Genomic DNA, 55,776 nt, shown 5'->3' on the forward strand with positions numbered 1-55,776 from the left:
CGCCTTCCCCCCGCCGCAACAGTATGGAACAAGACCTGCTGACCGCCGACGGCCGCACTGATGCTGTTTTTCTGTTTGACGACAGCAGCCTGATCGGTTGGTCTTCTGGCGCCCGCAAATTCATTGGCGATCAGGCCGAAAACTTTGATTGGAGCATGCTGCGCGATCAGCTGGCCCGCAGTTACCCCGGCCTGCCGCAGTCGCCCGGATATCTCAAAGACGTGGGGCCGCTGGTGCTGTCCGGCACTGCCGCTGCAGAAAGCCGCGAGGCGCATTGCGAATGGATCGATGGCGTGACCCGTGTGCAGCTGCGCCGCAGCACTGTGGAAGAGCACAACAAGTCTCTAAATCAGGAATTGACGACCTTGCGCGCCGCCGTGCATCAGGCGCCCTATCCGGTCTGGCTGCAATCCGAAGAAGGCAGCGTCACCTGGTCCAACCTTGCCTATGACAATCTCAGTCAGAAGATCCGTGGCCGCAGCACGGATGTTGCCGAGCCTTTGTTCACCGATCTGCATGATCCGATGACCAGTGGCAAACCGGAACGGATTTTCATCCCTCTGCCGGACAGTGGCAAAAAACTTTGGTACAACGTGTCGACCACCGAAACCGAGGCTGGCTGGCTGTGTCATGCGGTCGATGTGAATGCTGTCGTTGACGCAGAGGTCGCCCAGCGCAACTTTGTTCAGACTCTGGCCAAGACCTTTGCCCAGCTGTCGATTGGCCTGGCTATCTTTGACCGCAACCGTCAGCTGGTCCTGTTCAATCCGGTCCTGATTGATCTCACTGCGCTGTCTGCAAACTTTCTCAGCTCGCGCCCCAACCTGCTGACCTTCTTTGACCGCCTGCGCGATCAACGGATGATGCCGGAACCCAAAAGCTACTCCAGCTGGCGCCATCAGATGGCGGACCTTCTGGAAGCCGCTGCGGAAGGCCGTTACCAGGAAACCTGGTCGCTACCGTCGGGCTCTGTCTACAAAGTCTCTGGTCGGCCGCACCCGGATGGCGCTATCGCTTTCCTGTTCGAGGATATCACTGCTGAAGTCTCCCTGACCCGCCAATTCCGCTCTGAACTGGAGATGGGCCAGTCAATCCTGGATCATATGAACGAAGCCATTGCAGTTTTTGCCAATGACGGCAGCCTCAGCTTTTCCAACAGCGCCTATGACAACCTTTGGCAGATGGACCCCGATTCCAGCTTTGCCAAAGTGTCGATCATGGATGCCAGCCGGATCTGGCAGGACACCTGCGTCCCCACCCCGGTTTGGGGAGAGATCCGTGACTTTGTAGCAGGCTGTGAAACCCGCGATCCCTGGTGGTCCAATGTTCAGCTGCGCGATGGCACCCGGAAGATTTGCAGAGTGTCCGCCATTCAGAATGGTGCCACCATGGTATCCTTCCGCTCTCCGGAAACCGCCGCCCTGCCGGACACACAGGAACGCTTCCCAGCCTCCACCCAGGGCTGAACGGGAAACCGGCTTGCAGCATCTTCGCGGCGGCGCCATTGTACCGCCATGACCACACACTCTGCGGCCTGCACGCTGAATTCGCCTGAAGAAACGGCCAAGCTGGCCGCCCGTATCGCCGGAGCCCTGCGCCCCGGCGATTGCCTGTTGCTGGATGGCGTCATCGGGGCCGGCAAGACCCATTTCGCGCGCCATCTCATCCAGTCTTTGTTGGAAGTTCCAGAAGACGTGCCATCGCCAACCTTTACGCTGGTGCAAACATACGATGTGCCTGCAGGCGAGCTGTGGCACACTGATTTATACCGGCTGTCTTCTCTGGATGAGCTGGAAGAGCTGGGTCTGACCGACGCATTTGACACCGCAATCTGCCTGGTGGAATGGCCCGGCAAGCTGCAGGAGCTGACGCCGCCGCACGCCCTGCGTCTGCAGTTGGCGCTTGACCCGAAAATCGAAGACCGCCGCCAGCTGACATTCAGCTGGAGCGACGCAAAATGGCAGCCTCTCATGGAGCGCATCTTCGCATGATTGACCGAAAGACCCTTTGCGAGAAATTTCTGTCGCAGACACCCTATGTCGACTGGCAGCGCGGTTTGCTGGCCGGCGATGCCTCTAACAGGCGTTACGAACGGTTGACCGGACCAGACGGCAGAACCGTCGTCCTGATGGACGCCCCCCCGGAGAAAGGCGAGGACGTGCGCCCCTTTGTGCGCATAGCTGACTATTTGCGGACGCAGGGGCTGAGTGCGCCTGAAATTCTGGCGCAGGATGCTGTGCATGGCTTTCTTCTGCTGGAAGACCTTGGCGACGATCTGTTTTCCCGTGTGATCCAGCGGGAACCGGCCTTGGAAAAAGAACTCTACGAAGCCGCAACGGATGTTCTTGTGGCCCTTCACCAGGCTCCGATGCCGAAACTGGAACCCTATGGGCCAAGATTGATGGCGGAAATGTCCGGGCTGGCATTGTCAAAGTACCGGACAGGCATTCTGGGTCATTGCGATCCGGGTCTGCAGTCCCGTTTCGAAGACCACTTCGAGGACATTCTGCGCGACACCGTCAAAGGCGATCCGGTTCTGGTGCAGCGGGATTATCATGCTGAAAATCTCCTGTGGCTGCCGGACCGGACCGGCGTCGCGCGCGTCGGCCTTTTGGATTTTCAGGATGCGCGCGCAGGCCACCCTGCATTTGATCTGATGTCGCTGCTCCAGGACGCGCGCCGCGACGTCCCTGCCGGAATAGAAATGCAAATGATCAGCCGCTACATTGCTGCCGCCAATATGGACGAATCCGGTTTCCGCACCGCCTATTCCGTTTTGAGCGTGCAGCGGAACATGCGCATTCTCGGCGTGTTTGCACGGCTCAGCATCGACTATGGAAAACCGCATTATGTGACCCTGATACCGCGGGTCTGGGATCACTTTATTCGCGGGCTGGACCACCCTGCGCTGGCGCCGGTGGCAGACCTGTTGCGTGACAGCCTGCCTGCACCCTCTCCGGAAAACCTGGACAAGCTGAGGCCCTGATGCTGCGCTCCCCTGAAGCTGTGATGCTGTTTGCCGCAGGGTTTGGCACCCGGATGCGGGAGCTGACCCGCGACAAACCCAAGCCAATGATTGAAGTTGCAGGCCAACCTTTGGTTGCCCACGCCCTGACATTGGCCAAAGCTGTGGAGCCGGCCCGAATTGCAGCAAACCTGCACTACAAACCTGAGCCGCTAAAAGCCTTTTTAGAGCCTGAAAATGTCTTGTTGAGCCATGAAGCGCCCGCGATCCTCGATACCGGTGGCGGCCTGCGCCATGCCCTGCCCCTGCTGGGAGACGGACCGGTTTTCACCATGAACACCGATGCCATCTGGAAAGGCCCGAATCCGCTGCAACTGGCGCGGGATGCCTGGAAACCGGAGCAGATGGATGCGCTGCTGGTCTGTGTACCCACCGAACGCACAGTAGGCCGCACTGGCAGCGGCGATTTTTCGGCGGATGCCGCGGGCCGCATCAGCCGCGGCGGCAATCTGGTTTATGGCGGGGTGCAGATCCTGAAAACGGATGGCCTGCATCAAATTGACGAGCAGGTGTTCTCGCTGAATGTGCTGTGGAACAAAATGGCTGCGGACAACCGCCTGTTTGCGCTGGAATATCCCGGCCGCTGGTGCGATGTGGGCCACCCCGAAGGAATTACCTTGGCCGAGGAGCTGATCGCCGCAGATGATGTTTGAACCCAGCAGCACCCCGCGCGTCTTTGCCCTGCCCTGCGGGGTCGATTTCCCCCGCGCGCTGGTCGAAGGGTTGCGCAGACGCTCTCAAGACCTGCCGCCCGAGGCACTGGCCCGGGCCGAACTGATCGTCAACACCTCCCGCATGGCGCGGCGGGTGCGGGCGCTGTTTGACGGTGGCCCTGCCCTTCTGCTGCCGCGGATGCTGATGCTGACGGATCTGGCCCAGCGCGCCACGCTGGAAGGGCTGCCGCCCGCCCTGCCCCCGCTGCGGCGCCGGCTGGAGCTGTCGCAGCTGATTGCCAAACTGCTGGACGCGCAGCCCGATCTCGCCTCGCGCGCCTCGCTTTATGATCTGTCCGACAGCCTTGCGGCACTGATCGACGAGATGCAGGGCGAAGGCGTCAGCACCGATACGATCCGCGGTCTGGATGTGTCCGACATGTCCGGCCACTGGGCACGGGCACAGGCCTTTATCGGAATTGCCGATGAATTCACTGGCCTGCATGAAGGCGCAATGGATGCCCAGGCCCGCCAGCGGCAGGTGGTGCTGAACCTGATCAGGCAGTGGCAGGACGCGCCGCCGCAGCATCCGGTGATCCTGGCCGGCTCCACCGGGTCGCGCGGAACAACGCTGCTGCTGATGCAGGCTATCGCCCGTCTACCGCAGGGCGCCGTGGTGCTGCCCGGGTTCGACTTTGACCAGCCTGCACATGTCTGGAGCGGGCTGGATGATCCGATGATATCGGAAGATCATCCGCAGTACCGCTTTCACAAGCTGATGAAAGATTTGGAGATTTCGCCGGCGGATGTGCGACCGTGGACCGCTGCGTCACCGGTTTCGCCCGAACGCAACCAGCTGGTGTCACTGGCCCTGCGCCCTGCCCCGGTCACCGACGCCTGGATGAGCGAAGGCCCACAGCTGACCGGGCTGGACCGGGCCGCAGAAAACGTCACGTTGGTCGAGGCCCCGAGCCCGCGTGCTGAGGCTTTGGCGATTGCCTTGCGCTTGCGCCAGGCAGCGGAGGACGGCCAGACCGCTGCGCTGATTACCCCGGATCGGATGCTGACCCGCCAGGTCTCTGCAGCACTGGACCGATGGGACATCCTGCCCGACGACTCAGCCGGCCAGCCGTTGCAGCTGTCTCCGCCCGGCCGTCTCCTGCGCCATGTGGCGGGTCTGTTCTGTAAGCCGCTGGCTTGCGACAGTCTTTTGACTCTGCTGAAGCATCCTCTGTGCCATGATGGCGCCGGCCGCGGTGACCATCTGCGTCAGACCCGCGAGCTGGAGCTGTCCCTGCGCCGGAATGGTCCTCCATTCCCGGATGCCCAAGCCTTTGCCGGATTTGAAACCGGCCGGGAGCTGACACCCGGCTGGACTGCATGGCTGTCTGCCTGCTTTGCAGATCAGCACGGTGCAGGCACTCTGCCTCTGACCGATTGGGTCGATCGGCTGCGCAGTCTAGCCGAACGCATCGCCTCTGGCAGCCAGGCTGAGGGCGCCGGCACACTCTGGGACAAGAAGGCGGGCCAGGCCGCGCTTGCCTGCATCGAAAACCTGGAAGCTGAAGCCCCCTTTGGCGGTGAGATGAGCGCGCGCGATTTTGCGGATCTGCTGGGCGCATTGCTGAGCCAGGGCGAAGTGCGCGACTGCGACGCGCCCTATGGTTCGATCATGATATGGGGCACGTTGGAGGCACGTGTCCAAGGGGCCGATCTGGTGATCCTTGGCGGCCTCAACGAGGGCAGCTGGCCCGAGGCCGCCTCTCCCGATCCCTGGCTGAACCGCCAGCTGCGCAATCAGGCGGGACTGCTGCTGCCGGAACGCCGCATCGGCCTGTCGGCGCATGATTTTCAGCAGGCCATTGCCGCGCCCGAGGTCTGGCTGACCCGTGCCGAACGGTCGGAGGAGGCCGATACCGTCCCTTCACGCTGGCTGAACCGGCTGATCAACCTGCTGTCCGGCCTGCCCGAACAAGGCGGCCGCGATGCGCTGGCGGCCATGCGGGCCAAGGGCCGACAGTGGCTCGGCTGGGCTGAAACGCTGGAAGAACCGGCGCCGATTCCGCAGATGCCGCGCCCGTCTCCGCGCCCGCCGGTGGCCAGCCGCCCGCGCCGGCTGACAATCACAGAAATCCCCCGGCTGATCCGCGACCCCTATGCGATATACGCCAAACATGTGCTGCGGCTGAGGCCGCTTAATGCTTTGGTGCAGGAACCCGACGCCCTGCTGCGCGGCATCGTCGTGCATGAGGTGTTTGAGCATTTCATTAAGGAAGCCCAGGCCGATCCCTCTCTGCTGACCGCTGAGCATCTCATCGCCAAGACCGGCGCGCTGCTGGACATACACGTGCCCTGGCCGGTTGCCCGCATCCTGTGGCACACCCGCATCCGCAAGATCGCTGCGGATTTCGTGCTGGCCGAGCAGGAACGCCAGTCCCGTGCAAAACCAGTGGCGTTTGAGGCCAAAGGCAGCGCCCGGTTGAATCCATTGGACTTCACCATCGCCTGCCGTGCCGACCGGATTGACATGGACGACCGCGGCTTCCTGCATCTTTACGACTACAAGACCGGCGCGCCGCCTTCGGAAGCCCAGCAGAAGAAGTTTGACAAACAACTGCTGATCGAGGCTGCGATGGCCGAGGAAGGCGCCTTTGAAGACCTCGGGCCGGCCGAAGTCGCCCGTGCCTTGTTCATAGGATTGGGCAGCAAGATGAAGGAAGTGCGCGCACCGCTGGGCGAGCAGCCACCTGCCAAGGTCTGGGAAGAGCTGCGCACCCTGATCGGGGCCTATTTCGAGCCTGAACAAGGCTATTCGAGCCGGCGCATGGTGCATCGGGATGACATTGCCGGCGATTTTGACCATCTGGCGCGCTACGGCGAATGGGACCGCAGCGCCACGCCGCAGCCAGAGGATCTGACATGACCATTCGCGATGCCGCCTCTGAGGCGCAGTTCAGGGCCGCCCGCCCCGATGCCTCGACCTGGCTGGCGGCAAATGCCGGCTCGGGCAAAACCAAAGTGCTGACCGACCGGGTTGCACGGCTGCTGTTGAAGGGCGTGCAGCCGCAGCACATTCTGTGTCTGACCTACACCAAGGCCGCGGCCAGCGAGATGCAGAACCGGCTGTTCAAGCGCCTCGGCGAATGGGCGATGCTGGGCGATCAGGCACTGATTGCAGCCCTGACCGAACTGGGCGAGATCAACACCGCCGACGAAGATCTCGCCAAAGCGCGGACATTGTTTGCCCGCGCCATTGAAACGCCGGGCGGGCTGAAAATCCAAACCATTCACTCGTTCTGTTCGTCGCTTCTGCGCCGTTTCCCGCTGGAGGCCGGCGTCAGCCCTCAGTTTTCCGAAATGGACGACCGGGCGGGCCAGTTGCTGCGCGCCGAAATCATGGAAGATTTTGCCCAAGGCACAGAGGCTCCGCTGGTGGATGCGCTGGCGCGCCATGTCAGCGACAGCGATTTCGAAACCCTGACCGCAGCCATCTGCCAACGCCGCGCCGGTTTTGGCGAACCGATGGATTGGGACGGGCTGTTGCAGCTGTTCGATCTGCCTGAAGGGTTTGATGAGTCCGCATTGGAAGCGTTGGTCTTTTTGGGCGGAGAAGAAGAGCTTCTACAGCGCACCCGCGAGATGCTGGGGCAAGGCGGTGCGACCGATCAGAAAGCCGCTGCCAAGCTGACCGGTATCACCGTGCCAACGCTTGGTGATCTGAGTACGCTTGAAGGCATCTTTCTGACCGGCGCCAGCGCCAAAGAGCCATTCACCGCCAAGGTCGGCAAATTCCCGACCAAGAAGCTGCGCGAATCTCATCTGTCGCTGATGGACCAGCTGGAACCGCTGATGCTGCGGGTTGAAGCTGCCCGCGCCAAACGCCTGGGGCTGACTGCGGCGCGCAAGAGCCACGGCCTGCACCGTTTTGCCGCAGCCTTTCTGCCGGAGTACGAGCGCCGCAAGCAGCTGCGCGGTTGGCTGGACTTTGACGACCTGATCCTGAAGGCCCGGCAATTGCTGAACGACCCGGGCGTGGCGGCCTGGGTTTTGTACCGGCTGGATGGCGGTATCGACCATATCCTGGTGGATGAGGCGCAGGACACCAGCCCGGTGCAATGGGACGTAATCGAGAAGCTTGCACAGGAATTCACGGCCGGCGAGGGCGCGCGTTCGGACGTCGAACGCACCATCTTTGTGGTCGGTGACAAAAAGCAGTCAATCTACTCCTTTCAGGGCGCGGACCCCGACGCTTTTGACCGAATGCAAGAGGAGTTCGGCAAGCGGTTGGCGGAAACCGGGGCAGGGCTGCAGGATGCCTCGCTGGATTTCTCTTTCCGTTCCTCAGCGGCGATCCTGAAACTGGTCGATCTGGTGTTCAAAGACAGCCCCCGCGCAGGTTTCCGCAAGGAGGCGCTGCACCGTGCCTTTAAATCTGATCTGCCGGGCAGGGTGGACCTGTGGCCGGTGGTCGAAAAGGTCGAGGATGACGAAGACCCCGACTGGACCAGCCCCGTCGACCGCCCCAGCAGCCGCCACCACACGGTGATCCTGGCCGAACGTATCGCGCGTTCGATCAAGGAGATGATCGAGACCGGCGTGACGATCCCCGAGGATGGATCTGAACGCGGCACTTTCCGGCGCCGGCCTGTGACGGCCGGTGATTTCCTGATCCTTGTGCAGCGCCGTTCAGAGCTGTTTTCGGAAATCATCCGCGCTTGCAAGAAGGCAGAATTGCCCATCGCCGGCGCTGACCGGCTCAAGGTCGGAGCGGAACTCGCAGTCAAAGACATTGCGGCGCTGCTGCGCTTTCTGGCTCTTCCAGAAGACTCTTTATCTCTGGCAGAGGCTCTGAAATCGCCGCTGTTCGGCTGGAGCGAGCAGGCGCTGTTCGATCTCGCGCACCGGCGCGAGGCGATGTACCTGTGGCCTGCGCTGCGCGGGCGGGCAGGGGATTTCCCGGAAACCATGGCGGTGCTGAATGACCTGCGCGCAAATGCGGACTTCCTGCGGCCCTTTGACCTGATCGAGCGCATTTTGACCCGCCACGGCGGTCGCCAGAAGCTGCTGGGCCGGCTGGGGCCAGAAGCCGAGGACGGCATCAACGCGCTGTTGTCGCAAGCGCTGGCTTACGAGCGCACCGATGTACCGAGCCTGACCGGGTTTCTGGTCTGGATGCAGACGGACGATCTGGAGATCAAACGACAGATGGGCGCCGCCGGTGACATGATCCGGGTGATGTCGGTGCATGGTTCCAAAGGGTTGGAGGCGCCAATCGTCATTCTGCCGGACACTGCAAAACGGCGGCCACCCACGGATCCAGAGATCATGCTGGCGGGCGGCACCCCGGTTTGGAAGGTACCCAAAGAGCAGATGCCTGCCGCCATGCTGGCCGCACGTGAGACGGCACAGGAAAAGCTGCAGAATGAGCGGCTGAGGCTCTTGTATGTGGCTCTAACCCGCGCAGAGAAGTGGCTGATCGTGGCCGCCGCCGGTGATACTGGTGAACCGGGTGACAGCTGGTACCGCATGGTTGAAGGCGCCCTGCACGAAGGCTGCGCCATGGAATGCGTGACTGGAGGCGGCACCGGCCTGCGCTTACAGCATGGCGATTGGGACGGGCTGCCACTGGACGTTCCGACTGCCGTAGCGGCTGAAACGCATAGCCTGCCTGAAGTTTTCACCCGCATCGCTCCTGCCTATGCAGCGCCGGCGCCAGCCCTCAGCCCTTCGGACCTGGGAGGCGCCAAAGCCCTGGCCGGGGATCAAGGACTGGATGAAACAGCAGCCAAGGCTCGCGGCAGCCGGCTGCATCTGCTGCTGGAACACCTGCCGGGTCGGGCCGAGGAAGATTGGCCGCAGCTGGCACAGAACCTGCTGCAAAAATCCGATGACACCGCTGAATTGCTATGTGAAGCAACCGCTGTGCTGAAGAACCCGGATCTCTCGCATATTTTCCACCCCGACACGCTGGCGGAGGTGCCGGTCACTGCGGACCTGCACGGCAGCCGCCTGCATGGCATTATCGACCGGCTGATTGTCACACCGGAAAAAGTCGTCGCGGTGGATTTCAAATCGAACGCCACAGTGCCAGAAACTGCTGAGCAATGCCCCGAAGGCCTGCTGCGCCAGATGGGTGCCTATGCCCATGCGCTGAGACAGATCTACCCGGACCGGGCGGTTGAGACCGCGCTGCTGTGGACCCGCACCGCGATCCTGATGCCGCTTTCGCACGACCGCGTTACTGCAGCACTGCTGCGGCGGATGGAACCTTGACGATCCGTTAAGCCGTACATAGGTTCCAACTCCAGTTGCCACATAACTCCATGGAGACATGCATATGTCCACCGTTGCCGTCACCGACGCCACCTTTGACGCCGAAGTCAGGAACTCCGAGATCCCCGTTGTGGTGGATTTCTGGGCTGAGTGGTGCGGTCCCTGTAAGCAGATTGGCCCCGCTCTGGAAGAGCTGGCCGCAGAATTCGATGGCAAGGTGAAAATCGCCAAGGTCGATGTTGACAGCAACCCGAACTCCGCTGCCGCCATGGGCGTTCGCGGTATCCCGGCGCTGTTCCTCTTCAAAGACGGTCAGGTGGTTTCCAACCGTGCAGGCGCTGCTCCGAAGGCTGCGTTGCAGACCTGGATCGAAGAATCGATCTAAACCTGATCCAAGACAGATTTCCAAAGGCTGTCCCTCGCGGGATGGCCTTTTTTGTTTGTTACTGGCCCAGCCATTCGCGACAAACTGGCTCTTTTCTTAACCTTCCAAGCCTGTGACGGTCCGGACGAATGCAATTTCAGGAGGCAGTATGGCCAAGACACGGGTACTGGTGGAATTCGGCATGGGCACATCGCTCAGGCGGGAGGATTACACCGAAGCCGCCCGCCGCGCGATCAAGGATGCACTGTGGCACAACTCCGTCAACATGGCGGAGCTGTTTGAGTTCCGGAAGGAAGACATGATCATCGACGCCGAGATCGGCGTGCAGAAACCGGAGGCCGTGGACACTGAGGCGCTGAAGGAGATCTTCCCCTATGGCCAGCCCAGCATCCGGGTTGTGGAAGGCGGGCTGAACATCGAGAAGCCCCACGGCGGCCGCACAGTGATCGCCAATGCAGCCGTTGTCGTGTCCTTTGATATGGAGGCTGCACAATGAGCGAGAAACGGATCATCCTGGAAATGGGCATGGGCAATGATCTTTACGGCCAGGACTATACCAAGGCCGCACGGCGCGCGGTACAGGACGCGCTGCATCACTCCTCAATCACCTTGTTTTCCAAGCTGGGGATCGACCACAGCGAGATGCGTGTCGACGTGACCATCGGCGTGCAGCAGCCAGAGGCGGTGGATTGCGATCTGGTGGCCACAGACCTGCCACGGGGCCGGGCCAGTGTCCGCGCCGTCAAGGGGGGTCTGGATGTTGAAGATGCCGCGGCCGAAACCCGGCACGTGGTTGCAACCGCTGCAATCGAAGCCTGGCTGCCAGACCAGGCCGGAAAGTATAAAATCAGCGGTTGAACCAGGCCCTGAACGAAGAAAGCCGCCCGGAATGGGGCGGCTTTTGAATTTGGTGCTGATCGATGAATTACAGCGATGCGATGTCGCCGCGGTTCAGGCCGATGTCTTCCAGCTGAGCGTCCGACAGCTTGTCCAGAGCGTTGCGGGTCTGGCGGGTTTCGTTCCACTCAACGATTGCGTTTTTCACGTTGATCACGGTATCGACCACGCGGAGAACGGTGACTGCTCCGAGCGGCGCGTAGATGTTTGCTGTAGTCATTGCGCTAGTCCTTCTTAGAAACAGCCGACCCTGTGCCGGTTGTGAGCCCCATGTAGGATATGCGACCGAGTCTCACAATTGCTGGATTCTCAGTCCCGATCTGCACCCATTGCATACCGTATGCAGCTGTATCCTCCGCATCCAATCCCTTGTGCCCTGCAGGTGATGGTTCCATATAGAGAGCAGAAATTTGGAGGCATGAATGGCAGACGATCAATTCCCAGGCTGGCACGGCACCACCATTATCGGCGTGAAGAAGGATGGCGAAGTTGTCATCGCCGGCGACGGCCAGGTGTCGCTGGGCCAGACCGTGATCAAGGGAACCGCCCGCAAGGTACGACGTCTGTCACCCGGTGGCTTTGACGTGGTGGCGGGATTTGCCGGTTCGACTGCAGATGCGTTTACCCTGCTCGAACGTCTGGAAGTGAAGCTGGAAGCCACACCGGGCCAGCTGGCCCGCGCCAGTGTTGAATTGGCCAAGGACTGGCGCACCGATAAATACCTGCAAAAGCTGGAGGCGATGCTGATCGTCACCGACGGCAAGGACATGTTTGTGATCACCGGTGCCGGCGACGTGCTGGAACCAGAACATGATGTCGCTGCCATCGGCTCCGGCGGGAATTTTGCCCTGGCAGCTGCCCGCGGCATGATGGACAGCGATAAATCCGCCGAAGCTGTGGCCCGCGACGCCATGGCCATCGCCGCTGATATCTGTGTCTACACCAATGGAAACCTGACCGTCGAAACCATTGGCGGCTGAGAATTTTCCGCAAAATTCTTAGCAGAACTTTTCTCAGAAGTTTTGCCCCGGAAAGGACTGACATGACCGATCTGACCCCCCGCGAAATCGTCTCGGAACTGGACCGCTTCATTATCGGCCAAAAAGAAGCCAAGCGCGCCGTTGCCGTGGCCCTGCGCAGCCGCTGGCGGCGCAAGCAGCTGGCCGACGATCTGCGTGACGAGGTATATCCCAAGAACATTCTGATGATCGGCCCCACCGGCGTCGGCAAGACAGAAATTTCCCGCCGCTTGGCCAAACTGGCCCGCGCGCCTTTCATCAAGGTTGAAGCCACCAAGTTCACCGAAGTCGGATACGTAGGCCGCGATGTGGAACAGATCATCCGCGATCTGGTGGACAGCGCCATTGCCCAAACACGCGCGTTCATGCGCGACGACGTTAAGGCTAACGCTCGTAAAGCCGCCGAAGACCGTGTGGTGGAAGCCATTGCCGGCACTGATGCCCGCGAAGCCACCCGCGAGATGTTCCGCAAGAAGCTAAAGGCCGGGGAACTGGACGACACTGTGATTGAGCTGGACGTCGCCGACACATCCAACCCGATGGGCAATATGTTCGACATCCCCGGCCAGCCCGGCGCAGGCAATATGGGTATGCTGAACCTCGGCGATCTGTTCGGCAAAGCCATGGGCGGGCGTACCACCCGCAAAAAATTGACCGTTGCCGAAAGCTATGAAGTGCTGATCAGCGAGGAAGCCGACAAACTGCTGGATGATGAAACCGTGACCCGCACAGCTCTGGAATCAGTCGAGCAGAACGGCATCGTGTTTCTGGATGAGATCGACAAGGTTTGCGCCCGTCAGGAAACCCGCGGCGGTGACGTCAGCCGGGAAGGGGTCCAGCGCGACCTTTTGCCTTTGATTGAGGGCACCACTGTCAGCACCAAACACGGACCAGTCAAAACCGACCACATCCTGTTCATCGCCTCCGGTGCCTTTCATATCGCCAAACCCTCTGACCTGCTGCCAGAGCTGCAGGGCCGTTTGCCGATCCGCGTAAACCTGCGGGCGCTGACCGAAAAGGACTTTGTCCGTATTCTGACCGAAACAGACAATGCGCTGACCCGGCAATATACTGCCCTCATGGGCACCGAAGAAGTTGCTGTGACTTTCACCGAGGATGGCATTGCCGCGCTGGCCAAAATTGCCGCCGAAGTGAACCAGACCATCGAGAATATCGGTGCCCGGCGGCTTTATACTGTGATGGAAAGGGTGTTCGAGGAACTCTCCTTTACTGCCCCTGACCGTTCGGGTGAGGCCGTCACGGTGAACGCCGAATTCGTCAAGAAGAACCTGGGCGAGCTTGGCCGCTCTGCGGATGTCAGCCGTTACGTGCTGTAGATTGCCAAGGCAGCCCGCATCCTCTGGACAATAACGGCAGGTCCGGTAGCCTGCCGTTATTTAAGTATTGGGGGCAAAGATCATGCAAGGCCTGCACGCGGTTTGGATTATTCTCCTGTTTGCTCTGGCTGGCTGCACGGACAGATCTTTTTCGCCGACAGTTCCGGAAGCCTTGACCGTCGGCACGTCGAAAACGATCTTTGCCGCCACCAACCGAGATTCTTTGCAGGACGGCAGGTTTGGATCTGAACGGGCCGACGGGATCAGCTTTCTGGAATTGACAGTATCTATTCCCCCCAAGCATCAGCCCGGTTCCCTGAAATTCGGCTATGGGAACCCGGACCCGGTCACCGAGTTCACCATGGCCGGGCGCAGGAGTTTTGAAGGTGAGGCCGCCTTTTCCTCCAGACTGCGGCAGGAACTGAAAGAGTTTCCTGCCGGCGAGCAGGATGTCACCGTGTTTGTCCATGGCTTCAATTCCACCCAGGCGGAAACCGCGTTCCGGGCCGCCCAGCTGTCACATGACCTTAGTATTCCGGGCGCAACGGTCATCTATTCCTGGCCCAGCAAAGGCAAGGCGCTTGGCTATGCCTATGATGGCGACAGCGTATTGTTTGCCCGCGATGGGCTGGAACTGCTTCTGCGCCAGCTGCGCTCTTCCGGGGCTGGCCGGATTGTCGTGGTGGCGCATTCCATGGGAGGGCTTCTGACGATGGAATCCCTGCGCCAGATTGAAATCAAAACACCAGGCTGGTCGGCGCGCAATCTGGGCGGTGTTGTGCTGATGTCGCCTGACCTTGATGTTGATGTGTTCAAATCACAGATGGAGCGCTTTGCCGAGGTTCCGCAGCCGTTTGCAATATTTGTATCGCAAAAGGACAATATCCTGACCCTGTCGCAGCGGCTGAGGGGTCTTCATGGCCGCGCACGGCTCGGTAATTTGAACAGCATAGAAGATATCAGCGACTACCCCGTCGAAGTTGTCGATACCACGGCTTTCTCTGATGAAGCTGAATCGCAGCATTTTGTTGCGGCAACATCTCCGGCGCTATTGGCGTTGTTGAAAGGTGCCCGCGAAACAACAAAAGCGTTTGAGAAAAACCAGGACGGTTTCCGAAGAATCCTGCCGGGACAGATCGTAGTCCGAGACAGTGCTGTAGCTGTGGCGCTGTCAGGCCCGCCGTCCAGCAACAGGTGACAGGTTTCAGCGAAAACGCCTGAGGAAAACGTAATAGGCACCTTCTCCGCCGTGGCTGATATGAGCGGGTGTCACCTGCAATACGGCCTGAGCCAGCGGCGGCAACGCCAGCCATTGCGGAACCTTGTGGCGCAACACGCCGCGCGGCACTGGCATCGGACCCGGTTCATCCCGGTCCTTGCCCTTCCCTGTTACCACCAGAACCAACCGTTTGCCCGATGCCTGTGCCGACAGGATGAAACGGGTCAGAGCCGGGTGTGCCGTGTCGATCCGCATCCCATGCAGATCCAGCTTCCCTTCCGGTCTGATCTTGCCCCGTTTCATCCGGCGAAATGCCTTTTCGTCCATTTGCAGGGGATCACTGGACAGGCTGCGGGCGATCGATGGTTTCAGATCATGTTTTGCAGGCTTTGGTTTGGCACGGCTGCCCAGCTCAAACGCGGCCAGTCGCGGCTCTGGCTGCTTGACCGGCTTGGGTTTCGGCATCGGCGCAGCTGGCGGTGAAGAATGCGCACCCGGCTGCAAACGTTCCGTGTGTTTCACGACCTTGTGCCAAAGATCGATTTCTTCTCCTGTCAGTTTGCGCCGTGTCATATTAGATTTCTTCCGGCAGCATCGCATAGGCTCGCTGGATCGGCAGCAGAACCACCATCCGGCCTGGATCTTTCATTGTGCCAGCGGTTTCACCGGCTGCGTCACCGGTACCAACAAAAATATCGGCGCGCTGCGCCCCTTTGATGGCAGAGCCAGTGTCCTGCGCCACCATCAGCCTGCGCAACGGCATATGCCCGTCCTTTTCCACCCAGACCGGTGCGCCCAGCGGTGTGTAGGCCGGATCAGCTGCAATGGTGCGCATCGGTGTGACAGACCGGTTCATCGCGCCAAGCGGCCCCTTGGAGGCGGCAACCCTGTGAACTTCCCGGAAGAACACATAGGACGGGTTGTGAAACAGCAGTTCCTTGCCGTCTACCGGGTTTCGCCGCACCCAGGATTTGATCACCTGTGCGCTTACCTGATGGACATTGTAGATGCCGCGGCGCACCAGTTCGCGACCGATGGATTTGTATTCGTGCCCGTTGGCGCCGCCATAGCCGACCCGGATGGTCGACCCGTCAGGCAAGCGGATGCGGCCCGACCCCTGGATTTGCAGGAAAAAAAGCTCCACCGGGTCATCGACCCAGGCAATTTCCAGGCCACGGCCCTGCATCACGCCGCTGGTCAGAATGTCCCGGCGCGGCAGCCATTGGCCGGCCCCCCGTGCCTCTGGCGGCATTTTGTAAACCGGATGCTGGAACCGGCCGGACGGGTAGCGGGAACCGCTGAGTTCGGGCTCAAAGTAGCCGGTGAACAAAGCAGGTTTGCCATCTTCGATCAAAACTGGGCGGAAAAAGAGTTCGAAAAACGCTCTTGCCCCATCAGGAGACTGGGACCGGGCAGCGTTACATAGAGCCGCCCAGTCGGGGTCTTTTAAGTCCTGGCAGGTCCCCAGAAAGACCTCCAAGGCTGCAGCGTGATCATCCTCGGCCCAGCCATCAAGCTGGGAGAATTCCAGAATGCTGGACATAGTTTCAGACTGCGCCCCGGAAGCGGTCATTGCGGCACCTGCAATTGCAGCTGCCCCAAGAACACCCCGAAGAGCGGCAATCATGCGTCCGTCGCGACAAGCTGCCAATTAGGATCATCTGCGCCCATGGCGCGGGCAAAAACCCAAGTGTCCTTCTGGCGCTTCACGGCTTTGGGATCTCCCTCAACTATATCGCCGCCACGGTCGCGCACGACAGAGGTCAACTCCCCTACAAACCGCATGGTAATCTCAGCCCGGCCTGACTGTGCATCAAACTGTGCGTCTGCCAAAGTGGTTTCACGCACACCGATGAACTCGGCTTCGATCTTCAAGCCCTGATCCTCGCGCTGTGCAACAGCTTCCACGAAACTGTCGAACACATCTTCTGCTAGAAAGGGCTGAATTTCATCCAGGTGGCCATGCTCAAACCCCATCAGGATCATCTCGTAGGCGCCACGGGCACCCTGGACGAATTCCTGCACATGGAACGAAGGTTCAACCCGCTTCATCTCTGCCAGCGCCCGCGCCTGCGGGCTGCCATCCTCTACGTAATCGGTGATGTCCCGGTCGGGGCCGCCGTCGATCACTTCCAGATCGGGGCGGCGGCCGCGTGCTTCGGATTGCGGCACCGGCGGCTTTTCAAAACCTTCGCGTGTTCCGAGCACGCTTTTCAAGCGCAGGATCAGAAACACGGCAATACCGGCCAGAACCAAAAGCTGAATCACAGGCGACTCCATGGATACCTCATACTAGGCGTTCGTGCTTGGTTTGAAACCAAAGCGATCAGGTCTTATGTAGGTGACGGGCGGGAGCAAGTCTACCGCTGCAGCGTATGATCTCAAGGAAACCCTAATGTATCTTTTCCTGGCCTTTCTGATGGTTCCCATCATAGAAATCGCTCTGTTTATTCAGGTGGGGGGTGTCATTGGGCTGTGGCCGACTCTGGCCATTGTGGTTCTGACCGCAGTTATCGGCACCTGGCTGGTCAAAACACAGGGACGCATGGCGATGGGACAGCTGAGATCGTCTTTTCAGCAGTTGAACGACCCTGCAGAGCCTCTGGCCCATGGCGCAATGATCCTATTTGCCGGCGCTTTGCTGCTGACACCGGGTTTCTTTACAGATGCCTTTGGCTTTGCCCTGCTGATGCCGCCGGTGCGGCTGGCAGTGTATCGCTATCTGCGCGCCCGTATGACAATGGCTCAGTTCCAGATGGGACCGGGCAGCATGCATGGCCGCCACTATCCCGGCACAGCCGGAAAACCGGATGACATCATCGATGGTGATTACGAAGATGTGACCCAGCGGGAACGTCCCAAAGGCCCATCAGGCTGGGTTGACGGCCCCCGTTGAGATACCCGGACCAAGCTGTTAAGCACAGCTCAAAGCTTATTTTCAGGAGTATCCAGATGGCCGAAAACGGCGAAGCGCAGCAGCCCCAAGTGCAGATGAACATCCTGGGCCAGTTCATCCGTGATATGTCATTCGAAAACGTGATGGCGCAAAAAGGCACCGGCGGCGAAGTTCAGCCTGATGTCGGCGTGCAGGTCAACCTGGACGCAAAAAAGCGCTCTGCTGAAAACCAGTATGAAGTCATCACCAAGCTGACCGTTGAATCCAAGAACAAAGAAGGCGGCGACGTTCTGTTCGTTCTGGAACTGGAATATGTCGGTGTGTTCAACATCGTTGGCGTGCCGGAAGACCAGCTGCATCCGTTCCTGCTGATTGAATGCCCGCGCATGACCTTCCCATTCCTGCGCCGCATCGTGTCCGACGTGACCCGCGACGGCGGCTTCCCGCCGCTGAACCTGGACAATATCGACTTTGTAGCGATCTACCGCAATGAACTGGCCCGCCGCCAGACGGAAGCGGCTGAAGCTGCACCCACACAGTAATTCAACCGAATACTGGATCAGAAAACGCCGCTGACATTCAGCGGCGTTTTTTTATTGAATTAGACCACCCTAGCCTCAGGTGGCTTTCCACAAAGCATCATCGCCCATTTCCCCGACAAATGCCTCATGTGCGGCCAGTTCGTCAGCCGTGATCCGCGGTGGCAGCGGTGTTTGGCGTGGGGCAGGGCGCCAATCTTCTTCTACCTGTCCATTCCCTTTTGAGGCCGTTTGTGTAGACAGACCAAAGTCCGGCTGGCGCCCGCCTATCAGCTCCAGATAGACATCTGCCAGGATCTCGGAGTCGAGCAGAGCGCCGTGCAGGGTCCGGTTCGAGTTATCAATGCTGAAACGGCGGCAAAGCGCATCCAGTGTCGCCGGTGATCCCGGAAACCGCTGCCGCGCCATGGCCAGTGTATCGATTGCCTGATCCATCGGCAGCTTTGGCAGTCCCATCCAGCCGAGTTCTGCATTCAAGAACTTCATATCAAAGCTGGCGTTGTGAATGATCAGCTTGGAGTCCTGCACAAAGTCCAGAAACTGTTGCCCGATTTTGGCAAACACAGGTTTATCCCGAAGCGTCACAGCACCGGGTTCCGGTTTTTGCGGCGGTTCCAGCAGATCCGGACCGATACCATGTACTGAAAACGCCTCTGCCGGCATCGAGCGTTCCGGGTTCATATACTTGTGAAACGTTTTCCCGGTCGGCATGTGATTGAACAGTTCCACTGCGCCGATTTCGACAATCCGGTCCCCGGAAAACGGATCAAAACCAGTGGTTTCGGTATCGAGAACGATTTCACGCATCGGCCAGCTTGCTCCTGATATCTGCGAGGACTTGCGCCACTTGCGCCTCTGCATGTTCCAAAGTGTCGGTTTCGATCACATAGTCGGAACGGGCGATTTTTTGCTCAATCGGCATCTGCTTCTGCAGAATATGACGGAATTGTTCAAACGTCATCGACCCTCGGGCAAGAACCCGCTCCTGTTGGGTTTCCGCATCGACGCTCACACAGGCGACTGCATCCATTTCCGCGTCGCCTCCGGTTTCAAACAACAGGGGAATGTCGAAAACAAGGATGTCACTCTGTGCCGACGCACGAAATTCTGCCCGGTCCTGGGCGACCAGTGGATGAACAATCGCCTCGATCCGCTTCAGCGCTTCCGGGTCCTGGCCAATAATCTGCTTTAACCTAGCCCGGCTGATTTCACCGTTTGCTATCGCCTCTGGAAAGACAGACTGCATCGGCTGCACCGCTGCACCGCCTTTGCCATAAAGCCTGTGAACAGCTGCATCTGCATCCCAGACTGCACATTCTCGGGCTGCAAACATTTTGGCGGTAGTGCTTTTCCCCATGCCGATTGAACCGGTGAGGCCAAGGCAGAAGCTCATGCGAGCACAGCCTCGCGCGTGCCTGCGTCAACTTCGGGTCGGAGACCGAACCAACGTTCAAATCCGGGCACTGCCTGATGCAAAAGCATGCCCAGCCCGTCAACAACAGTGCAGCCCGCATCCTCAGCGGTTTGCAGCAAATCGGTTTTCAGAGGCGCATAGACGAGGTCGGTGACAACAGCGTCTGGACGCAGACCGTCAAGCGGTACGCGCAAGCGTGGCTTGCCCACCATTCCAAGTGACGTGGTGTTCACGATCAGCGCGCCATCCTCAATTGCGTTGCCAGCCTGAACCCATTCCAGGACTTTAATGCGGCTGCCAAAATCCTTCTGCAGCTGATCCGCCCGGTCGCGTGTCCGGTTGGTAAGCAGGATTTCTGGCACGCCTGCCTCCAGCAAGGAGGCAACAACCGCCCGGCAAGCACCGCCAGCCCCCAGAACAACCGCCGGCCCGGACTTGGGATCCCAATTGGGCGCGCCTTGATGCAGGTTCGTAATGAAACCGTAGCCATCTGTATTATCTGCCAAGACAGTGCCGTCCTGACGGAAGATCAACGTATTGGCGGCTCCTATCAGCTTGGCCCTGTCTGTCACCGTGTCGGCAATCTTCATCACCGCCTCTTTATGAGGGATGGTGACATTAGCTCCAACAAACCCCATTTTCGGCATTGCCTGAATGGTCTCGGCCAGGTTCTCCGGCTCCACATGCATAGGAACATAGTGGCCGGCGATGCCATGTGTTTTCAGCCAATGCTGGTGAAGCTGAGGGGATTTGGAATGCGCCACAGGGCAGCCGATCACGCCGGCCAGCGGGATTTTTGCTTCTGTCATTGCTCGATCACCCCTTGCAAACCCAGGTAACTGATAAGCTCCATCAGCGGCAATCCCAAGACATTAAAGTAACTGCCGTCAATGCTGGCAAACAACCGCACGCCCTCTTCTTCCAGCTTGTATGCGCCCACTGCATGCCGGATGCTTTCCCAGTTCCGGGACACATAGTCATCTATATATGTGTTCGAAGATTTCCGCATCATCAGCCGGACCTGACCAACATGTCGCCAGATGGGTTCCCCATCGCGATAGATCACCGCCGCAGACAACAACATATGGCGTTTTCCGCACATCTGCTTAAGCTGATCGGCGGCCTCTGCGGCGCTGACAGGTTTGGAGATGATTTTACCTTCAAAATCGAGCACCTGATCACATCCCAGTACGAGCTTGCCCGGGTGCTTGCCACTAATCTTGCAGGCCTTGGCTTCAGCCAGGGCATCCGCAATGTCCCGCGGCGAAGCCTGTTCGGACAAAAGCGCAGCCTTGATCGCATCCTCGTCCAGACGCGGCACGTCAGTGACAAATTCAATACCGGCCTGACGCAGCAGATGCGCCCGTATTTCAGAACCGGATGCCAAAACTATGTGGGCAGTCATGTGGAAAACCCCGTGGGAAAGACGCAGATCATTTCAGGACGTTTTGTATGGTTTTCCACGCTCAAGTAAAGACTCCAGGGGTTGACTGAAATCTCAGGATTCTGTCGGCTGAGTCGTCCCTTGTGAGTCAGGATAACTTTTTGTTCGTGGATATGCCGGCTTTCCCCGGATCTTCCCGGTGTTATCCCCAAGGCTGGAAAGGTAAACACATTCTTAACATTCCTTATTTCTAAGGCGTTAAGAAAATATCAACGTTTCCTGTCCCATCCCAGCTGGTATCTTATCCTTGCTGGGGATAAGCGGAGGAAGAGTCATTTATCCACTGAAATCCATGCACACTACAAAAACATCATCCTTCTAATACTTTCTTAATTATTAGGGTGATCAGACCAGACCGGGGAGAACCGCTCATGGACCTGAGCAATGTCATGTTCACGCTCTACCCATATGCAAAGTCACTGCACATCATGGCAGTTCTCAGCTGGATGGCCGGTCTTTTCTATCTTCCCCGTTTGTTTGTGTATCATGTGGAGCAGGCAGAGAAGGTCCAGGAAGCAGTGCCAATCTTCCTCCAAATGGAGGAGAAGCTTCTTAGGATCATCATGCGTCCGGCGATGTATGTGTCCTGGGCTGCAGGGCTGCTCATTGTGCTGACGCCGGGGATTGTCGACTGGAGCTCCATCTGGCCTTGGACCAAGGGCGTATCAGTGATTGCCATGACCTGGTTCCATCATTGGCTGCTGTTCCGCTATCGCGACTTCAAGGAAGGTCGAAACATGTGCACCGGGCGGCAGTTTCGGATGATGAACGAGGTGCCTACCGTCCTGATGCTGGTGATTGTGATCTCGGTTATCTTCAAATTCTGACGCAGAGGCTCAGAAACGGGCCTAGCAGCCCCGGAACACGTGCAGCCGGCGTTTGACTCGTCTGAAACGACTCCCTATGTATGGCTCTCAGCGGGCCCGTCCGGGTATGCCGTGTTTTCCATTCCTGTCGTCAGACCGACCCCCTGAATAAACGGGGGAGTAGAGGCCGTATATATGACCGAGCAATCCCTGAATCTCGCTGATCTCAAGGCAAAAAGCCCCAAGGCTCTGCTGTCCATGGCGGAAGAGCTGGAGATCGAAAACGCCTCGACCATGCGTAAGGGCGAGATGATGTTCCAGATCCTGCGTGAACGCGCAGACGAGGGATGGGACATTGCCGGCGACGGGGTGCTGGAAGTGCTGCAGGATGGCTTTGGCTTCCTTCGTTCACCAGAGGCAAACTACTTGCCGGGTCCGGACGATATCTATGTTTCCCCTGACATGATCCGCCAGTATTCACTGCGCACCGGTGACACGGTGGAAGGCCAGATCAAGGCGCCATTGGAGACCGAACGTTACTTTGCGCTGACCAATGTTACCAAGATCAACTTTGAAGAGCCTGAGAAGGCGCGCCACAAGATTGCATTCGATAACCTGACGCCGCTCTATCCGGATGAGCGGCTGAAGATGGAAATCGAAGATCCGACCATCAAGGATCGTTCCGCCCGGGTGATCGACCTTGTTGCCCCGATCGGTAAAGGTCAGCGTTCGCTGATCGTCGCACCGCCGCGGACCGGCAAAACCGTGATCCTGCAGAACATTGCGCATTCGATCGAAAAGAACCACCCGGAGTGCTATCTGATTGTTCTGTTGATCGACGAGCGCCCGGAAGAGGTGACCGACATGCAGCGCTCGGTGAAGGGCGAAGTTGTCTCCTCCACCTTTGATGAGCCAGCCACCCGCCACGTTGCGGTTTCGGAAATGGTCATCGAGAAAGCTAAGCGTCTGGTCGAACATAAGCGAGATGTTGTGATTCTTCTCGACTCCATCACAAGACTTGGTAGGGCCTTTAACACCGTGGTGCCATCATCTGGTAAAGTTCTGACCGGTGGGGTTGATGCAAACGCACTGCAGCGCCCGAAGCGCTTCTTTGGTGCTGCGCGGAACATCGAAGAGGGTGGTTCGCTCACCATCATCGCAACGGCGCTGATCGACACCGGCTCGCGTATGGACGAGGTGATCTTTGAAGAATTCAAAGGCACCGGTAACTCGGAAATCGTGCTGGACCGCAAGATTGCCGACAAGCGCGTGTTCCCGGCAATCGATATCCTCAAATCCGGCACCCGGAAAGAGGATCTTCTGGTCGACAAGATCGATCTGGCCAAGACCTTTGTTCTGCGCCGGATCCTGAATCCGATGGGTACGACAGATGCAATCGAGTTCCTTCTGTCGAAGCTGAAGCAGACCAAGTCGAACTCTGAGTTCTTCGACTCGATGAACACCTGATCCGGGCCGGCGAGAGAGAAGGGCCATTCCATGGACACGATCTTTGCGCTGGCCTCCCCCCAAGGGAAGGCCGGGGTTGCGGTAATCCGCGTCTCCGGTCCGTTAGCATTGGATGCCGGCGCGCAGCTTTGCGGCGGAGAAATGCCTGCCCGGCGTGCCTGTCTGCGGAATTTGCGCGACGAATCAGGTGAGCACCTGGATGAGGCTTTGGTTCTGTCCTTTTCAGCACCAAACAGCTTCACTGGTGAAAATACTGTTGAATTTCAAACACATGGAAGCACGGCCGTAATCTCTGCCGTGCTTGAATCGCTGAGTCGAATCGATGGGCTGAGGATGGCACAGCCAGGCGAATTCACGCGCCGGGCTTTGGAAAATGGAAATTTGGACCTGGCCCAAGTCGAAGGCTTGGCTGATCTGATCGATGCCGAAACCGAAGCGCAGCGCAAGCAGGCACAGGTAATCCTTGCCGGCGGACTGGGGAAGCTGGCTGAAATCTGGCGTGCCAATCTGATCCGGGCGGCCTCTCTCATCGAAGTTACCATCGATTTTGCGGACGAAGAAGTGCCCGTCGACGTTACGCCGGAAGTCACCGCGTTGCTGACCGAAGTTCAGGCCGGCCTTGAAAAAGAAACCGACGGTATCAAAATTGCCGAACGGATTCGCAATGGTTTCGAAGTGGCCATTGTCGGAGCGCCCAATGTAGGTAAGTCAACTTTGCTGAACGCGCTTGCCGGCCGCGAGGCAGCTCTTACTTCCGAATACGCTGGCACCACCCGCGACATTATCGAAGTTCGTATGGATCTTGCCGGTCTGCCTGTCACACTTCTTGATACAGCAGGTCTGCGTGAGACCGAAGATCATGTCGAAGGCTTAGGGATCGCTCTGGCGCGAAAGCGGGCTGAGGAAGCAGACTTGCGTGTCTTTCTGGCCGAGGATGAAGAGATCCTGGATGTTGACATGCGGCCAGGTGATATTTGCCTGCGACCGAAAGCGGATCAACGGGATGACAGAGAGAATGCTATTTCCGGCCAATCTGGATATGGAATTGATCGATTGGTCGACCATGTCACGGTTGTACTGCAGAACCGTTCGGCTCAGGCCGGGATTGCGACCCGAGCACGGCATCGGGATGCAATGCTGTCTGCATTGCGCAGCTTGAAAGAAGCACAAGGCATCCTGCAGCAGGGGCCGGAGTTTTATGATATAGCTGCAGAAGAGATGCGGTCAGCAATTCGGGCTTTGGAAATGCTGGTAGGCCGTATTGGTGTGGAGAATCTCCTAGATGAAATTTTTTCGAGTTTTTGCCTAGGGAAATGAAGGAGTGTTTCACGTGAAACATTCAGCTTATGACGTCATTGTTGTTGGTGGAGGCCATGCCGGTACAGAAGCGGCACATGCTTCTGCGCGGATGGGCTCGTCAACAGTACTGGTGACGCTGACACGCAGCGGTATTGGCGTTATGTCTTGCAATCCGGCTATTGGCGGCTTGGGGAAAGGCCATCTTGTACGCGAGATCGATGCTATGGATGGTGTCATGGGTCGGGTTGCTGACTTGGCTGGTATCCAGTTTCGTCTTCTCAACCGTAGAAAAGGGCCTGCTGTCCAAGGACCTAGGGCCCAGTCCGATAGAAAAATCTATCAAAGTGAAATGCTGAAACTGACAGAAGGGCAGTGTAACCTGGATGTCATCGAAGGCGAAGTGACTGACTTTTTGATGAGCTCTGGCGTCGTCACTGGCGTGATTTTGGCAGATGGGAGTGAGCTGACAGCCAAGGCAGTTGTCTTGACATCCGGGACATTCCTGCGCGGCGTCATTCATATTGGTGATGTCTCAAAGCCAGGCGGGAGGATGGGCGATAAGCCTTCAGTGAAGCTGGCTGAACGTCTTGATAGTTTTGAGTTACCTCTCGGCCGGCTGAAAACAGGTACACCGCCTAGGCTGGATGGGCGTACAATCAATTGGGATATCTTGGGCACGCAGCCGGGTGATGAAGATCCAGTTTTCTTTTCGTTTATGACAGGATCTGTGAGCGCCAAGCAGTTGTCTTGTGGAATTACGCATACAAATCCCAAGACCCATGACATCATTCGGAAAAATCTGGAGAGATCCGCCATGTATGGCGGACACATTGACGGAGTTGGACCCAGGTATTGCCCGTCGATAGAAGATAAAATTGTCCGGTTTTCTGACAAAGAATCACATCAGATATTTCTGGAACCAGAAGGCGTAGAGGACCACACTGTTTATCCAAACGGTGTCTCCACCAGTCTTCCGGTGGAAGTGCAAGAAGAGTACGTTCAGTCGATCTATGGTCTGGAGCGAGCAGTCATTTTGCAACCTGGTTATGCGATTGAATATGATTATGTTGACCCACGCGCGTTGCAACTGGATCTATCACTCAAGAATGTCCCTGGTCTGTATCTTGCAGGGCAGATAAATGGCACTACGGGATATGAAGAAGCGGCCGCCCAAGGGCTTGTTGCAGGTCTCAACGCGGCGCGGCGCGCCAAGGGTGAGGAGCCGGTAACATTCAGCCGGTCAAGCAGTTATATCGGTGTTATGGTCGATGATTTGACAACGAATGGTGTGACTGAACCCTATCGTATGTTCACTTCAAGAGCTGAGTTCCGACTTTCATTGCGGGCAGACAATGCAGATCAACGGTTGACCCCCTTAGCAATCGAACTTGGCTGTGCTGGAGAGGAGCGAAAGATCTCCTTCTTGGAGAAAAGTAATCAACTTTCCGCGGCGAGGCAGGTCCTGGATTCGCAGACATTTACCCCAAAACAAATTTCCGGGGTAGGTATCCGAGTGAATCAAGATGGAAACCGTAGGACTGGTCTTGATGTTCTGGCATTTCCCGATGTTTGCTTTGAGGATGTGGTAGGTTTGATGCCAGAATTGTCTGGTGTCCAAGACGGAATACGGCGTCAAATGGAAAAAGACGCGCTTTACGCCAACTACATTGCACGTCAAGAGCGGGAAATTTCTGTACTAAAACGAGATGAAGGCCACCGGATACCTGATGGATTCGTGTTTTCTGGGATTGATGGGTTGTCGAAAGAGTTGCAGCAAAAGCTGGAGCACGCTCGTCCGGAAACCTTGGCACAGGCTGCGAGAATCGATGGGATTACGCCTGCGGCGTTGGCTCTGATCCTGGCGCGGCTCCGTAAGCGGAATTCGAATCAGGAGAAAACCGCATGAGCGGCCGAGGGATTCTTGAGACGCTCAATGTTTCACGTGAAACATTAGATCGTCTAGAGATCTTTGTTAGCATATTGCGAAAGTGGAATCCAAAGATCAATCTGGTTTCCCGAGCCAGTCTTGAACATGTTTGGTCAAGACACATCGCTGATTCAGTTCAAGTGTTCCGCTGTGTTGATGCTCCTGACTCTTGGGTCGATATCGGTAGCGGGGGAGGGTTCCCTGGTTTGATTGTGGCGCTTCTGGCCGTTGATGAGGCGCCTGAGATGAAAGTCACGCTTATCGAAAGCGATCAGCGTAAGTCAGCTTTTTTGCGCTCAGCAGCGCGGGAATGCGGTGCTTCTGTTACGGTTTTGTCCGAACGTATTGAAGCAGTTGCACCACAGCAGGCGGATGTTTTGTCCGCTCGTGCGCTTGCTGATTTGTCAGATCTCCTTGGATTTGCGGAACGTCATCTTTCCGATGGTGGTGTCGCCTTATTTCCAAAAGGAGAGAACTGGAAAAAAGAAGTGGATAACGCGCGGCAGAGATGGCGGTTCGAGGCAGAGCCGGCTAAAAGTTTGACAGAACCAGAAGCAGTAATCCTGAAAATCAGAGGAGTAGAACGTGTCTGATTTTTCCCGCCCAGAGGGGCCTCGTATCATCGCGGTCGCAAATCAGAAAGGTGGGGTGGGGAAGACAACAACGGCCATAAACCTGGCCGCGGCTTTGGTTGAATGTGGTCTACGGGTCATGGTGGTGGATCTGGACCCGCAAGGTAATGCTTCAACAGGTCTTGGGATCGAGGCATCTGATCGTGACTTGACCACTTATGATCTCTTGGTTGAGGACGCGTCTTTGGAAGATGTTATCCGTCAGACGGAAATCGAAGATTTATGCATAATTCCGGCCACTGTGGATCTCAGCTCTGCGGACATTGAACTGTTCACCAATGAAAAGCGCAGTTTTCTTCTGCACGATGCGCTTCGGCAGACCGCGATGGATGAATATGATTGGGACTATGTCTTGATTGATTGTCCGCCGTCGTTAAACCTCTTGACCGTAAACGCCATGGTTGCCGCACATTCCGTTCTGGTTCCCTTGCAGAGTGAGTTTTTTGCACTGGAAGGGGTTACACAGCTGATGCTGACAATTCGGGAAGTGCGACAGTCTGCGAATCAAAACCTTCGCATTGAAGGGATTGTTTTAACCATGTTTGATCGGCGGAATAATCTATCTCAGCAGGTAGAACAGGATGCGCGAGACAATCTGGGTGATCTGGTTTTTCAAACCAAAATCCCGCGCAATGTAAGGGTGAGCGAAGCTCCCTCATATGCGCTTCCGGTCCTGAACTATGACACCAACTCGCTGGGCGCACAGGCGTATCGTGCCTTGGCGGAAGAAATCATCAATAAGCATAACAAGATAGCGGCCTAAATGCAGAGTACCTACCGGAGGCAACCATGGCAGACAAAAAGACGAAACCACGCGGGCTGGGCCGGGGACTGTCGGCGTTGATGGCAGATGTGAACCCTGCGCCGGTGAGTACGCAGGCAGAAGCTCCGCGAAATGCAGAGATAATGGTGCCGATCGAAAATGTCGTGGCCAACCCCAACCAGCCGCGCCGACAGTTTTTGCAGGAAGACCTGGATGACCTGACGGCTTCTATCAAAGAGAAAGGGGTTCTTCAGCCTCTGATCGTGCGGCCACGACCGGGCGGCCAATATGAGATTGTCGCGGGTGAAAGGCGCTGGAGAGCCTCTCAGGCTGCGCAATTGCATGAAGTTCCTGTATTGATCCGGGACTATTCTGATCTCGAAATGATGGAAGTTGCCATCATCGAGAACATCCAGCGCTCTGACCTCAACGCAATGGAAGAGGCGCAGAGCTACAAACAGCTGATGGAAAAGTTCGGGCATACTCAGGAGAAGATGGCAGAAGCGCTTGGTAAAAGCCGCAGTCATATTGCAAACCTTGTCCGGCTTCTGCATTTGCCTGATGATGTGCAGATACTGGTTCAGGAACGTAAACTTTCGGCAGGCCATGCCCGGGCTTTGATCACTTCTGACAATGCTTCTGGATTGGCAAAAAAGATCGTGCAAGGTGGATTGTCTGTTCGTGCCACCGAGGCATTGGTAAAGAAAGACGCGGCAGGGATTCAGACTTCTTCGACGAAGAAACCCAAAAAGGCGGTTGAAAAGGACGCGGATACCCGTGCGTTGGAAGGGGATCTTTCGGCAATGCTGAAGATGAAAGTGTCGATTGATCACAAGCCTGGCGGAGAAAGCGGATCGCTCACGATCAGCTATGCAGACTTGGACCAATTGGACGAATTGTGCAATTTACTTAGCCGTTAGGGCGAGTCCAGATAAAGGTCAGGACTGCCGACAATACGATGGCCTGTATACCCAGGACATAGGCTGGTACGCCGATCAATAGAGATAGTCCAAAGACGGCGGCAATCGAAAGGGTTGCCGCCTTTTTTGCGTTTGGCCGGATAGCGCCTTGGTCACGCCAATCAGTGATCATCGGGCCAAAGGTATTATGCGCCAGAATCCAGTTGTGCAGGCGATCTGAAGAGTTTGCAAAACAGAAGGCCGCAAGAAGCAGGAAAGGTACAGTTGGAACAAGAGGAAGAACAATGCCGACCACAGCCAAGGCCACAAAGAATAGTCCAAGGCCGGCGTAGAGGAAACGCATTGTTCTAATCCATCAACAGATTGCGGAGAACCGCATTCAATACCGCGCGGCCCTGATCGGTTGCGCGTAACCTTTGATCCGAGATAGTGACCATGCCCATCTGTACAAGGTCATCCAGTCGGTTTTTATGAAGATCCCGGCCGGCAAGTTGAGAAAAACGTACCATATTCAGGCCTTCAGAAAGGCGCATCCCCATCATCAAGTATTCTGCCGCAGCATCTTCTGCTAGCAGGGGTTCTCGCAGGGATTCGCCATTGCCCCCGCCGGCGGCTTGTAGCCATGCACCGGGAGAGAGATGGGTTTCAGTCGCAAACCTGGTGCCGTCCAGGGTAAGGCGACCATGGGCGCCGGGACCGATGCCAGCGTAGTCGCCATAACGCCAATAGATCAGGTTGTGGCGGGATTCCGAACCGGGTTTGGCATGGTTGGAAACCTCATAGCCGTACATACCGAATTCGGCACAGATCTCTTGTGTGGCAAGATACATGTCGGCGGCGGTGTCATCGGTCGGAAGATTGCGCAGCTTACCGCGAGCGTATCGATCGCCAAAAGCGGTGCCATCCTCGATCGTAAGCTGGTAGAGCGACAAGTGGTCGATGGCCATTGATAGAGCTTCGCGCAGCTCTTTCTGCCAAGCATCGAGGGTCTGGCCCTGACGGGCATAGATCAGGTCAAAGCTTACCCGGTCGAAACAGTTGCGGGCGATGTCAAAGGCGGATTTTGCCTCGGAAACACTGTGGATGCGTCCGAGCCGACGCAGATCTTCATCGTTCATTGCCTGAATGCCCATGGAGATCCTATTGACCCCGGCATCGCGGTAACCCGCAAAACGCCCAGCTTCGACAGAGCCGGGGTTTGCTTCAAGAGAGATCTCTATGTCATTGGCAAAGGGCCAGATTTCACGTGCCCGTTCGATAATGGCAGACACTGTTTCGGGCAACATCAGGGATGGGGTGCCGCCGCCGAAGAAAATCGAGTTCAGAACCCGGCCGGACAGCTGTTCCGAGAGTCTATCAAGTTCAGATAAATAGGCTCTAACCCACAGGTTCTGGTCTATTTTTGCAGAGACATGACTGTTGAAGTCGCAATAGGGGCATTTGGCTTGGCAGTAGGGCCAATGTACATAGAGGCCAAAACCCCCATTGCGCCAGTCATCCACCGAAACAGCCCTGGATGAACTGGGCCACTGCCTTGCCGCGGTGGCTGATCTTGTTCTTCTCCGCCGGGTCCATTTCGGCGCAAGTGATGTCAAACCCGTCAGGCTGGAACATCGGGTCGTAGCCAAAGCCGTGTTCGCCGCGGATTGGCCAGACCAGCTGGCCGGGCATCACGCCTTCGAAGACTTCGTCATGGCCGTCTGGCCAGGCGATGACCAGAGTGCAGCGGAACTGGGCAGTCCGGGGGGCGACGGCACTGGCTGCGTTCAATTCGTCGTTGGCACGCGTCATCGCCATCTTGAAGTCGCGGCCATTGGGGGTTTCGGCCCAGTCGGCGGTGTAGACACCGGGGGCACCGTTCAGCGCGTCGATGGTGATGCCGGAGTCATCCGACAGGGCAGGGAGGCCGGTGGCCTTGGCCGCTGCATGCGCCTTGATGCGGGCGTTGCCGACAAAGGTGTCTTCGGTTTCTTCCGGTTCCGGCAGATCCATTTCGCCGGCGCCGACCACGCTGACACCAAACGGCGCGAGAATCTCAGAGATCTCGGCCAGCTTGCCCTTGTTGTGGGTGGCGACAAGTAACTTGCCGCCTTCCAGTTTGCGGGTCATTTGCAGGCGGCCTTCTGCATTTCGGCGAGTTCGGACGTGCCTTGGGCGGCCAGATCCATCAGCTGGTTCATCTGATCGCGGGAGAAGACAGAGCCTTCGGCTGACATCTGGACTTCGATCAACTTGCCGGAGCCAGTCATGATGAAATTGCCGTCGACGCCGGCCTCGGAATCTTCGGGATAGTCGAGATCCAGAACCGGCTGGCCGGCATAGATGCCGCAGGACACTGCCGCGACAGGGTCCATCAGCGGATCAATTTGCACATCGCCGGCTTTCATCAGCTTGTTCACAGCCAGGCGCAGCGCCACCCAGCCACCGGTGATCGAGGCGCAGCGGGTGCCGCCGTCGGCCTGCAGAACATCGCAGTCGACGGTGATCTGGCGCTCACCCAAGGCGACGCGATCCACGCCGGCCCGCAAAGCCCGACCGATCAGGCGCTGGATTTCAACAGTTCGACCGCCCTGCTTGCCCGAGGAAGCCTCACGGCGCATGCGAGTGTTGGTGGCGCGGGGCAGCATGCCGTATTCGGCGGTGACCCAACCCAGGCCGGTGCCTTTGATGAACGGCGGCACGCGGTCTTCGATGGTGGCGGTGCACAGCACATGGGTATCGCCCATTTTGATCAGGCAGGAGCCCTCGGCGTGTTTGGTGAATCCGGTCTCGATAGAGACGGCACGCATTTTATTCAATTCTCGTCCTGAGGGTCGCATGAGATATCCTTTTGCTGTTGATTTGGGGATAGCCCCCGGAACCAAGACGATGCAAGCCCGATTGACCTTTTGGCATACAGCTCTTTAATGACATCTTGGCGACGGTTTCTTATGTTTGAAACCGCAAGAAATGCTGGAAGGCCGATGAGTGACCCGCAAAATATTCTGCAGGATCTGAACGACCGCTCGCGGGAAGTTTTTCGGACGGTTGTGGAAAGCTATCTGGAAAGCGGCGATCCTGTTGGCAGCCGGACCCTGACGCGTTCGCTCAGCGAGAAAGTCAGCGCTGCGACAATCCGCAATGTGATGCAGGATCTGGAGTATCTTGGGCTTCTGGACAGCCCGCATGTCAGCGCCGGTCGAGTGCCGACGCAACTTGGGCTCAGGATGTTTGTGGATGGCCTTTTGGAGGTTGAAGACCTGAAGGCCAATGACAGAGAGAAAATAGACGCGACACTGGGGAAGAGCGCCGGTGATGTAGGCGGCATGCTGGACCGGGTTGGTGCAGCATTGTCAGGTGTCACGCAGGGGGCATCACTGGTGCTGACGCCCAAGCATGAGGCGGAAATCCGTCATATCGAGTTTGTCTCTCTGGCGCATGACCGGGCATTGGTTGTTCTGGTGTTCTCGGACGGCCACGTGGAAAACCGCCTGTTCACACCGCCACCGGGTCAGACGCCAAGCTCGATGCGGGAAGCGGCGAACTTCCTTAATGCGTTGATCGAGGGGCGGACGCTGAGCGAAGTTCAGCGGCAAATCCAGGGGGAGATTGCCGCGCGGCGGCAGGAAATAGACAGTCTGGCGCATGCCATGATCGAAAGCGGCTTGGCGATCTGGGAAGACGACGGCAGCGAGCAGGCCCGGCTGATTGTACGTGGACGTGCGAATCTGCTTGCTGAGACTGGAGCAGCTGAGGAGCTGGAGCGGATCCGGACCCTGTTTGATGACCTTGAGCGCAAGCGCGATATTGCTGAATTCCTGGAACTGACCGAGGACGGCGACGGCGTGCGCATTTTTATCGGTTCGGAGAACAAACTTTTCTCACTTTCGGGTTCCTCTTTGGTGGTGTCTCCTTATATGAACGCGGATCGAAAGATCATCGGTGCGGTCGGAGTGATTGGTCCGACGCGCCTGAATTACGGACGGATTGTGCCAATTGTGGACTACACGGCACAGCTGGTCGGCAAACTGTTGTCGGACCGGAGTTAGAGGTGAAATATGGCAGAGCTCAAGGACGAAGACTTTCTGGATGACATCGACGCCGCCGAGGCTGAAGAGCTGGCAGCGCAGACCGAGGAATTTGATGACGCCTCGCTGGAAATTGATGCGCTCCGGGCAGAACGGGATGAGCTGAAGGACCGCTTTATGCGGGCGCTGGCAGATGCGGAGAACGCACGCAAGCGGGGCGACAAGGCACGCCGTGAAGCAGAGAATTATGGTGGTTCAAAACTGGCCCGCGACATGCTGCCGGTCTATGACAACATGAAACGCGCGATTGAGGCAGCAACCGACGAGCAGCGCGAAGTCTCTGCTGCGCTGATCGAAGGCGTGGAACTGACCATGCGCTCCCTTTTGGGTGTGTTTGAAAAACATGGTATCCGGATTGTGTCGCCGGAAGTGGGCGACAAGTTTGACCCCAAAGTACATGAAGCAATGTTTGAGGCGCCTGTGCCGGGCACCAAGGCCGGCGATATTATTCAGGTGTCGGCCGAAGGGTTCATGCTGCACGACCGCCTGCTGCGCGCAGCGCAGGTCGGGGTTTCCTCGACGCCTGCGTAGCGGGTGCGCCCTTGGGGGCGCTGCCTCCGGCGGGAGTATTTTGGGAAAGATGAAATAGCGGTTCCAATCGGAGCCGCTATTTTTTCTTCAGGAAACGGCGTCTTTCAGTTTGTAGAGCATTTCCAGTGCTTCACGTGGGGACAGGTCGTCCGGCTGGATGCTCTCCAACAGCGCCTCGGCCGGAGATGGGCCGGTAGGGGTCTTCGGCTGCGGCGGCGGGGCCGCTGCAAAGAGCGGCAGATCGTCAATCTGGATCTTGGTGCCCCCCTCGCGGCTGCCCTGCTCCAGCATGTCGAGTACATCACGGGCGCGGGCAACAACCGATGCGGGGAGACCGGCAAGCTGGGCGACCTGTACACCATAGGAACGGTCGGCGGCGCCTTTGCGGACTTCGTGCAGAAAGATGACTTCACCCTCCCACTCTCTCACTGCAACAGTGGCATTTTCGACGCCTTCAAGCTTGCCGGCGAGCTGTGTCAGCTCGTGGTAGTGGGTGGCAAACAGCGCGCGAGAGCGGTTGATCTCATGCAAGTGTTCGAGCGTTGCCCAGGCAATTGACAGGCCATCATAGGTGGCTGTGCCCCGGCCAATTTCATCGAGGATCACCAGGGCACGGTCATCGGCCTGATTCAAAATGGCGGCGGTTTCGACCATTTCCACCATAAAAGTGGAGCGGCCACGGGCCAGGTCATCAGAGGCGCCGACACGGCTGAACAACTGGCTGATCAAGCCGATATGAGCGGCCTCAGCCGGGACATAGCTGCCCATCTGGGCAAGCAGAGCAATCAGTGCGTTCTGGCGCAGGAAGGTGGATTTACCGGCCATGTTCGGACCGGTGAGCAGCCAGACCGCGGCGCCGTCTTGAGCAGTAAGATCGCAGTCGTTGGCTACAAACGCTTCGCCGCCTTGCTGGCGCAAAGCCTGTTCCACCACCGGGTGGCGGCCGCCCTCCACGTGAAAAGCGCGGCTGGTGTCGACCTTTGGTCGGGTCCAGTTTTCTGCGCGTGACAGATCAGCAAGCCCTGTCAGAAGATCCAGTTCTGCCAAACCGCGAGCGGCAGTGTTGAGCCGGGCTGCACAGTCCAGAATTGAGCTAGAAAGCCTTGTATAGAGCCGCTTTTCGATCTCCAGTGCCAAATTGCCTGCATTCAGGATACGGGTTTCGATCTCGCTGAGCTCCACTGTGGTGAACCGCACCTGATTGGCTGTGGTCTGGCGGTGGATATAGGTTTCGTTCAGCGGCGGAGACATCATCTTATCCGCGTGAGTTGCGGTGGTTTCGATGAAATATCCCAGCACATTGTTGTGCTTTATCTTCAGCGAAGTCACGCCTGTGTGTTCGGCATATTGTTTCTGCATCGAGGCAATGACCGAGCGGCCCTCGTCGCGCAGGGTGCGGGCCTCGTCCAGTTCGAGGTCATAGCCGGCAGCAATGAATCCGCCGTCGCGTGCCATCAGCGGAGGCTCTGCCACAAGCGACGCCTCCAGCAGTGACAGCAGATCGTCGAACCCCCGCAGATCTGACAGAGCGGAGGACATGAGCTCCGGCAGCTCCATCCCGACACATAGATCCGCAATGGCTTCTGCCTGGCACAGGCCGTTGCGGATGGCGGCGAGGTCACGAGGACCGCCGCGTTCCAGCGCCAAACGGGACAGGGCGCGGTCGAGATCAGGTGTCTTGCGCAGGGCAGACCGGAGATCTTCAGCAGTTCGGTTGTGCACTACTGCAAAATCTAGGGCAGCCAGCCGCCGGTGTATTGTCTCCAGATTCCGGGACGGGCTGGACAGGCGTTGTTCCAGCAGGCGGGCACCACCGGGGGTGACGGTGCGGTCCACCACTGACAGAAGCGAGCCGGCACGGCCTCCGGAGAGGGACCGGGTCAGTTCCAGATTACGGCGGGTTGCTGCATCAATCTGGACCACCCGGTCCTGGGCTTCCTGCTGCGGCGGTTGCAACAGCGGCAGTTTGCCCTTCTGGGTGATTTCCAGATAGTCGATCAGCGCGCCCATGGCAGAGACTTCTGCGCGGGTGAAAGTTCCGAAACCGTCCAGGGCGCTGACGTTGAACAGCCTGCAGATGCGTTTCTCTGCTGCGGTGCTGTCAAAGCTGGCTTTGCCCAGCGGGGTCAACGGAATCTTGTATTCATCAGCCAGTGGCAGCGCGGCGTCATAGGCGGGGCCGTCGGCGACGATTAGTTCGGAAGGGGCAAGGCGGGCGAGTTCCGGAGACAGGCGGACGCGGGCAACCGGCATCACGTGAAACGCGCCTGTGGAGATGTCGGCCCAGGCAAGAGCGGCCTCATCCCGCAGTTCGGAATAAGAGACCAGGAAGTTGTGGCGGCGTGCTTCCAACAGGGAATCTTCGGTCAGGGTGCCAGGGGTCACCAGCCGCACCACATCGCGTTTGACCACGGACTTGGAGCCGCGTTTCTTGGCCTCAGCGGGGCTTTCCAGCTGCTCACCGACGGCGACACGGAAACCTTTACGGATCAGGGTCAGCAAATAGCCTTCGGCGGCATGAACCGGCACGCCGCACATGGGGATGTCTTCTCCGTTGTGTTTGCCGCGTTTGGTCAGCGCGATGTCCAGAGCCTCTGCCGCATTTACGGCGTCTTCAAAGAACATCTCGTAGAAATCGCCCATCCGGTAGAACAGGAGCGCATCCGCGTGTGCTTCCTTGATTTCGAGATACTGCGCCATCATGGGCGTTACGGTCATTGAAGGTCCCCCGGGGTCGTCGTTGCAAGACATTTACAATGGGGGGAGTCCGAGGGAAACCCGGATGTGGCTGCCGCCGGGCGGACCGGCGGCAGGCTGTTGTCAGTAGAGGTTGCGCAGTGTGTCTGGCATAGAGTTAGCGATGGAGAGTGATACGGTGCTCAGTTGCTGTTGCGCCTGCAAAGCGCGCCACTGAGCCGCAGCCTCTTCCATGCTTGTGTCGATCATTGAACTGACACCACGGGTGAGGGCATCCGACTGTTTGCTGACATAATCACCTTGGCCAGCCAGCTGATTGGCACTGGATCCCAGCGCTGCCGCGCCTTCGATTGCATAGGCCAGAAAACCTTCGATTTCTCCCAGAGCCGTCAAGGCGCTGGCGCCATCGGTGATTGCGGTGCGGCCGCCGAGATCGAACAGTGGGCTGCCTTCGAAGTCGACGCCGTCAACGTTCAGGGTGTTCAGGCTGCCGTCACTGGAGATTGCAGATGGTACTGTCAGCCCGGTGCCGCCGCCTCCGTCGACGTCTGTTTTCAGAAGATTCACTCCGTTAAAGTCAGAAGACGAGATGATTGAGTTTATCTGTTCCGTCTTCTCGGCCATGGCGGCCTCGTACTTGCTGAAGTCGCCCATGCCGCTGCTGGCCATGATGGCCAATGACCGCATTTCTGTCAGGGTATCGGTAATCTGTTCCGCCCCGGCTGACGCAACCGCGACTGTTGCTTCGCCCAGCGACAAAGAGTCCGACACCGAGCTCAGGCCGGAAATGTCGGAGTTCATCAGTTCGGAGATCGCCCACAGCGCTGCATTGTCTTGCGCTGAATTAACGTTTTGGCCAGTGGAAATGCTGTCTTGCGTTTGGCCGAGCTGAGAGTTCACTCCGCCCAATGTTTGCAAGGCTACCATTGCCCCGGAATTGTTGTGGAAGCTTATCATTCCTCACTTTTCCTTTGATCCTATGCCCTTTTCGGGCGGACAAACGCCGTTCTGACTGTTGCTTGCAGGTCCCTGACTTTTTGACCTCAGCGCCACCTGGACGCCAGGTGCGTGTTAATACCTATTAAGAAACTACAGCATTCTGCGGTCTACTTTTAGACGAAATCTTGACGGAAATTATCGCCTTTTAGCCGCATTTTTCTAAAATCTGACGATACAGATTCTTGAAACCGCGGATTGAGAGGCGCCCTGGGCTGGGCTAAGACAGACGGCGACGAGGAGAGGACACAAAACCAAATGCCCAAGAACAAGATCACCGACGAAGAAGCCCTGGCGTTTCACATGGCGCCATCCCCGGGCAAATGGGAGATCAATGCCACTGTCCCAATGACCACGCAAAGGGACCTGTCGCTGGCATATTCTCCGGGCGTTGCGGTTCCCTGCGAGGCCATCGCACAGAATCCTGAAACAGCCTATGACTATACCAACAAAGGCAACCTAGTTGCAGTGATCTCGAACGGCACGGCTGTCTTGGGTCTGGGCAATTTGGGCGCCTTGGGTTCCAAGCCGGTGATGGAAGGCAAATCCGTTCTGTTCAAACGGTTCGCCGATGTGAACTCGATCGATATCGAATTGGACACGGAAGATCCTGACAAGTTCATCGAAGCGGTCAAGCTGATGGGGCCAACCTTTGGTGGCATCAACCTGGAAGACATCAAGGCGCCGGAATGTTTCATCATTGAGCAGAAGCTCAAGGAAGAGATGGATATTCCTGTTTTCCATGACGATCAGCACGGCACCGCGGTGATTTGTGCGGCCGGCCTGATCAATGCGCTGCATCTGTCAGGCAAAAAGATTGAGGATGTAAAAATCGTCCTGAACGGGGCGGGTGCTGCGGGCATCGCCTGTATCGAACTGCTGAAGGCCATGGGCGCGCGGCACGAAAACTGCATTGTCTGTGACACCAAAGGCGTGATCTATCAGGGTCGCACCGAGGGCATGAACCAGTGGAAATCGGCCCATGCGATCAGCACAGAACTGCGCACTCTTGAAGAGGCGATGCGCGGAGCCGATGTTTTCCTTGGTGTTTCCGTCAAAGGTGCGGTGACCCAGGAAATGGTCGCATCCATGGCTGACAATCCAGTGATCTTTGCCATGGCAAACCCGGATCCGGAGATCACGCCGGAAGAGGCACATGAAGTGCGAGTGGATGCCATTGTTGCCACCGGACGTTCGGATTACCCGAACCAGGTCAACAATGTCCTGGGCTTTCCCTATCTGTTCCGTGGCGCGCTGGATATTCACGCACGTGCGATCAACGACGAGATGAAGATTGCTTGTGCCCACGCGCTCGCGGCTCTGGCACGCGAAGATGTGCCAGATGAAGTGGCGCTGGCCTATGGCAAGTCACTGACCTTTGGCCGGGATTATATCATTCCGACCCCGTTTGATCCGCGATTGATCCACCGGATTCCACCTGCCGTAGCCAGGGCAGGCATGGATACAGGGGCTGCACGCCGCCCGATTGTGGACATGGATGCCTATGAGGTTGGCCTTAAATCGCGTATGGATCCAACGGCCTCGATCCTGCGCGGCCTGAATGCCAGAGCGCGTTCTGCCCAGTCTCGGATGATCTTTGCCGAGGGGGACGATCCGCGGGCACTGCGTGCTGCGGTGATGTATCAGCGTTCCGGTTTCGGCAAATCTCTGGTTGTGGGCCGTCAGGAGGACGTCCGGGTCAAGCTGGAGAAGGCGGGCCTTGGCGACGCAGTGCGCGAGCTGGAGATCATTAACGCTGCCAACACGCCTCATTTCGATATGTACAAGGATTTCCTGTACAACCGGCTGCAGCGGAAAGGGTTCGACCACAAGGACATCCATCGCCTTGTAGGTCGTGACCGGCATGTGTTTTCCAGCCTGATGCTGGCGCATGGGCATGGTGATGGTCTGGTGACCGGTGCAACCCGCAAGTCGGCGCATGTTCTGGACCGGATCAACCATGTGTTTGATGCAGACGTTGATCACGGGGTCGCCGGTGTGACTGCGCTGCTGCATAAGGGCCGGATCGTGCTGATTGGTGATACGCTGGTGCATGAATGGCCGGATGAAAACCACCTGGCAAACATCGCTGAGCGTGCTGTCGTGGTCGCCCGTCACATGGGCCTTGAACCACGTGTGGCCTTTGTCAGCTTCTCTACGTTTGGTTATCCGGTGTCGGAGCGTGCCGAGAAAATGCATGTGGCGCCAACTGTATTGGACGAGCGCGGTGTCGACTTCGAGTATGAAGGCGAAATGACTGTCGATGTGGCGTTGAACGAACGTGCACAGCGGTATTACCCGTTCCAGCGCCTGACCGGTCCGGCCAACATTCTGATCGTTCCGGCTCGCCATTCGGCTTCTATTTCTGTCAAACTGATGCAGGAAATGGGGGGGGCCACTGTGATTGGTCCGATCCTGTCAGGTATCGACAAGCCGATCCAGATCTGCTCGACCACTTCCACCACCAGTGACATTCTGAACATGGCGGTTCTGGCAGCCTGCAACATCGGGTGATCAGGCATGGCGATCTGGAATCTTGGCTCTATCAATGCGGACATGGTCTATGCCATGCCGCATTTGCCCGCGGCAGGGGAAACCCTTGCCGCCCGCAGCCTTGACCGATTTCTTGGCGGCAAGGGCGCCAATATGTCTGTTGCAGCGACCCGGGCAGGCAGCACTGTGCAGCACATAGGGGCTGTGGGCCCGGATGGCAGCTGGGCGATCGAACGGCTGGAGGAGTATGGGGTTGGCAGCAGCTATATCCTTCGATCTGAGCTGCCTACCGGGCACGCCATTATCGCCGTGGACCCTCAGGGAGAAAATCAGATTATCCTGTTTCCGGGGGCCAATCGTGAGCTGAACCGGGAGCAGGTGGAGCACGCGCTGTCTGAAGCCGGTTCCGGCGATATTCTGGTGATGCAGAACGAAACGAATATGCAGGCCGAAGCGGCAAGGATGGGCCGGGAAAAGGGGATGCGCGTCTGCTACGCCGCCGCTCCATTTGATGCCGCTGCAGTGAAGGCAGTTCTGCCGTTTCTGGATTTCCTGATCTTGAACGAGATCGAAGCCCAGCAGCTTCAGCAGGCCACCGGCAAAAAACCGGGTGAGCTTGGTGTTGCGGATGTGGTCATTACCTTGGGTGCCAGGGGGGCTCGGCATATCGACGGGAAAGCGCGCACCGCTAGAGACGTACCTGCGCTGCCGGTGACGCCGGTGGATACAACCGGTGCTGGGGATACGTTTACCGGCTATGTCCTGTCAGGACTGGATTTGGGGCTGACAATGGGAGAGGCAATGGAACAGGCCAGCCGTGCAGGCGCCCTTATGGTTACGCGCCAGGGCACTGCGGATGTTATTCCAAGTTTGCAAGAGGTACAGGCCGCCCGGTTCTGATCCGCTGCGGCCTGGGTTCAGTGCCCTTTGGCAAACGGAGCTGTGTCGCCCCAAAGCTGCACGACGCGTGCATCGCGACCACAGGCTTGGCGGTAGCGTTTATATGCTGCCGCCTGCCGCTTGGGTCCGAACCGGGTAAACACCAGGCTGTCACCCTTATAGTAATCCTGATGGTAATCTTCGGCCTTATAGAAGGTTCTGGTCGGCAGAACAGGGGTAACAATCTCCTGTCCCAGGGCCTGCTGAGCTTCTTTCTTGAGTTTTTCGGAAAGAGCTCTTTCTTCTTTGTTAGAGACGAAAATTGCCGTGCGATAGCTGTCGCCCCGGTCACAGAATTGGCCGCCTGCATCGGTTGGATCCACTGAGCGGAAGAACAGCTCCAGCAAATGCTGGCGGGAAACCTTAGCGGGATCAAAAGTGATTTGTACCGCTTCATAGTGGCCTGAATCGCCGCGAGTGACGTCCTTGTAGGTCGGGTTTTTCGTTTTGCCCCCTGTGTATCCGGAAACTGCTTCGATAACCCCGGGCACGCTTTCGAAATCACTTTCAACGCACCAGAAGCAGCCGCCCGCAACGGTCAATGTGGCAGTTGACTGTGCCAGAACAGGATTGCCGTGCGCAGCGACCCCGATAGCCATCAAACCGGTCAATACAAAGGGCCTTATACTTTCAAAGATTCGCATTCCCGACTCCCAGCCTGTGATGCTGTCAGCCTGCCGACTGATGTTCTTCTGCTCAACCCGGCAAGTCAGGATTTCACGGACTGGTGACAGCGCGTTATCGTTTGGATTCCGGATCCTATATTACTAACGTGCCGGCCAAGGAGGATCCCATGACCAAAAAAATGAGCACTCACCAGGCCGAAGAGGATCAGCGGAACAAAGAGATCCTGATCTATCTGAACGGTGATATCGTTCCAAAAGTCGAAGCCAGGGTGAGCGTCTATGACAGCGGCTTTATGCTGGGGGACGGCGTCTGGGAAGGGCTGCGGCTGTACAATGGTACCTGGGCCTTCATTGATGCGCATCTGGACCGGCTGTTTGAGGCTGCCAAAGCCATTGACCTGGACATTGGCATGGATCGGGATTCCGTCAAAAATGCAGTGTTAGAGACGCAGAAGGCAAATGGCATGACCACGGATGCCCATGCGCGGCTGATGGTTACCCGTGGTGTGAAAACACGGCCGTTCCAGCATCCGTCTTTGTCGCAGCAAGGGCCGACGATGGCGATTATCATGGAGCATTCGCGCCCCAACCTGCCGCGGCCGATCAAACTGGCGACGGTGCCGCATATCCGCGGTCTGCCGATGACACAGGATCCCAAGCTGAATTCACATTCCAAACTGAACTGTATCATTGCCTGCGTCGCAGCTGAGAAAGCTGGCGCAGATGAAGCCCTGATGCTGGATGTGAATGGCTTTGTGAACACCACCAATGCCTGCAATTTTTTCATTGTCCGCAAGGGGGAGGTTTGGACCTCTACCGGCGATTATTGCATGAACGGGATTACCCGGCAGAAAGTGATCGATCTGTGCCGCGAAAACGGCATTCCGGTTTTTGAACGGAATTATTCGCTGGTCGACACCTATGGTGCGGAGGAGGCCTTTTTGACCGGCACATTCGGCGCACAGACACCGGTGGGAGATATTGACGGGCGGCAAATCGGCAGCGGCGAGATGGGACCGGTGACGAAGCGTATCCGCAGTTTGTACAAAGCACTTATTGAACAGGAGTGCGCCTGATGCGGGTTGCCATGTGGTCCGGGCCGCGGAATCTGTCGACCGCACTGATGTATGCATTCGGTAACCGGGGCGATTGTGCGGTTGTGGATGAGCCGTTTTATGCGGCCTATCTGGCAATGACCGGTCTTGATCATCCGATGCGCGCAGAAATTCTGGAAAGCCAGACGCAAGATCCTGAGACCGTGGCGCAGGCCTTGCTGGGGCCGGTGCCGGCGGCCAAACCGTTCTACTACCAGAAGCACATGACTCAGCACATGATTCCCGGCGTGCCGCGGGATTGGATGCGGGAAGTCACGAATGTCTTTCTGATCCGGCACCCGGCCCGAGTGATCGCATCTTATGCGGCGAAGCGGGAAAATCCCACGCTGGAGGATATCGGAGTCCGTCAGCAGGCGGAATTGTTCGAGCTGGTGTGCAGCTGGGGTCCGAGACCTGTTGTGGTGGACAGTCATGATATTCGCGAAGACCCGGCTGCCCAACTTGAACAGCTGTGCGAGAGGATTGGTATGCCGTTTTCGCCGAAGATGCTGGATTGGCCAAAAGGCGGGCATAAAGATGATGGTGTTTGGGCCTCGCATTGGTACGGGGCTGTATGGAACTCCAGCGGTTTTGCCGGACCAGAGGGAGAGCTGCCTGAGATTCCGGAAGAACTGCAACCGGTGCTTGATGCGGCGATGCCGTTTTACGAGCAGATGAGGGATGTGAAAATCTGAGTGCAGGAAGAGCTTTGCCCCGCTCATATCTAGGATATGCCAGGTAAGGGGAAACGTCAGGCGATCAGTTTGCTGAGTTTCATGGCGACACCCATGTCGCCTGATATCTTGATCTTGCCCATCATAACAGCAGTCATCGGGTTGAGCTTGCCTGTCAGCAGTTTGGTCAGATTTTCAGAAGACAGCCGCAGCGTACAGTCGGTTTCCTGGTCTGCCGTGCTGGCGGTTCCGTCTGCCAGGACAATCACGCCGTCCTCTCCGCAATCGAATTTGAGCGAGCCGACAAAGCTTTTGCCGGTCAAACCGCTCTGAATGCCTGCGGCAATTTCGTCCAATGCCATGTCTTCCTCCCTCTTTGGAGGAAGGGTTAGGCAGGCAAGACGTGTCAGGCAATGCTGACCAAAGGGGAAGTCTGAGGTTACCGGACGGTAAGTGCTTCCTTGGTCAGCGGGCAGGGCTGGCCGCCATAGAATGCATCGAGGATCTGCTGGAATTCCCGAGGCGCATCCGGTACCGCGGCAAACAGCGTCATCGATGATCGCAGCTTCTTGGCATCAATGTCGCCAAATATCTGTGTGGCATCCTGTCCTTGGTGTTTCAGAACAAGCTGACAGGCATCCACAAGGCGGGCGCGCAGTTTTTCGTGGTTCAGATAGGCGGTTGCCTCTGCAAGATCCTCGATCCCGTAAAGCTGCGCCATATGTGAGCGGCCAAGTTCCGCCAGTTGGGGAAAGACGAACCACATCCAGTGGCTCGTCTTCTGTCCTGCAGTGAGTTCACTCAGGACATCCGCCCATACGGTGTCCTGAGCTTCGACAAACATATCCAGTTCTTCCGCGAAATCGTCCTCGAATTCGCCGTCTATGTCGTCGTATTCACTCATTTTTTGACGCGACGCTCGCGGGCTGCCAGCAGCTTGAGACGCAGGGCGTTCAGCTGGATGAAGCCGGCGGCGTCCTTTTGGTCGTAGGCGCCGGCGTCTTCTTCAAAGGTCACATGCGCTTCGGAGTAGAGCGAGTTTTCCGACCAGCGGCCAACGGTGTTCACCGAGCCCTTGTAAAGCTTCACACGCACGGTGCCGGAGACATGGGTTTGGCTTGCGTCGATAGCGGCCTGCAGCATTTCGCGTTCCGGCGAATACCAGAAGCCGTTGTAGATCAGCTCGGCGTATTGCGGCATCAGCTGGTCTTTCAGATGCATCGCGCCACGGTCCATGGTGATGGATTCGATACCGCGGTGGGCTTCCAGCATGATGGTGCCACCCGGAGTCTCGTAGATGCCGCGCGACTTCATGCCGACAAAGCGGCCTTCGACCAAGTCAAGACGACCGATGCCGTGCTTGCGGCCGTATTCATTGAGAGCGGTCAGGATGGTCGCCGGCGACATGGCCTCGCCGTTGATCGCCACCGGATCACCTTTTTCAAAGGTGATTTCGATGAATTCCGGGGTGTCAGGTGCTTCTTCCGGATGCACGGTGCGCTGGTAGACATAATCGGGCGCCATTTCCGCCGGGTCTTCCAGAACTTTACCTTCAGACGAAGTGTGCAGCAGGTTGGCGTCGACCGAGAAGGGCGCCTCGCCGCGCTTGTCCTTGGCGATCGGGATCTGGTGCGCTTCGGCAAATTCCAGCAGCTTGGTGCGCGAGGACAGATCCCACTCGCGCCAGGGCGCGATCACTTTGATGTCGGGATTCAGCGCATAGGCTGCCAGTTCGAAACGGACCTGATCGTTGCCTTTGCCGGTGGCGCCATGGGACACCGCATCAGCACCGGTGGCTTCGGCGATCTCAACCAGGCGCTTGGAGATCAGCGGGCGGGCGATGGAAGTGCCCAGCAGATAAAGGCCCTCGTAGACCGCGTTGGCGCGGAACATCGGGAAGACGAAGTCGCGGACAAATTCCTCGCGCACATCTTCGATGAAGATGTTTTCCGGCTTGATACCCAGCATTTCCGCTTTCTTGCGGGCGGGCTCCAGCTCTTCACCCTGGCCGAGGTCGGCGGTGAAGGTGACAACTTCGCAGCCGTATTCGGTCTGCAGCCATTTCAGGATGATCGAGGTGTCGAGGCCGCCGGAATAAGCGAGCACAACTTTCTTGGGCGCGGACATGGAATTCCCTCTCAGGTCAGAACGCATGCGGCGTAGCGGGTTTTGGCCGCAAGGGCAAGGTTTTCCGGGGTTTCACACTGCGTGCGCGAGAACTAAGGTCCGCGCCAAATAAGATTTTCAAACTGGAGCGGATTTTCATGAAACCTTGGGCTTTGTTCAGCCATTCGGTTGGGATGCTGGTACGCAACTTCGGGGACCTGCTTCGGGTCTTTTTGGTGCCAACTCTGTTGATCGTCGCGATTCTTGCAACATTCCTGAATTCGACAGGGTTGTGGGCAGATATGCAGTTGGGGGTGGTGACCCTGTTGCCGGAAGGTTCGGGCTTGCTTGGCCCCATGTTTCTAGTGGTCGCTCTTTCGCTTTTGATCGGAATGTGGAGCGTCGTTGCCTGGCATCGTTTTGTTCTGTTGGAGGAAATACCGCAAGGCTGGGTGCCGCCACTGCAAGGTGACAGGGTCCTGGCCTATTTAGGCCGATCGCTGCAGATTGTTTTGGTGCTGATCTGTCTTATGCTGTCAGTGGTTCTCGTTGCGATGTTGTTTGCAACCATATTGAGCGGGGCAGGCGCACCCGCGCTGTCTTTGCTGGATTTACCGCTCTCTATTGTTGTCACCTACTTTGTATTACGGTTGTCAGTCTTGCTTCCTGCGGCGGCGCTTGGCGCTGCCATGGGGCTGCGGGAGGCCTGGAACACGACGAGCGGGGCTTTCGGAGACTTGCTTGGCCTGTCGGCCATCTTGGTGGCTTTGCAATACGCAGCCCAATTCATCCTTGATTCCACAGCGGGATCGCCGACCATTGCGGCTGTCCTCTCGCTGGTGGTGTCTGTTGCACTCTCACTGATCAACATCAGCCTGCTCACGACGTTGTTTGGACATTACGCCGAAGGCCGTCCGATCTGATTAACAGTATTCTTGTGTATGCTTTTCGCCCGCCCCTTGCCTTGGGGGCGGGCTTGCGCCACTGAAGGACACATGAGCGATTTCAAGACCCAGGCCCGCAAGGCCGAGGCGGCGATGCGCGATGTGTTTCCGCCCACGCCGCTTCAACGCAATGTGCATCTGTCCGAGCGTTTCGGCGCCGACATTTACCTGAAACGCGAGGACCTGAGCCCGGTCCGTTCCTACAAGATCCGTGGCGCAATGAACGCGATGCGCAAGCAGCCGGATCAGGAGCTGTTCGTTTGCGCCTCGGCCGGCAATCACGCCCAAGGTGTTGCCTTCATGTGCCGCCATATGGGCAGGCGAGGCGTGATCTTCATGCCGGTCACCACGCCACAGCAGAAGATCCAGAAAACCCGGATGTTCGGTGGCAGCAATATCGAGATCCATCTGGTCGGCGACTATTTCGACATCTGCCTGGCTGCAGCGCAGGAATGGTGCGCCGAGAAGGGGGGGCATTTCCTGTCGCCTTTTGATGATGCGGATGTAATCGAAGGCCAGGCCTCTATCGCCGTCGAGATCGAAGCGCAGCTGGGCAAGGCGCCGGATCATGTTATCCTGCCGGTGGGCGGCGGCGGCATGTCCTCTGGTGTGGCCTCCTGGTTTGGCGATGAGGTCCACAGTTTGTTTGTGGAGCCTTCAGGCGGGGCTTGCCTGCGGGCGGCGCTGACCGCTGGCAAACCGGTGGCATTGGATCATGTTGATACCTTTTGCGATGGGGCTGCAGTCGGGCGAATCGGCCATCAGACCTTCGACATCCTGAAGGACGTGCCGTTGCCGGATGTGCTGTCCATTTCCGAGGACCGGATCTGTGCCACCATCATCGAAATGCTGAATGTGGAAGGTATTGTGCTGGAGCCGGCCGGTGCCTTGTCGGTTGTAGCGTTGCAAGACGTGCGTAGCTGGATTCGTGGCAAGACAGTTGTTTGCCTTACGTCCGGCGGTAATTTCGATTTCGAGCGGCTGCCCGAAGTCAAGGAACGGGCGCAGCGCTATTCAGGGGTGAAGAAGTACTTCATTCTGCGTTTGCCTCAGCGCCCCGGTGCGTTGAAGGAATTTTTGGGCATTCTGGGGCCTGAAGATGATATCGCCCGGTTTGAATATATGAAGAAATCGGCACGCAATTTTGGCTCGGTTCTGATCGGTATTGAAACAAAACGTCCGGAAAATTTCGAGCAGTTGTTCGCGCGTCTGGATGCAGCGGGCATGACCTATACGGATATCACCCAGGATGAGACACTGGTGCAGTTCGTGATTTAGGCCCCTAAGGGATCAGAACTTCTCTGCCAGTCCGGTCAGAAAGGTGGACTTGGAAGCTTGAAAATTGGCAACAATGGCGTTGACATCGACACTGTCAGCTTCGCCTTGCGCAGACCTGCGTTCGCCGTCAAGGCACAAAGAGGAAAACGTTTCAAACCCAAGGTTGAGCGCGCTGCCTTTTAAAAAATGCAGGTCCTGTTCCAGCTGACTACGGTTGCCGCCGTCCAGCTTGCCGATGACTTCTTCAACTTCTTCGAGAAAGATTTCAACAACTTCCCCGAAATCTTCGGGGCCTACTTCCTCGCGCAACTCTGAAACGCGCGGCCAGTCAATCATGTGATACGTCCTTACGATCTTTCGCTGTGCGCACTTCTTAAGTTGATTGCAGTAAAAATATGGTGAAATAAAGAAGGAAGCTAAAATTTTAGGCTTCACCGCCTGTTAAATCTCTGGACCGATTGTATCACAAGATCTTCTGATTTTGCCATTTGTGAGGTGCCTTCGGTGCTGCCAGAAAGTTCGATGGACGACGAGGACCAGACAGTGGCCGGATCAATACGCCGTGTGCTGGTTGTGGATGACAGCCGGCTGCAAAGACGTATCCTTGTAGCATCCCTGAAAAAGTGGGGTTTCGATGTCGTTGAAGCGGACAGCGGCGAGGCAGCGATGGAGATCTGCCAGGCAGAAACCCCTGATCTGATTCTCAGCGACTGGATGATGCCGGGCATGAACGGGCTGGAATTTTGCCGCGCGTTCCGCGCGCGCGCCAGCGAAGATTATGCCTATTTCATTCTGTTGACCTCCAAGAGCGAAAAAAATGAGGTAGCCGAAGGACTTGACGCGGGCGCTGACGATTTCCTGACGAAGCCTGTCAGCTCGGATGAATTGCGGGCGCGGATCTCTGCGGGGGAGCGCATTCTGCGAATGCAGCGGGAACTGTCTGAAAAGAACCGTATTGTGTCTGAGACACTGGGTGAGTTGCAGCGGGTCTACGATGCAATCGACAAGGATTTGATCCAAGCCCGAAAAATCCAGGAATCTCTGGTGCCGGAACTGTACAAGGAATTTGGATCTTCCTCTGTCAGTCTGCTGCTGAAGCCTTGCGGGCATATCGGCGGCGATCTGGTGGGAATGTTCTCACCTGGTGTCAATCGAATCGGGTTTTATTCGATTGATGTTTCAGGCCATGGCATCACCTCTGCGATGATGACTGCGCGTTTGGGTGGATACCTGTCGTCCAACTACTTTGATCAGAATGTCGGCATGGAGAAACGGTTCAACCGTTTTTACGCTTTGCGCCAGCCCGAAGAAGTTGCCAGCCTTCTGAATGCGCGGCTGATTGCTGATACCGGGATCGAAGAATACTTCACCATGGCCTACTGCATTGCTGATTTGCGCAATGGAACTGTCAAAATGGTGCAGGCCGGTCATCCGCATCCGCTGCTGATGCGCAGGAACGGCGATCTGGAATTCATCGGCAAGGGGGGGGTGCCGGTCGGCCTGGTGCCGGATATCGGGTACAGCCAGGAAGAGTTCACAATGGAGCGCGGTGACCGTCTTCTGTTGTTCTCCGACGGATTCACCGAGGCGCGTCTGGAGGATGGCTCCATGTTAGAGCCTGAAGGCCTGCTTGATCTGGTTCAAAAATGCGGACCAGAGCGGAGCGGCAAAGAGTTTCTGGACGACCTATATTGGCAATTGACCCAGATAATGAGCAAGGAACACGGTCTGGAGGATGATGTTTCCGCCACTTTGTTCGAGTATCAGGGGCCCTAGAAAACCCTCACAGCTGTTGATCTGATGTCCTGGCTTTGCTGGGATTTAATGCATTTTTACAGCACAACCGGTCTTGTCACATACGACTTGCCAGCTGGGCAGCAAAATGGCGGTCGCCGGCGTTGCCCAGACGGGTGGCAGCCTCTTGCGGTGCTATCCAAAGCGCTTCATGCGCGTCTTCCAGCGGCGGGCCGATGCGGCGCAACGGCCGGGCCACATAGATATTGCATAGCTTTTCGGCCCAAAGATCATACTCCGGCATATAGGCAAAGCGCCGGAAAACCCCCAGCTTGCGCGGGGCAGAGATTTTCCAGCCGGTCTCTTCATAGACTTCGCGGTGCAATGCAGGAATCGGTGATTCCCCAGGATCGATACCGCCGCCCGGCAGCTGCAAATCCGGGTCTGGATCATACTGACAGGTGACAAGCAGCTTGCCGTCTCGCGGCAGCAATGCATAGGCGCCGGGACGTCTGCGGTAGGTCTGACCCTTCTGCGGCGTCTCGCCAAAACGTCTGATCACCGGCAGGCCCCTTCACTCTGCTGCTGTTTCTCCTATATAGCCCCGGTATGCCAATCCCCGGCGCGTAAGGAAACCCCATGACTATTGGTTCGAAAATCGCGTGGGACGACACCGTCCTGCCTTTCCAGCTTGATGCATCCGACATGCGCGGCCGCGTGGCGCGGCTGGACGGTGTTCTGGATGGTATCCTGAAACAGCACGACTACCCGCCAGTAGTCGAGGCGCTGGTTGCCGAGGTGGCACTGCTGACAGCGCTGATTGGGCAAACCATTTCGCTCCGCTGGAAGCTGTCGCTGCAGGTTCAGTCCAAAGGTGCGGTGCGGATGATCGCAACCGATTATTACGCGCCGCAGAAGGAAGGCGAGATTGGCCAAATCCGCGCCTATGCAAGCTTTGATCGCGACCGGCTGACAGACAGCAATCCCTTTGACCAAGTCGGCGAAGGATATTTCGCCATCCTGATCGACCAGGGCAATGGCACCAAGCCTTACCAGGGGATTACGCCGCTCTCTGGTCAGTCGCTGCGGGCCTGCGCCGAAGCTTACTTTGCCCAATCTGAACAGCTGCCGACTATGTTCAAGCTGAGTTTCGGAAAGTCCGCTGAGGCTGGCGTGGCTGCGCATTGGCGCGCAGGTGGGGTGATGCTGCAAAGTATGCCTAAGGCGTCGCCTTTTGCGGCGCAGGGGGAAGGATCGGGAGACGTTCTTCAGGCCGGCGATCTTGTTTCCGGCGACCAGGAAGAGAACTGGAACCGGGTCACCATGCTGCTGAATACGGTGGAGGAACTGGAGCTGGTTGGTCCGTCAGTATCGCCGACCGACCTGTTGATCCGATTGTTTCACGAGGAACAACCCCGGGTCTATGATTTCCAGGCCGTCCGTTTCGGCTGCACCTGTTCCGAAGAGCGGGTACGGCAAAGCCTGTCCATCTATTCGGCCAAGGACATAGGCACTATGACGAACGAGGATGGCCGGGTCACTGCCGATTGCCAGTTCTGTGGCGCGCATTACGATCTGGACCCGGCGAGCGTAGGGTTTGACGCGGAAAACCCGCCCGGTGAGTGACGCTGCTCAACAGCTCACCAGAAATCTCGCCGCTGCCCTGGGCAAGCAGGGCAGCGGCTCCTCTGATTTTGACCTCAACCCCGGAACGGTTCTGCCAGAAGGGCGCAAGCTGCGCCCGGCCGGGGTTCTGGTACCTATCTCCCTTACTGCAGGCATACCGCGGCTGATTCTGACCAAGCGGTCCTCGGCCCTGAAACACCACCCGGGCCAGATTGCCTTTTCTGGCGGCAAGGTGGATGCTGGTGACAAGGATGCCGGTGCTGCGGCGTTGCGCGAGGCCTGGGAGGAAATCGGCCTGCCGCAGGATCTGCCGAAGATAATCGGAAGCCTGCCGGAGCATGAGACTGTGACAGGTTTTTCTGTGACGCCGGTGGTTGCACTGATCAGGGAAGAATTCACTGTGCGCCCGGAAGAGGGCGAAGTGGCAGAGGTGTTTTCGGTTCCCCTGTCCCATGTGCTGAAGCTGGACAACTACATCATTGAGTCCCGACGCTGGCGCGGTGCCCGCCGCCGCTATTATACCGTACCCTACGGCCCCTATTACATTTGGGGGGCCACCGCGCGGATGCTGCGCGGTTTGGCAGCACGGATGGAGCGTTCATGCGGATAGATCAGCCCTGGCTGAATGACCCGGCAACCCAGGCGGTTTGCCAGGCTGTTGCAGCGGATGGCGCGCAAGTGCTGTTTGTTGGCGGCTGCGTGCGAAATGCGCTGCTGGAAGAGCCGGTCTCGGATATGGATATCGCCACAGATACACTGCCGGAACAGGTGATGGCGCTGGCCGCGCGGGCGGGTATCAAAGCTGTCCCGACCGGCATCGACCACGGCACCGTGACGCTGGTCAAAGACGGCATCCCGCATGAGATCACAACTTTCCGCAAAGATGTGGCCACCGATGGCCGTCGTGCCGTGGTGGCCTTCTCCAAGGATATTGCCGAAGATGCCCGCCGCCGCGACTTTACCATGAACGCGATTTATGCACGACCGGATGGAGAGGTCGTTGATCCGCTGGGCGGCATGGCGGATCTGCAGGCGCGGCGAGTACGGTTCATCGGAGCAGCACAGAACCGCATCCGGGAGGATTACCTGCGGTCGCTGCGCTATTTCCGGTTTCATGCCTGGTATGGCGATCACGCAGAAGGGTTCGATGCTGAGGCACTGGCGGCAATTGCTGCAAACCTGGACGGATTGACGACACTGTCCAAGGAACGCATCGGGGCTGAACTGCTGAAACTTCTGGCTGCGCCGGATCCTGCGCCCTCGATAGCAGCGATGAGGCAATCAGGCGCCCTGATCAAAGTGCTTCCCGGTGCGGACGATCGTGCCTTGGCTCCGCTAATTCACCTAGAGGGAGACCGGGCCGCGTCTCCCATCCGCCGGCTTGCTGCGCTGGGCGGAGAAAGGGTGCAGGAAGCCCTTCGGCTCAGCAAGGCGCAGGCTGTTCAACTGGCTGCAATTCGGGAAGCGGCGGAGGGGACTGATGGCGCAGTGAAACTGGGTTACAAACTTGGCGCAAGACAAGCAATGGATGCACTGCTTTTACGTGCCGCGTTACTGGAACAGCCAGTCGTGCCTCATTCAGAGAATGAAATAGCGCGGGGTGCAGCGGCTGTCTTTCCGGTGAAATCGCGCGATCTTCTGCCGAGTTTCAAGGGTCCGGCGCTGGGCGCGGCCTTGAAAAAACTTGAGACCGATTGGATTGCCTCGGATTTCACATTGACCCGGGAAGAGCTGCTGGATTCCCTCCGCTGACATACCCTGTCAGCAGCGTCACAACCGCAGGGGGGTGACAAAGCAAAAAATCTTGCTTAAGCCTTAGGCAGCAACCACATGACGGGAGGAATGCTGATGTACTACGGGATCTGGTTTCTCTAACGCCTGAGACCTTACCCCGTTGGGGACGTGGGAGCCTTGGGCGACCCGCTGTCTGCATCTGTATTCCAAATTCATGCTCGAACGACTGGAGCACCCGCATGTTTCGCTTCTTTGAAAACCTCGTTGATCCCTATTGTGCCCACCCTGAGACCGACACGCCGCCGACCCGGCTGTGGCCGTTTCTGCGCGACTATTCCCAACCGTTTAGAACCCTGTTTGCCTTGGCTGCGCTGATGTCGGTGATTGTGGCCGCGATTGAGGTCGGGCTGATCTATTACATGGGCCGCGTCGTGGACATCATGTCCGGCACACCCGAACAGGTCTGGCAGGACTATGGCACAGAACTGATCCTGATGGCCTTGTTCATCCTGTTGCTGCGTCCGGTGATCCAGTTTCTGGATGTGGTGCTTCTGAACAACGCGATCTTGCCGAACTATGGCACGCTGATCCGCTGGCGGGCGCATAAGCAGGTTCTGCGTCAATCGGTCGGCTGGTTTGAGAATGACTTTGCCGGCCGTATCGCCAACCGCATTATGCAAACTCCGCCTGCCGCAGGGGAGGTCGTCTTTCAGGTCTTTGACGCGATCACCTTTTCACTGGCTTATCTGGTCGGCGCTGCAGTGCTGCTTTGGGTTGCGGATGTGCGGCTGATGCTGCCGCTGGCGATCTGGTTTGGCCTCTATGCGCTATTGGTGATGTGGACCGTCAAACGGGTTGGTCCGGCCAGTCAGGCGTCTTCGGATGCGCGCTCTACCGTGACGGGCCGTGTGGTTGATAGCTATTCCAATATCCACTCGGTCAAGATGTTCGCCCATCACGACCATGAATTGACCTATGCCCGGGAGGCAATTGAAAACACCCGCAAAACTTTTCAGGTCGAGATGCGGATTTTCACTGTTATGGATGCGGTCCTCGTCATGCTGAACGGGCTGCTGATTGTCGGTGTGGTCGGCTGGGCGGTGATGCTGTGGATGCAGGGCAGTGCTTCAGTTGGCTTGGTGGCGGCAGCAACGGCACTGACTTTGCGGCTGAATGCGATGACCGGCTGGATCATGTGGGCACTGACCTCCTTTTTCCGCCAGCTGGGCGTTGTTGCTGAAGGCATGGAAACCATCGCCCAGCCCATCGACTTGGTGGATGTCGCCAATGCGGACCCGCTGCACTTGACCGAGGGCGAAATCGAGCTGCGCGGCCTTTCGCACCACTACGGGCGTGAGGCCGGCGGTTTGGACAAGATCAGCATGACCATCCAGCCGGGCGAGAAGATCGGTCTGATCGGGCGGTCGGGTGCCGGCAAGTCGACCTTGGTCAAGCTGCTCTTGCGGTTCTATGACGCCGAAAGCGGTCAGATTCTGATCGACGGCCAGGACATCCGAGCCGTGACGCAGGACAGTTTGCGCAGCCGGATCGGCATGGTCCAGCAGGACAGTGCGCTGATGCACCGTTCGGTGCGGGATAACCTGCTGTATGGCCGTCCCGATGCCTCTGAGGATCAGATGATCGCCGCCGCCAAACAGGCACAGGCACATGATTTCATCTTGGACCTGGAGGACCCGCAGGGGCGCAAAGGCTATGATGCCCATGTGGGCGAGCGCGGGGTGAAACTGTCTGGCGGTCAGCGCCAACGGGTGACGCTGGCGCGGGTGATCCTGAAGGATGCACCGATCCTGGTGCTGGACGAGGCGACCTCGGCGCTGGATTCTGAGGTGGAAGCCGTCATTCAGGAGACACTGTACGGCATGATGCAGGGCAAAACGGTGATCGCTATTGCACATAGGCTGTCCACTATCGCGCAGATGGACCGTATCCTGGTGATGGATCAGGGCCGTATAGTTGAAGAAGGCACGCATGAGGCGCTATTGCAGGCGCAGGGGCTTTATGCACAGCTTTGGGCGCGCCAGTCCGGCGGCTTCCTGAACATCGAGGCAGCAGAATGAACATAGGCAACCTGATCGACGCCTTCCGCCCGGCTAAGGGGCCGCCACCGCAACGGTTGGGGGCTTTCCTGCGTTGGTGCCTGTCCGGCGCCTGGCCGATGCTGTTCATGGCGGCTGCGTTTTCGGCGCTGGCCGGCGGGATGGAGGCAGGCACTGCCTTTATCCTCGGTATGGTGATCGACACTGCCATTTCCAGCGGGCCAGAGCAGTTCTTTTCCGTGGGCAATTTTACAGTAATCGCGCTGGCGCTGGGTTTTTTCCTGTTTGTGCGCCCGGTGTTGTTTGGCTTGTCTGCGGCCTCAAACGCGATTGTGGTGCAGCCCAATGTGAGCCCGCTGGTGCTGTCGCGCCTGAACCGCTGGACGCTGGGTCAGTCGGTGCGGTTCTTTGATGATGATTTTGCCGGCCGGATTGCCCAGAAACAGATGCAGACAGCCACGGCTGTGACCTCTGTCACGACTGAGATGATCAATGTGGTTGCCTTTGCGTTGGCGTCGCTTGTGGGGTCTTTGGCTTTGTTAGGCTCTATCGACTGGCGCATCACCGGAGTGTTCCTGGCCTGGCTGATCGGCTATTTCGCCTTGATCCGCTGGTTTCTGCCTCGGGTGCGCGAACGTTCAGGAGACAGGGCAGGCGCCAGAGCGATGGTAACGGGGCAGGTAGTGGATTCGATCACCAACATCAAAACGGTGAAACTGTTTGCTCATGCCGACCACGAAGAGCGCACCGCACAGGACGCAATGGTCACGTTCCGCGAGAAGTCGCTGCATTTTGGCTATCTTTCCGCCAGCTTCCGGTTCTCCCTGATGTGCCTGGCGGGCATTCTACCTGTGTTGCTGATCGGGGCGACTTTGTTTCTGTGGAAATCCGGAACAGCGACCGAAGGGGATATTGTGGCTGCAGGCGCCGTCTCCATCCGCATTGCTCAAATGACCGGCTGGGTGAGTTTCACGATGATGGCGATCTACTCCAATGTTGGAGAAATCGAAAACGGCATGAAGACGCTTTCGGTGCAGGACCGGGTAGAGGATGTGACGGGCGCTGCAGATTTGCAGGTCAGCGCGGGCGGGATAGTCTTTGACCAGGTGGAATTCGCCTATGGTCGCGATGTGGGCGGGGTGCGGGACATCAGCCTGACCATTCAGCCGGGAGAGAAACTGGGGATTGTCGGGGCCTCCGGGGCAGGCAAGTCGACACTCGTTTCATTGCTGCTGCGGCTCTATGAAGGGGAAAAAGGCCAGATC

The 55,776-nt window shown here is 57.7% G+C and carries 55 protein-coding genes (2 of these 55 running past the window's edge); 35 read left to right on the top strand and 20 right to left on the bottom strand.

The window, feature by feature from the left end; genetic code table 11:
- The 9 genes from ACP151_RS01810 to ACP151_RS01850 all read left to right on the top strand — a co-directional run.
- Positions 1-1,466, top strand: the 3' portion of a protein-coding gene (locus tag ACP151_RS01810; protein ID WP_424977127.1) for a PAS-domain containing protein. It extends 82 nt beyond the left edge of the window; only the last 1,466 of its 1,548 coding nucleotides appear in the window; its start codon lies off the left edge, out of view; its stop codon occupies positions 1,464-1,466.
- A gap of 48 nt (positions 1,467-1,514) precedes the next feature.
- On the top strand, positions 1,515-1,991 hold the full coding sequence (tsaE, locus tag ACP151_RS01815) for a tRNA (adenosine(37)-N6)-threonylcarbamoyltransferase complex ATPase subunit type 1 TsaE (protein ID WP_424977129.1): 477 nt from the start codon (positions 1,515-1,517) through the stop codon (positions 1,989-1,991).
- Positions 1,988-2,986, top strand: coding sequence for an aminoglycoside phosphotransferase family protein (locus ACP151_RS01820; RefSeq protein ID WP_424977130.1), 999 nt, complete (start codon positions 1,988-1,990; stop codon positions 2,984-2,986). Before tsaE ends, ACP151_RS01820 begins: the two co-directional genes overlap by 4 nt.
- Positions 2,986-3,678 (top strand): nucleotidyltransferase family protein, encoded by a 693-nt coding sequence (locus ACP151_RS01825; RefSeq protein WP_424977131.1) that lies wholly within the window; start codon positions 2,986-2,988, stop codon positions 3,676-3,678. Before ACP151_RS01820 ends, ACP151_RS01825 begins: the two co-directional genes overlap by 1 nt.
- Entirely contained in the window at positions 3,668-6,601 is a 2,934-nt protein-coding gene (gene addB, locus ACP151_RS01830) for a double-strand break repair protein AddB (RefSeq protein ID WP_424977132.1), read from the top strand. Before ACP151_RS01825 ends, addB begins: the two co-directional genes overlap by 11 nt.
- Positions 6,598-9,951, top strand: a complete 3,354-nt coding sequence (gene addA / locus ACP151_RS01835; protein WP_424977133.1) for a double-strand break repair helicase AddA — start codon at positions 6,598-6,600, stop codon at positions 9,949-9,951. Before addB ends, addA begins: the two co-directional genes overlap by 4 nt.
- A gap of 64 nt (positions 9,952-10,015) precedes the next feature.
- Positions 10,016-10,336 (top strand): thioredoxin, encoded by a 321-nt coding sequence (gene trxA / locus ACP151_RS01840; RefSeq protein WP_424977134.1) that lies wholly within the window; start codon positions 10,016-10,018, stop codon positions 10,334-10,336.
- A gap of 148 nt (positions 10,337-10,484) precedes the next feature.
- Complete coding sequence (locus tag ACP151_RS01845; protein ID WP_424977135.1) at positions 10,485-10,832, top strand: Lin0512 family protein; 348 nt, start codon at positions 10,485-10,487, stop codon at positions 10,830-10,832.
- Positions 10,829-11,194, top strand: a complete 366-nt coding sequence (locus ACP151_RS01850) for a Lin0512 family protein (RefSeq protein WP_424977136.1) — start codon at positions 10,829-10,831, stop codon at positions 11,192-11,194. Before ACP151_RS01845 ends, ACP151_RS01850 begins: the two co-directional genes overlap by 4 nt.
- Before the next feature lie 67 nt (positions 11,195-11,261).
- Here the strand turns inward: ACP151_RS01850 and ACP151_RS01855 are convergent, their stop codons facing one another.
- Positions 11,262-11,453, bottom strand: a complete 192-nt coding sequence (locus tag ACP151_RS01855; RefSeq protein WP_424977137.1) for a DUF1127 domain-containing protein — start codon at positions 11,451-11,453, stop codon at positions 11,262-11,264.
- A 202-nt stretch (positions 11,454-11,655) separates the two neighbouring features.
- Here ACP151_RS01855 and hslV point away from each other — a divergent pair, with 202 nt between their 5' ends.
- The 3 genes from hslV to ACP151_RS01870 all read left to right on the top strand — a co-directional run bounded on the left by hslV (position 11,656) and on the right by ACP151_RS01870 (position 14,787).
- Positions 11,656-12,213, top strand: coding sequence for an ATP-dependent protease subunit HslV (hslV, locus tag ACP151_RS01860; RefSeq protein WP_424977138.1), 558 nt, complete (start codon positions 11,656-11,658; stop codon positions 12,211-12,213).
- A 62-nt stretch (positions 12,214-12,275) separates the two neighbouring features.
- Entirely contained in the window at positions 12,276-13,589 is a 1,314-nt protein-coding gene (hslU, locus tag ACP151_RS01865; protein ID WP_424977139.1) for an ATP-dependent protease ATPase subunit HslU, read from the top strand.
- An 82-nt stretch (positions 13,590-13,671) separates the two neighbouring features.
- Positions 13,672-14,787 (top strand): alpha/beta hydrolase, encoded by a 1,116-nt coding sequence (locus tag ACP151_RS01870; RefSeq protein WP_424977140.1) that lies wholly within the window; start codon positions 13,672-13,674, stop codon positions 14,785-14,787.
- A 6-nt stretch (positions 14,788-14,793) separates the two neighbouring features.
- On the opposite strand, the gene ACP151_RS01875 is transcribed toward ACP151_RS01870, so the two are convergent.
- From ACP151_RS01875 to ACP151_RS01885, 3 genes are read right to left on the bottom strand one after another with little or no spacing between them, the layout of a single operon-like run.
- Positions 14,794-15,381 (bottom strand): Smr/MutS family protein, encoded by a 588-nt coding sequence (locus ACP151_RS01875; protein ID WP_424977141.1) that lies wholly within the window; start codon positions 15,379-15,381, stop codon positions 14,794-14,796.
- 1 nt (position 15,382) lies between these two features.
- Complete coding sequence (locus ACP151_RS01880; RefSeq protein ID WP_424977142.1) at positions 15,383-16,435, bottom strand: murein transglycosylase A; 1,053 nt, start codon at positions 16,433-16,435, stop codon at positions 15,383-15,385.
- Positions 16,432-17,088 carry a Tim44/TimA family putative adaptor protein gene (locus tag ACP151_RS01885; protein ID WP_424977143.1) on the bottom strand — a complete coding sequence of 219 codons (657 nt, stop codon included), beginning with the start codon at positions 17,086-17,088 and terminating at the stop codon, positions 16,432-16,434. Before ACP151_RS01885 ends, ACP151_RS01880 begins: the two co-directional genes overlap by 4 nt.
- Before the next feature lie 115 nt (positions 17,089-17,203).
- On the opposite strand from ACP151_RS01885, the gene ACP151_RS01890 reads away from it, so the two are divergent.
- Together ACP151_RS01890 and secB are read left to right on the top strand one after the other, a co-directional pair.
- Complete coding sequence (locus ACP151_RS01890) at positions 17,204-17,704, top strand: FxsA family protein (RefSeq protein ID WP_424977144.1); 501 nt, start codon at positions 17,204-17,206, stop codon at positions 17,702-17,704.
- Positions 17,705-17,760: 56 nt separating this feature from the next.
- Positions 17,761-18,246 (top strand): protein-export chaperone SecB, encoded by a 486-nt coding sequence (gene secB, locus ACP151_RS01895; protein ID WP_424977145.1) that lies wholly within the window; start codon positions 17,761-17,763, stop codon positions 18,244-18,246.
- Between the two features lie 75 nt (positions 18,247-18,321).
- Here the strand turns inward: secB and dnaQ are convergent, their stop codons facing one another.
- The 4 genes from dnaQ to ACP151_RS01915 are packed head-to-tail and all read right to left on the bottom strand — an operon-like array spanning position 18,322 to position 21,062.
- Positions 18,322-19,050, bottom strand: coding sequence for a DNA polymerase III subunit epsilon (gene dnaQ, locus ACP151_RS01900; protein ID WP_424977146.1), 729 nt, complete (start codon positions 19,048-19,050; stop codon positions 18,322-18,324).
- On the bottom strand, positions 19,043-19,636 hold the full coding sequence (gene coaE / locus ACP151_RS01905; RefSeq protein ID WP_424977147.1) for a dephospho-CoA kinase: 594 nt from the start codon (positions 19,634-19,636) through the stop codon (positions 19,043-19,045). The genes dnaQ and coaE overlap by 8 nt, the downstream gene beginning before the upstream one ends.
- Entirely contained in the window at positions 19,633-20,466 is an 834-nt protein-coding gene (locus tag ACP151_RS01910) for a shikimate dehydrogenase (RefSeq protein ID WP_424977148.1), read from the bottom strand. The genes coaE and ACP151_RS01910 overlap by 4 nt, the downstream gene beginning before the upstream one ends.
- Positions 20,463-21,062: a Maf family protein gene (locus ACP151_RS01915; RefSeq protein ID WP_424977150.1), complete on the bottom strand. Its 600-nt coding sequence runs from the start codon at positions 21,060-21,062 to the stop codon at positions 20,463-20,465. Before ACP151_RS01915 ends, ACP151_RS01910 begins: the two co-directional genes overlap by 4 nt.
- Before the next feature lie 410 nt (positions 21,063-21,472).
- On the opposite strand from ACP151_RS01915, the gene ACP151_RS01920 reads away from it, so the two are divergent.
- From ACP151_RS01920 to ACP151_RS01950, 7 genes are all read left to right on the top strand, one after another.
- Positions 21,473-21,928 (top strand): CopD family protein, encoded by a 456-nt coding sequence (locus ACP151_RS01920; protein WP_424977151.1) that lies wholly within the window; start codon positions 21,473-21,475, stop codon positions 21,926-21,928.
- Positions 21,929-22,102: 174 nt separating this feature from the next.
- Positions 22,103-23,374, top strand: a complete 1,272-nt coding sequence (rho, locus tag ACP151_RS01925; RefSeq protein ID WP_424977152.1) for a transcription termination factor Rho — start codon at positions 22,103-22,105, stop codon at positions 23,372-23,374.
- A 30-nt stretch (positions 23,375-23,404) separates the two neighbouring features.
- A complete protein-coding gene (mnmE, locus tag ACP151_RS01930) occupies positions 23,405-24,691 on the top strand; it encodes a tRNA uridine-5-carboxymethylaminomethyl(34) synthesis GTPase MnmE (protein ID WP_424977154.1) in 1,287 nt (428 codons plus the stop codon).
- A 13-nt stretch (positions 24,692-24,704) separates the two neighbouring features.
- Positions 24,705-26,579, top strand: a complete 1,875-nt coding sequence (gene mnmG / locus ACP151_RS01935; RefSeq protein WP_424977155.1) for a tRNA uridine-5-carboxymethylaminomethyl(34) synthesis enzyme MnmG — start codon at positions 24,705-24,707, stop codon at positions 26,577-26,579.
- A complete protein-coding gene (gene rsmG, locus ACP151_RS01940) occupies positions 26,576-27,193 on the top strand; it encodes a 16S rRNA (guanine(527)-N(7))-methyltransferase RsmG (protein ID WP_424977156.1) in 618 nt (205 codons plus the stop codon). Before mnmG ends, rsmG begins: the two co-directional genes overlap by 4 nt.
- Complete coding sequence (locus ACP151_RS01945) at positions 27,186-27,995, top strand: ParA family protein (RefSeq protein ID WP_424977157.1); 810 nt, start codon at positions 27,186-27,188, stop codon at positions 27,993-27,995. The genes rsmG and ACP151_RS01945 overlap by 8 nt, the downstream gene beginning before the upstream one ends.
- Positions 27,996-28,021: 26 nt before the next feature.
- A complete protein-coding gene (locus ACP151_RS01950) occupies positions 28,022-28,915 on the top strand; it encodes a ParB/RepB/Spo0J family partition protein (RefSeq protein WP_424977158.1) in 894 nt (297 codons plus the stop codon).
- On the opposite strand, the gene ACP151_RS01955 is transcribed toward ACP151_RS01950, so the two are convergent.
- The 4 genes from ACP151_RS01955 to rph are packed head-to-tail and all read right to left on the bottom strand — an operon-like array spanning position 28,905 to position 31,734.
- Positions 28,905-29,258, bottom strand: coding sequence for a YbaN family protein (locus ACP151_RS01955; protein ID WP_424977159.1), 354 nt, complete (start codon positions 29,256-29,258; stop codon positions 28,905-28,907). The two genes, ACP151_RS01950 and ACP151_RS01955, sit on opposite strands and share 11 nt — an antisense overlap.
- A gap of 4 nt (positions 29,259-29,262) precedes the next feature.
- Positions 29,263-30,417, bottom strand: coding sequence for a radical SAM family heme chaperone HemW (gene hemW, locus ACP151_RS01960; RefSeq protein ID WP_424977160.1), 1,155 nt, complete (start codon positions 30,415-30,417; stop codon positions 29,263-29,265).
- Positions 30,410-31,024 carry an RdgB/HAM1 family non-canonical purine NTP pyrophosphatase gene (rdgB, locus tag ACP151_RS01965; protein ID WP_424977161.1) on the bottom strand — a complete coding sequence of 205 codons (615 nt, stop codon included), beginning with the start codon at positions 31,022-31,024 and terminating at the stop codon, positions 30,410-30,412. The genes hemW and rdgB overlap by 8 nt, the downstream gene beginning before the upstream one ends.
- Positions 31,021-31,734 (bottom strand): ribonuclease PH, encoded by a 714-nt coding sequence (gene rph / locus ACP151_RS01970; protein WP_424977162.1) that lies wholly within the window; start codon positions 31,732-31,734, stop codon positions 31,021-31,023. The genes rdgB and rph overlap by 4 nt, the downstream gene beginning before the upstream one ends.
- Before the next feature lie 144 nt (positions 31,735-31,878).
- Between rph and hrcA the strand changes: the two genes are divergently transcribed.
- Together hrcA and ACP151_RS01980 are read left to right on the top strand one after the other, a co-directional pair.
- Complete coding sequence (gene hrcA, locus ACP151_RS01975; RefSeq protein ID WP_424977163.1) at positions 31,879-32,943, top strand: heat-inducible transcriptional repressor HrcA; 1,065 nt, start codon at positions 31,879-31,881, stop codon at positions 32,941-32,943.
- Between the two features lie 9 nt (positions 32,944-32,952).
- The gene (locus ACP151_RS01980; protein ID WP_424977164.1) at positions 32,953-33,513 is read left to right on the top strand and encodes a nucleotide exchange factor GrpE; all 561 of its coding nucleotides are present in this window, start codon (positions 32,953-32,955) and stop codon (positions 33,511-33,513) included.
- A gap of 87 nt (positions 33,514-33,600) precedes the next feature.
- On the opposite strand, the gene mutS is transcribed toward ACP151_RS01980, so the two are convergent.
- Positions 33,601-36,231, bottom strand: coding sequence for a DNA mismatch repair protein MutS (mutS, locus tag ACP151_RS01985; RefSeq protein ID WP_424977165.1), 2,631 nt, complete (start codon positions 36,229-36,231; stop codon positions 33,601-33,603).
- 102 nt (positions 36,232-36,333) lie between these two features.
- Positions 36,334-37,167 (bottom strand): flagellin, encoded by an 834-nt coding sequence (locus tag ACP151_RS01990; RefSeq protein WP_424977166.1) that lies wholly within the window; start codon positions 37,165-37,167, stop codon positions 36,334-36,336.
- A 297-nt stretch (positions 37,168-37,464) separates the two neighbouring features.
- Between ACP151_RS01990 and ACP151_RS01995 the strand changes: the two genes are divergently transcribed.
- Both ACP151_RS01995 and ACP151_RS02000 read left to right on the top strand, forming a co-directional pair.
- The gene (locus ACP151_RS01995) at positions 37,465-39,720 is read left to right on the top strand and encodes an NADP-dependent malic enzyme (protein ID WP_424977167.1); all 2,256 of its coding nucleotides are present in this window, start codon (positions 37,465-37,467) and stop codon (positions 39,718-39,720) included.
- 6 nt (positions 39,721-39,726) lie between these two features.
- Positions 39,727-40,599: a ribokinase gene (locus ACP151_RS02000; protein WP_424977168.1), complete on the top strand. Its 873-nt coding sequence runs from the start codon at positions 39,727-39,729 to the stop codon at positions 40,597-40,599.
- Between the two features lie 17 nt (positions 40,600-40,616).
- Here the strand turns inward: ACP151_RS02000 and msrA are convergent, their stop codons facing one another.
- The gene (msrA, locus tag ACP151_RS02005) at positions 40,617-41,282 is read right to left on the bottom strand and encodes a peptide-methionine (S)-S-oxide reductase MsrA (RefSeq protein ID WP_424977169.1); all 666 of its coding nucleotides are present in this window, start codon (positions 41,280-41,282) and stop codon (positions 40,617-40,619) included.
- Between the two features lie 149 nt (positions 41,283-41,431).
- Between msrA and ACP151_RS02010 the strand changes: the two genes are divergently transcribed.
- Both ACP151_RS02010 and ACP151_RS02015 read left to right on the top strand, forming a co-directional pair.
- Entirely contained in the window at positions 41,432-42,340 is a 909-nt protein-coding gene (locus tag ACP151_RS02010) for a D-amino acid aminotransferase (protein ID WP_424977170.1), read from the top strand.
- Positions 42,340-43,053 carry an HAD family hydrolase gene (locus ACP151_RS02015; RefSeq protein WP_424977171.1) on the top strand — a complete coding sequence of 238 codons (714 nt, stop codon included), beginning with the start codon at positions 42,340-42,342 and terminating at the stop codon, positions 43,051-43,053. Before ACP151_RS02010 ends, ACP151_RS02015 begins: the two co-directional genes overlap by 1 nt.
- A 56-nt stretch (positions 43,054-43,109) precedes the next feature.
- Here the strand turns inward: ACP151_RS02015 and ACP151_RS02020 are convergent, their stop codons facing one another.
- From ACP151_RS02020 to ACP151_RS02030, 3 genes are all read right to left on the bottom strand, one after another.
- Positions 43,110-43,394, bottom strand: coding sequence for an SCP2 sterol-binding domain-containing protein (locus tag ACP151_RS02020; protein WP_424977172.1), 285 nt, complete (start codon positions 43,392-43,394; stop codon positions 43,110-43,112).
- 77 nt (positions 43,395-43,471) lie between these two features.
- On the bottom strand, positions 43,472-43,936 hold the full coding sequence (locus ACP151_RS02025; protein ID WP_424977173.1) for a DUF1810 domain-containing protein: 465 nt from the start codon (positions 43,934-43,936) through the stop codon (positions 43,472-43,474).
- A complete protein-coding gene (locus tag ACP151_RS02030) occupies positions 43,933-45,159 on the bottom strand; it encodes an argininosuccinate synthase (RefSeq protein WP_424977175.1) in 1,227 nt (408 codons plus the stop codon). Before ACP151_RS02030 ends, ACP151_RS02025 begins: the two co-directional genes overlap by 4 nt.
- A gap of 137 nt (positions 45,160-45,296) precedes the next feature.
- Here ACP151_RS02030 and ACP151_RS02035 point away from each other — a divergent pair, with 137 nt between their 5' ends.
- Together ACP151_RS02035 and ilvA are read left to right on the top strand one after the other, a co-directional pair.
- Positions 45,297-46,061, top strand: a complete 765-nt coding sequence (locus tag ACP151_RS02035) for a hypothetical protein (protein ID WP_424977176.1) — start codon at positions 45,297-45,299, stop codon at positions 46,059-46,061.
- A 72-nt stretch (positions 46,062-46,133) separates the two neighbouring features.
- On the top strand, positions 46,134-47,360 hold the full coding sequence (gene ilvA, locus ACP151_RS02040) for a threonine ammonia-lyase IlvA (RefSeq protein ID WP_424977178.1): 1,227 nt from the start codon (positions 46,134-46,136) through the stop codon (positions 47,358-47,360).
- Positions 47,361-47,372: 12 nt separating this feature from the next.
- Here the strand turns inward: ilvA and ACP151_RS02045 are convergent, their stop codons facing one another.
- Entirely contained in the window at positions 47,373-47,696 is a 324-nt protein-coding gene (locus ACP151_RS02045) for an Hpt domain-containing protein (RefSeq protein WP_424977179.1), read from the bottom strand.
- A gap of 186 nt (positions 47,697-47,882) precedes the next feature.
- Here ACP151_RS02045 and ACP151_RS02050 point away from each other — a divergent pair, with 186 nt between their 5' ends.
- Positions 47,883-49,136, top strand: a complete 1,254-nt coding sequence (locus ACP151_RS02050; protein ID WP_424977343.1) for a PP2C family protein-serine/threonine phosphatase — start codon at positions 47,883-47,885, stop codon at positions 49,134-49,136.
- A gap of 76 nt (positions 49,137-49,212) precedes the next feature.
- Here the strand turns inward: ACP151_RS02050 and ACP151_RS02055 are convergent, their stop codons facing one another.
- Entirely contained in the window at positions 49,213-49,656 is a 444-nt protein-coding gene (locus tag ACP151_RS02055) for an NUDIX hydrolase (protein ID WP_424977181.1), read from the bottom strand.
- A gap of 77 nt (positions 49,657-49,733) precedes the next feature.
- On the opposite strand from ACP151_RS02055, the gene ACP151_RS02060 reads away from it, so the two are divergent.
- The 5 genes from ACP151_RS02060 to ACP151_RS02080 all read left to right on the top strand — a co-directional run.
- A complete protein-coding gene (locus tag ACP151_RS02060; protein ID WP_424977182.1) occupies positions 49,734-50,720 on the top strand; it encodes an Hsp33 family molecular chaperone HslO in 987 nt (328 codons plus the stop codon).
- Complete coding sequence (locus ACP151_RS02065) at positions 50,713-51,330, top strand: CoA pyrophosphatase (RefSeq protein ID WP_424977184.1); 618 nt, start codon at positions 50,713-50,715, stop codon at positions 51,328-51,330. Before ACP151_RS02060 ends, ACP151_RS02065 begins: the two co-directional genes overlap by 8 nt.
- Positions 51,321-52,472: a CCA tRNA nucleotidyltransferase gene (locus ACP151_RS02070; RefSeq protein WP_424977186.1), complete on the top strand. Its 1,152-nt coding sequence runs from the start codon at positions 51,321-51,323 to the stop codon at positions 52,470-52,472. The genes ACP151_RS02065 and ACP151_RS02070 overlap by 10 nt, the downstream gene beginning before the upstream one ends.
- A 221-nt stretch (positions 52,473-52,693) precedes the next feature.
- Positions 52,694-54,532, top strand: a complete 1,839-nt coding sequence (locus ACP151_RS02075) for an ABC transporter ATP-binding protein (protein WP_424977187.1) — start codon at positions 52,694-52,696, stop codon at positions 54,530-54,532.
- A protein-coding gene (locus ACP151_RS02080; RefSeq protein WP_424977188.1) for an ABC transporter ATP-binding protein crosses the window boundary here: on the top strand, positions 54,529-55,776 show its 5' portion. The gene runs 600 nt beyond the window's last position; the window shows 1,248 of its 1,848 coding nt (coding positions 1-1,248); it begins with the start codon at positions 54,529-54,531; the stop codon falls past the right edge of the window. The genes ACP151_RS02075 and ACP151_RS02080 overlap by 4 nt, the downstream gene beginning before the upstream one ends.

Origin of the sequence: Leisingera sp. S232 (assembly GCF_049800895.1) — a bacterium.
Taxonomy (GTDB): domain Bacteria; phylum Pseudomonadota; class Alphaproteobacteria; order Rhodobacterales; family Rhodobacteraceae; genus Leisingera.

What these genes read in the sequence shown, in the direction of transcription:
- tsaE (WP_424977129.1), top strand. Translation starts at nt 1,515, where the DNA reads ATGACCACACACTCTGCGGCCTGCACGCTGAATTCGCCTGAAGAAACG.
- ACP151_RS01820 (WP_424977130.1), top strand. Translation starts at nt 1,988, where the DNA reads ATGATTGACCGAAAGACCCTTTGCGAGAAATTTCTGTCGCAGACACCC.
- ACP151_RS01825 (WP_424977131.1), top strand. Translation starts at nt 2,986, where the DNA reads ATGCTGCGCTCCCCTGAAGCTGTGATGCTGTTTGCCGCAGGGTTTGGC.
- addB (WP_424977132.1), top strand. Translation starts at nt 3,668, where the DNA reads ATGATGTTTGAACCCAGCAGCACCCCGCGCGTCTTTGCCCTGCCCTGC.
- addA (WP_424977133.1), top strand. Translation starts at nt 6,598, where the DNA reads ATGACCATTCGCGATGCCGCCTCTGAGGCGCAGTTCAGGGCCGCCCGC.
- trxA (WP_424977134.1), top strand. Translation starts at nt 10,016, where the DNA reads ATGTCCACCGTTGCCGTCACCGACGCCACCTTTGACGCCGAAGTCAGG.
- ACP151_RS01845 (WP_424977135.1), top strand. Translation starts at nt 10,485, where the DNA reads ATGGCCAAGACACGGGTACTGGTGGAATTCGGCATGGGCACATCGCTC.
- ACP151_RS01850 (WP_424977136.1), top strand. Translation starts at nt 10,829, where the DNA reads ATGAGCGAGAAACGGATCATCCTGGAAATGGGCATGGGCAATGATCTT.
- ACP151_RS01855 (WP_424977137.1), bottom strand. Translation starts at nt 11,453, where the DNA reads ATGACTACAGCAAACATCTACGCGCCGCTCGGAGCAGTCACCGTTCTC.
- hslV (WP_424977138.1), top strand. Translation starts at nt 11,656, where the DNA reads ATGGCAGACGATCAATTCCCAGGCTGGCACGGCACCACCATTATCGGC.
- hslU (WP_424977139.1), top strand. Translation starts at nt 12,276, where the DNA reads ATGACCGATCTGACCCCCCGCGAAATCGTCTCGGAACTGGACCGCTTC.
- ACP151_RS01870 (WP_424977140.1), top strand. Translation starts at nt 13,672, where the DNA reads ATGCAAGGCCTGCACGCGGTTTGGATTATTCTCCTGTTTGCTCTGGCT.
- ACP151_RS01875 (WP_424977141.1), bottom strand. Translation starts at nt 15,381, where the DNA reads ATGACACGGCGCAAACTGACAGGAGAAGAAATCGATCTTTGGCACAAG.
- ACP151_RS01880 (WP_424977142.1), bottom strand. Translation starts at nt 16,435, where the DNA reads ATGATTGCCGCTCTTCGGGGTGTTCTTGGGGCAGCTGCAATTGCAGGT.
- ACP151_RS01885 (WP_424977143.1), bottom strand. Translation starts at nt 17,088, where the DNA reads ATGGAGTCGCCTGTGATTCAGCTTTTGGTTCTGGCCGGTATTGCCGTG.
- ACP151_RS01890 (WP_424977144.1), top strand. Translation starts at nt 17,204, where the DNA reads ATGTATCTTTTCCTGGCCTTTCTGATGGTTCCCATCATAGAAATCGCT.
- secB (WP_424977145.1), top strand. Translation starts at nt 17,761, where the DNA reads ATGGCCGAAAACGGCGAAGCGCAGCAGCCCCAAGTGCAGATGAACATC.
- dnaQ (WP_424977146.1), bottom strand. Translation starts at nt 19,050, where the DNA reads ATGCGTGAAATCGTTCTCGATACCGAAACCACTGGTTTTGATCCGTTT.
- coaE (WP_424977147.1), bottom strand. Translation starts at nt 19,636, where the DNA reads ATGAGCTTCTGCCTTGGCCTCACCGGTTCAATCGGCATGGGGAAAAGC.
- ACP151_RS01910 (WP_424977148.1), bottom strand. Translation starts at nt 20,466, where the DNA reads ATGACAGAAGCAAAAATCCCGCTGGCCGGCGTGATCGGCTGCCCTGTG.
- ACP151_RS01915 (WP_424977150.1), bottom strand. Translation starts at nt 21,062, where the DNA reads ATGACTGCCCACATAGTTTTGGCATCCGGTTCTGAAATACGGGCGCAT.
- ACP151_RS01920 (WP_424977151.1), top strand. Translation starts at nt 21,473, where the DNA reads ATGGACCTGAGCAATGTCATGTTCACGCTCTACCCATATGCAAAGTCA.
- rho (WP_424977152.1), top strand. Translation starts at nt 22,103, where the DNA reads ATGACCGAGCAATCCCTGAATCTCGCTGATCTCAAGGCAAAAAGCCCC.
- mnmE (WP_424977154.1), top strand. Translation starts at nt 23,405, where the DNA reads ATGGACACGATCTTTGCGCTGGCCTCCCCCCAAGGGAAGGCCGGGGTT.
- rsmG (WP_424977156.1), top strand. Translation starts at nt 26,576, where the DNA reads ATGAGCGGCCGAGGGATTCTTGAGACGCTCAATGTTTCACGTGAAACA.
- ACP151_RS01950 (WP_424977158.1), top strand. Translation starts at nt 28,022, where the DNA reads ATGGCAGACAAAAAGACGAAACCACGCGGGCTGGGCCGGGGACTGTCG.
- ACP151_RS01955 (WP_424977159.1), bottom strand. Translation starts at nt 29,258, where the DNA reads ATGCGTTTCCTCTACGCCGGCCTTGGACTATTCTTTGTGGCCTTGGCT.
- rdgB (WP_424977161.1), bottom strand. Translation starts at nt 31,024, where the DNA reads ATGACCCGCAAACTGGAAGGCGGCAAGTTACTTGTCGCCACCCACAAC.
- rph (WP_424977162.1), bottom strand. Translation starts at nt 31,734, where the DNA reads ATGCGACCCTCAGGACGAGAATTGAATAAAATGCGTGCCGTCTCTATC.
- hrcA (WP_424977163.1), top strand. Translation starts at nt 31,879, where the DNA reads ATGAGTGACCCGCAAAATATTCTGCAGGATCTGAACGACCGCTCGCGG.
- ACP151_RS01980 (WP_424977164.1), top strand. Translation starts at nt 32,953, where the DNA reads ATGGCAGAGCTCAAGGACGAAGACTTTCTGGATGACATCGACGCCGCC.
- mutS (WP_424977165.1), bottom strand. Translation starts at nt 36,231, where the DNA reads ATGACCGTAACGCCCATGATGGCGCAGTATCTCGAAATCAAGGAAGCA.
- ACP151_RS01990 (WP_424977166.1), bottom strand. Translation starts at nt 37,167, where the DNA reads ATGATAAGCTTCCACAACAATTCCGGGGCAATGGTAGCCTTGCAAACA.
- ACP151_RS01995 (WP_424977167.1), top strand. Translation starts at nt 37,465, where the DNA reads ATGCCCAAGAACAAGATCACCGACGAAGAAGCCCTGGCGTTTCACATG.
- ACP151_RS02000 (WP_424977168.1), top strand. Translation starts at nt 39,727, where the DNA reads ATGGCGATCTGGAATCTTGGCTCTATCAATGCGGACATGGTCTATGCC.
- msrA (WP_424977169.1), bottom strand. Translation starts at nt 41,282, where the DNA reads ATGCGAATCTTTGAAAGTATAAGGCCCTTTGTATTGACCGGTTTGATG.
- ACP151_RS02010 (WP_424977170.1), top strand. Translation starts at nt 41,432, where the DNA reads ATGACCAAAAAAATGAGCACTCACCAGGCCGAAGAGGATCAGCGGAAC.
- ACP151_RS02015 (WP_424977171.1), top strand. Translation starts at nt 42,340, where the DNA reads ATGCGGGTTGCCATGTGGTCCGGGCCGCGGAATCTGTCGACCGCACTG.
- ACP151_RS02020 (WP_424977172.1), bottom strand. Translation starts at nt 43,394, where the DNA reads ATGGCATTGGACGAAATTGCCGCAGGCATTCAGAGCGGTTTGACCGGC.
- ACP151_RS02025 (WP_424977173.1), bottom strand. Translation starts at nt 43,936, where the DNA reads ATGAGTGAATACGACGACATAGACGGCGAATTCGAGGACGATTTCGCG.
- ACP151_RS02030 (WP_424977175.1), bottom strand. Translation starts at nt 45,159, where the DNA reads ATGTCCGCGCCCAAGAAAGTTGTGCTCGCTTATTCCGGCGGCCTCGAC.
- ACP151_RS02035 (WP_424977176.1), top strand. Translation starts at nt 45,297, where the DNA reads ATGAAACCTTGGGCTTTGTTCAGCCATTCGGTTGGGATGCTGGTACGC.
- ilvA (WP_424977178.1), top strand. Translation starts at nt 46,134, where the DNA reads ATGAGCGATTTCAAGACCCAGGCCCGCAAGGCCGAGGCGGCGATGCGC.
- ACP151_RS02045 (WP_424977179.1), bottom strand. Translation starts at nt 47,696, where the DNA reads ATGATTGACTGGCCGCGCGTTTCAGAGTTGCGCGAGGAAGTAGGCCCC.
- ACP151_RS02050 (WP_424977343.1), top strand. Translation starts at nt 47,883, where the DNA reads ATGGACGACGAGGACCAGACAGTGGCCGGATCAATACGCCGTGTGCTG.
- ACP151_RS02060 (WP_424977182.1), top strand. Translation starts at nt 49,734, where the DNA reads ATGACTATTGGTTCGAAAATCGCGTGGGACGACACCGTCCTGCCTTTC.
- ACP151_RS02070 (WP_424977186.1), top strand. Translation starts at nt 51,321, where the DNA reads ATGCGGATAGATCAGCCCTGGCTGAATGACCCGGCAACCCAGGCGGTT.
- ACP151_RS02075 (WP_424977187.1), top strand. Translation starts at nt 52,694, where the DNA reads ATGTTTCGCTTCTTTGAAAACCTCGTTGATCCCTATTGTGCCCACCCT.